This is a genomic window from Acidobacterium sp. S8, from assembly GCF_009765985.1.
GTDB lineage: Bacteria > Acidobacteriota > Terriglobia > Terriglobales > Acidobacteriaceae > Alloacidobacterium.
This window is the reverse complement of record NZ_LMUM01000037.1, coordinates 688,302-729,506: the sequence shown is the minus strand read 5'-3', so window position 1 is coordinate 729,506 and position 41,205 is coordinate 688,302. Positions and strand designations below refer to the sequence as shown.

Sequence of the window (41,205 nt, the reverse complement as noted above, 5' to 3'; positions counted from 1 at the left end):
CACTGAACAAGAGCCGGCCGCCCGGTTTCAGAATACGGAACAGTTCATGCAGCACCCCGAGCCGTCCGGGAACATGGCACATGACATCGTTCGCGAAGGCCGCGTCAAAGCTGACATCGGGATAGGGCAATCCCCGAGAAGCGTCGCAGTGCTCGAAGCGTACCCGGTCCGAGAGGTTTCGAGCATGCGCGAGTGCGTTGCCGTTGCGGAGGCCGTCGGCGTTGATGTCAACTCCCACCACGCGGCAGTCTGAGGTCTCAGCAATTTGCACTGCGTATCTTCCTGATCCACAGCCAATTTCCAGCACGCAGGAGGCTGGGGTGAGATCCAACATCTGAGGTATCTCCCTGGATTCTTCGTTTGTCACCCAGCTTGTCTGACCGAGATCTTCTCCATAGGTTGCAAGCCGGATCTGCCGATAGACATCTGTCTCGTAGTTGGAGTACGAATTATTGTATAAATCAACTTGTGGCGACATATTTTAGCGGATCCGAAAGTGAGACCCCGCACAGCAACGGGCCACGCTAACGCCTGCTGTGAATAGCAACGGGCCACCGGTCTCTCAATCGAAACATGACCGTCTCCTTCAATTATGCAATACGCCGGTTGGTAAAGATTTTAAAGACTGCGAGCGCCTTTGTTATGAGGGAAGGCTTGTCCGACATGTCGACTATTCGGACATGTAGCTCGCGCTCTATGGTCGATGAGTGCCTCGGCGATTTATCATCGATCGACGCTCTTTCATTGCTCTCTCTGGATTTACTAGAGACTGGAGCCCGTTCTCGAAGGGCCGATGTCCAGAATTGGCAAGGTCCTTCGGAACGGAGGTGCTCTTCTCTTATCCCTGTTTATGATGTTGATTGAGAGGACGAAGAAACTGTACTAAGCATGATGAACCCATATTCTATAAACCCTCCGGGAATCAGAGGTTGTCTTCGAAGAGCTCTGTCTTGCGATCCTGAAACGCCACTCGAATCGGCCCGACCTGAAACGGTTGGGAAAGAAGGGCGAGGAGCAGCTCGGAGTCGACATCTTCGACACCATGGGCGAGAGCCCTATGTACGGCGCGCAGTGCAAGCTCAAAGAACCCTCGAAGTCGCTCCAGCCGGCGGAGATCCGCGAAGAGGTCGAGAAGGCCGAAGACTTTCCCGCTAAGCTCGACTACTACACCATCATGACCACGTGAAAGGTCTCCGGTACCGCGCTGCTCAATATCCAGCAGATCAACCAGAAACCGGCATAATCAGCCTACATGATCATTTGGTTCTCTTTACCCAATGACCGATTCTGCGCAGATCCTCGCAGCCATCAGCTCTACTCGTTCAAACCATTCCGCTCGGTGAAACTCTGAAGAATATGATGCCGATGTTGTCCGCGCCTCCCGCCTCCAGCGCTCGACAAAGGAGGGCCTCTGCGGACTGCTCGGCTGTCAACAGGGGTGAGCTTGCAGTTTCGCGCAGAGCGTCTTCTTCCACATAGGCCCATAAACCGTCCGAGCATAGCAGCAGAGCGTCTCCGGCAGCCAACTTCGTCTCAGACAACTCCAACTCCACGGTTTTCTGGCCGAGGCTACGCGTGAGTACGCTCGCGTCGGGGTGGCTTCGGGATTGAGCATCTGAAATGATTCCGCGGTCCACCATTTTCTGGACGATCGAGTGGTCCCGCGTCAAGCGTGACATCGTATCCTCTCGAATGAGGTAGGCGCGGCTGTCGCCTGCGTGACCAATATGAGCGGTTGTGCCGCGCACAAGCGCCAGAACTACTGTCGAGCCCATCGATTGCCTCGTCGTCACTTGCTTGTCGCAAATTGCTTGATTAACGGTCTGCGTCGCACGTTGGAGGGCGGTGTTCGGGTCTGTACCACTATCCACAGATGCCAGGAAGCTTCCGTAGCCTTCGACAGCCGTCTGGGCAGCCAAAGCTCCGCCACTCAGTCCGCCCACTCCGTCTGCAACAACAAGAAGCGCTCCTAAAGGCATGGTGTAAATGGCCGCACGGTCCTGATTTTCTTCCCGCATCTTGCCTTTGTGACAGCGTACTGCCACATCAAAAGAAGGAGAGCTCTGTGCTTCATCGCCGTTGAATTTTTCCCTGACCCGGCCAAACAACTCTTTCATGCCCATCGATCTCTCCCGAAACGTTCGACGCACTAATACCAGAGAATGTCACTACTAAAGAATGTCGCGCATCTTTAGGAATGCAAGGGTCGAGAGCAACAGGACGACCAGCATCCCACCTAATGCGACCGCGGACCTGGCATAAGAATGACGGAGGCTGCGGCCATGATTGAGCGGAGCAGGTTCTTTCTGTCCGTCGTTAGTTTGGACCGCCTCAGGCATTTGCATCGTCGCGGCGTCAACCCCGTGTCCCCCCGAGGGGCACGCGTCCCATTTTTGCAGGCCGGGCAGATAGCCGCAAACATGTCCCCTGGCCTCGTCAACCACGTTGCGCTCAAAGGCCCACTTCGAGGGAACCGCGTAGCTGATCCACTGGGTGACGCCCGGCATTTTGTAGACTGCCCGAATACCGCCGCCCAAAGCTATAATTGGAAGCAGGACTACAGGTAGCAAGGCGATGGCGGTTTCGGTCGTTGGACTTCGCGCCGAAATCGCCAGACCGAGCGAGGCGCCCACCAGCGAAGAGAGGACCAGCAAGCCGGCTGCCTGGACGAAGCTGCCTTTCAATCCGCAGGCAAAATATACGATGCCCAACAGCACCAGGCATTGAAAGGTGCATAGCGCCGCCAAGACCGTAAATTTCGCGAAGACGTAGGAAGGTAGCTTGAGGTTTACCATGCGTTCTCGCTGGTAAACAGTCCACTCGCCGACGATGTCGCGAGCTGCATTATTGCAGCCAAACCATATAGCGGCGACGACCATCAGGAACTCAATCCCGGCGATGCTTGCGCCGAGTTCGCTGAACGCCTTGACCGCCGTCTGCAAGGAACCGGCAGTAGCCGACGTTGGAGCCGCGTCAACGAGACTGTGAATGTCCGGAGGCTCCTTCAACCCGCTGAACACCAGCACGATGAGTGCGGCAAACAATGGCGCCTGCAGCAGCGTAATCATCAACTGGGCCCGGTCTCTCATCTTAAGGATGAGGTTGCGGCGCAAGAGAGTGAACCATTGAGTGAAATTGAACCGTCGCGAGGCGGTGGACTGTTCCCGATTTCCGGCGGCCTTCCCGGCCCGGCCTTCGACAAACAACTTGTAATATTTGGATTGCTGGAAGCGCTCGCACCATTCCGACGTCTTCGCGCCGGCCAGCCCCGTCAACAACATCTCCGGACTGAGATCCTTCGTCGATTTGGCGGATTCCGTCTTTTCTTCTTTGTGGGAGTTATTGAAAAACTCGATCGACTCCGGGTACGCGGGACCGAAGTAGGCCAGCGCCCCGCACCCTCCGCGATCGCGCGAAATCATGATCAGATTGTCGAACTTCCGGTAAACGACAACGCTAGGCTGGTGGATCGTCGTGATGATCGTCTTGCCTTCGCCGGCGAAACGCTTCAGCAGGTCGACCACGCCTTCAGCATCGTAAGACGAAAGACCCGAGGTCGGTTCATCGAGGAAGAGCACGGGAGTATCGGTAATGAGCTCCATTGCAATGTTGACGCGCTTCCGCTGTCCGCCGCTTAGTACCTTTTGTTCGGGAGAACCGATCAACGTGTTCTTTTTGTCGAGGATGCCGAGTTGTTCGAGAATCGAATCGATCCTCTGTTCGATCTCGGCGTCCGTGAGATCGGTGCGCAACTTGGTCGAAAAGTAGAGCGCTTCCCGCACCGTGAGCTGCGAGTGGACGATATCATCCTGAGGAACATACCCCATCTGCAGCCGGAAGAGATCGTAGGACTTATAGAGATCTGAACTGTTGAACAAGACTTGTCCGCTGGCTGGCGGGGAATAACCGTTCAATGCCTTCAGGAGCGTGGTTTTCCCTGCGCCCGCCGGACCCATGAGCGCAACCATTTCCGACGGATAAACGGTGAAGGAGATCGGATCGAGAAGACGGGTCCCGTTAGGCGCGTTTACGGTGATTGCCGCGGCTTCGATGGAGACATTACCGTGATATTCGCGGCGTTCGAGTTGGCCCCCTTCAAGCACCCGGAAATGGAATTTGCCCAATTCAATTTCCTGCCCCGCCTTCGCCTCGACCTTGCCCGATACGGGCACACCGTCGACAAAAGTCCCATTGAGCGAGGAAAGGTCTTCGACAAAGATCCTGGTGCCCGACTTTGTAATTCGCGCATGGTGCCAGGAAACCAAAGGATCATCGAGCGGCTGATCGCATTGAGGGTCCCGGCCCAGCACAAAGGCCTCTTCTTTCAAGGCGACTTGCTCATAAGCGGCAGATCCGATGGCGGTGCCCTGTTCTGCCAGCAGACGGCTCACTGGAACTTTCAGCGAACCAAAATATACATTGTCATACGGCTGAACAACGGTTCGGCTGATCTTGTTTTGAATATGGTTCAGCGCGGTTCCGTTGCGCGAATTCAGATCTTCCAGAATGTATTCGCCGTTGACATACAGGATGCGCGCATGTTCCCAGGAGATGATGGGAAAATCCAGCACAACATTGGAATCCGGAGAACGCCCAATCCGGATGATCTTCGCACTCTGCGTCTCGGTCGGAAAAGGCATTGGACTGAAATCCTACCCGCGTCGGTCATAACAAGGTAATCCCATCCCGGACCGAAGACAAACCAATACTCCGCGAAATTTCATATTTTGCGGGGTAACCAATACATTGAATCGGGTAGATAAGACCCTTGAGAGAGCGCTTGATCTTTCAATAACGGGGCGATACCATCCCATTGACTCGAAAGATCGGCCAGATAGTACCACACCGGGCAGAAGCAATCTCTTCTAAACGGACTATGGTGCGAATATCCCCGGATAGACTTACGAGGACACGAATATGGGCGCAGAGGCCAACCAGCAGATTGGTGACTACGAAATCCTGGGTGTGCTCGGCAGCGGCGGCATGGGCAAGGTCTACCGGGTGCGGAATGTGATCTCCGATCGTGTGGAAGCCATGAAGGTGCTGCTTCCCGATCTTGCAGGGCGGCAGGAACTTGCCGCCCGGTTCCTGCGAGAGATCAAACTGCTCGCCAGCCTCAATCATCCCAACATTGCCACGCTCTGCACCGCGCTGACGTGTGATAACCAGCTCGTGATGATAATGGAGTACGTCGAGGGCGTTACCCTCGATGAATTGATCGGCCAGGGCCGGGTTTCAGTGGAAGATGGCACGAGCTTCATCTGCCAGGTACTAGCTGCCTTGAGTTATGCGCACCGGAAAGGCGTGATTCATCGCGATATCAAGCCTTCCAACATGATGCTAACCGCCGACCATGTGGTGAAGCTGATGGATTTCGGCATCGCCCGTTCAGCATCCGAGCGCAGTATGACCCAGACGGGCACCACACTCGGTTCGGTGAACTATATGTCCCCAGAGCAGATTACCGGGCAAGCCGTGGACGTCCGATCGGATGTTTACTCCACCGGCATTTCACTCTATGAGATTGTGACAGGACAGCGGCCGTTCAACGCCACCAGTGATTACGAGTTGATGGCGATGCATGTCAAGGAGTCGCCGAAGCCCCCAATGGAGCTGCGGCCATGGCTGCCGTCCAGCTTGAATGAGATCATTCTGACCGCCATCGCGAAAGACCCGAACGACCGTTTTCAGTCTGCCGATGATTTTCGCAACGCGCTGCTCAAAGCGCAAGGCGCGGCCGCAACCGGGCCGGAGCCATTTGCAACTGAGGCTCTGCCCTCCGCCCGAATGGCTACAGTGGTCGAGAGTTCCCCCTCGGGGCTGATTATCTCGCCCGCATCCGTGGCGCGTGAGATGACGCAGGTTGCCACCAGGGGATCGTCGGGCGCGCAGGCCGCGCAACCCGCGGCCCTGGCGAATCGTCCCCCAGCCGCCTCCGGGCGCAGGGCTGTGTCTATTGCCTCGGGCGCCATCCTAGGGTTGGCCGCGATCGGCGCCCCGACTATCTACCTGGCGAACCATCATGCATCGTCTAGAGCCTCCTCAAGTGCACCGACCGCGGACAATGGTGGCGCGGCGAATGTTGCGCCGGCCACTACCGCACATGCCGTTCCTGCCAAGCCAGCCGCGACTGTGATACCCAATACACCACACCCGTCGGTCGCGGTTAAGGCCCAGGTGGCTATCGCCGCTCCTGCCATGGCACCCGCGCCAAGACCTGAATACACGCCCCCGCCAGCAACGCCGACCTCGGCGACGACGATAAGTCCCGAGCTCCAGAAGCAACTCGACAATCTGGAATTGAGGATCGATACAGATACAACTCACGCCACCGCCATCAACAACAGCCTGAACACCATGCAGAGCCAGATGCAAAAGGATGGCATGTCGCTGCGAGGGGATGTGTCATCGCAGCAATCGGGCATGAATCTGAATCTGTCGAAGGCACAGAAGGCGCTCGAAGCCCACGACGCCGATCGTGCCGATCGCTTTGCCGGCTTGGCAGAAACTGATATTGCTCAGCTTCAGAAGTTTCTGGGCCGCTAAGTGCTCTTTGCAGGGTATTTTTCTTACCAGTCTGACGGTTGTGGCGCGGCCATTCTCAGTAGAGAAGAGTCACGCGACACCTCGCTGGTATGACCGGCATTCTAAAAATCGCAATCTATAGCATTCCTACGTCAGATGCATACCTGGCAACCCGCCGTCGCGATTTCCTGCAAACTCGATACTGGAAGTAAAAATACCTCTAAGAGGTTGGCGGCCGCTTGACGTGATCTCCAACCTGCGGTTTGCCGGTACCGGTAAACTTCGCAACGGAAGAATCCGGATCGACGCTGGTAACACTCAGTGTTCCGATCGGAGTTTCGATGGTACGCAGAACTTTGCCGGTGACGGGGTCCTTGATGACCTTCCCCTCTCGCACGACATTAAGCGAATCGCCTATCTTGATGCCGTCCTTCGAGCCCACGTTCAGGATGATGTCAGCTGTTGAGGCATCCGCAATTACTCCATCTAACGGCGGAGGCGGTGGCGGGGGTGGCGGAGCTGCAGCGGCCGCAGGCGGGGGAATCAGGCTGGCCTTGGAATCAAGACCCGTCGCAACCTGGGCGACCGATTGCTTCGTCGCCTGGCCTATTGAGGATTGCTGGAAGTTGGTGCTGCCCATGTCAAACTGGCCGCCTCCTCCACTCCAACCGTTACCACCCCCACCACCGCCCGTTACTCCGGACTTCTCTACTTCGCCCCTGCCGGTGACCGAAGCGAGAATCTCACCGGTATTCACGTCCACCATACGGGCCGTAATTTCGACGATGACCTTTTTCTTGGAGATGCCGAGCCCTCCGACCCCGCAGCCGTGCCAGACGGCACAGCCGGCGCTACTACCGCCATAGTGCTTGTCATCGTTGCCGAAAGCGGTGATATCACCAATGATCATGGCGTCTACGCCCAACAGACCGCCAATCTTCGCTGCGGTGGCCGGATTGGCGCGATCACTATTGGAGAAATTCTGTTCCTTAATGATCTTGTCCAGCGCCGAGCGCTCGATGACTCGATAGTCGCCGCCATCAACGAGCTGGGCGATCAACAGGTCGGAGATCCCCTTCCCGATGTCCTGGTCGGTGCCAAAGTAGGCCTGGACCTGCGTCCTAACCGTGGCATAGCCAAAGTCCATGACAGTAACTTTCCGTTTTTGCGCAGTCGATGGCAGGACGGCAAACAACAATCCAAGGATAAAAACTGCGAACTTATTTAACATTAAGCTTCCAGCTCCTATTGACTGAGTTTTGATTCAAGGGCCCATATATCGTTTTGCGCCTTTTCCATCTCCGTGCGTGAAGCAACTATATTCCTGATTTTCAGGTCGTCCTCGGCGGCTTGAAGATGGGAATGCATTTGAGTGTATTCTCGATCCATTTCCGGTCGCGCCCCTCTACCAGTTGCCGAATGGCGAGCGAGCTTGGCACGAACGGCGCTTGCCCTCGATTCCAGTTGAAGCTCCTGTTCGCGGGCCTGTGTATAGTCGCGGTCGGCAGCGTCGGCCGACGTTGGTGCGGCGGTTGAGGCGCGAACGCTCGATCCGTCGTCCGCCGGCGCACCCGTTTTCAGCAACAGAGGAAGCTCGACTGCGGCTCCAGCAATTACGATCACAGCGAACGCTCCGACCCCAACCCAGCCTATGCGGTTCCAGAAGGACGGCAGGTTGGGTAGCTGCGGTGCGGACTGGGGAGCGGCTCTCGCTGCCGGAGACGAAACTGGTGCAACCAAAATAGCGGCGGCTCGCCCTGGTGATGAGGATCGAGGGGCGATCGGACGAGCGAGGCCTGAAGGATTTGGCGCGGCAGCTCGGGGAAACCCCATCGGTTTTGGCTCAGGCCGATGGGCGGTCAAAGCCCGCAGCGCCTTGGCGAAGGCTTCGGCGGATTGGAAGCGCCCAGCCGGATCTTTGGCAAGCGACTGCAAAATCAGATTGTTTAAAGGCCTCGAAATGAGGGGATTGATTTCGATCGGCGACTGCGGCGCCATGTTGAGCTGCATGTGAACAATGCTGTAGACGCCGTTGGATTCAAAGGGACGCCGCCCAGTCAACAGCTCGTACAGCAGGACGCCGACCGAGTATAGATCCGACCTTGGGTCCACGGTGCCGCCACGCATCTGCTCCGGAGACATGTAATGCAGTGATCCGACAGTGGTCCCGGGGCGCGTAAGCCGAGCCTGGATCTCGGACTTTGCAATGCCGAAATCCATTAGCTTCACCACCCCCAACGGCGTTACCATCAGGTTGGCCGGCTTGATGTCGCGATGGACAACACCCCTCGCGTGGGCGTAGCTCAAAGCAGAAAGAAGCTGCAGCACATGACCCAGCGCTTCGTGCTGCGGGATGCGACCCCGTTTTACTTTATATTCAACAGTCTGACCCTCGACCAGCTCCATCATCATCACCAGCTGGTTATCGAGGTGGAAAGCCGTGCGGGGCCGCGCGATATTAGGATAGCTAAAGGCGGCGAGAATCCGGATCTCAGCCATGAAGCGCGCCGCTGTTTCGGGTTCGGCGGTGAGATCAGGTAAAAGGACCTTCATCGCCTCAATACGATCGGAAAGCGTATTCCGGACCCGGTAGACTTCCCCCATTCCACCAGTGCCGAGCACGCCTAAAATCTCGTAATCGCCGACGTTTTGGCCTACTTCCAATCCCATGCTGGCGGCCGCCTCTGGATTCCGGTTCTTAAACTAGATTCCGGCTCTTAAATTTGGGGAGAGGATTCCGGGCTTAAGAAGCGCGCTTCAGTCGATGCGGGACTTACCGCCCGGTAGTTCGACAAAGTATAGCCCTTATTTCCATGCGAGGACAACAATATCTTGGTGGATTTTCCGGCAATCCGGTGCGTACTTATCTTTCGCCCTATGCTATCCTTCGGCAATCACGCCGACCTCTGAATACAAGGCACACGAGCGTGAGCGATTGAGCCTTGCCCGGCTTGCGATACTCTGATTAGCACCCCGCTTATCTCTGCATACCCCCAACCGTTCCCATCGGTTGGGGGGAGAAATGGACACGCAAATCTGAAGGTGTTATCGAAATCCTTGATGACCATGGTGGCGCTGGCTGGAACGGCGATGGCGAGTCAACTGCCCGGCCCACAGACCCGGCCAGTCGAGGTTTCTATCGATACGGTGACCCTCGCGGATGTAAGTTCCGACCGCTTCCGCTTCGATGTACAAAGCCATGTCACTTCGACCCGAAGCCTAAAGATCAAACAAGTTCGCTTCGCACACATGCGCCTCGGGCGCCTCCCCGTTTACCTCAGTCCGCTGCGGCAATCTCTGACGCTGGACAAAGGCGACTCTTTGACCCTGCCGCCGATCCCGCTGACGATATACTTTCGCGATCTCGATTCGCTGGAACCGCTGGAGGAGGTGGTGCGCGATCAGAAGGCGGTAGTCGAAGGAAATGCCCGGGTCGACCTGGGCCTGGGTCTGGAACGAATCCTGGGCGGCGTCGCTCACGTCGACGTGCCCGTCAAGGTGACGATCCCGATGGAGATTCCCGGTGGCGTCGTAGGGCAGGCGGCCGCGCTCGCCACGCTGGGCGCGGCGCAGATTGCCCTCGACCTGGGCGGCTCCCCCTTGAACTTGCTGCGACAGTCGCAGAGGGCCTGGGAGTCGGAGATGCGGACGCGCTACATTCCCACCCTTGTGGTTGCGGAATCCAGGTACGCGCTGCGGTTGCCGAATAATCAGCGCGTGGACGTCGCGGTGCGCGGTCTGGGATTTCGAATCTCCGCAGACAGGTTTGTGCTCATCGGCGAGATGGTCGAGCCGTGGAAGTATGACGCCGATGTCGCCGCAGCCATACAAACTGGAGAAGCGTCCTTGGTGGAAGACGCCCGTGACTTGCTGGTCTGGCCCAGCCGCGAGGCGACGAATGCCAATACTGCGCGCTCGCTCTCGCGAGGGACCATTCAGTTCGACCATACGCCGGCAAAGACGGAGTCAACACGCGTCGTGGTTGGCAACAGGGACGTGAAGCTCCAGATTTTCCGCCGCGACTCCGACGCCAACTACGCAGTCCTGCGCTTCACCCGTCCGGAAGACAAAGGGCCGGCGATTTACTCGCCGGGACCGTCGGAACCATCCCAAAGTTGGGATCGTGTTACTTTGTTCCGGGTAGATGACGCCGGCAATCTGGAGTCCGTGCTGACACCGGCCCACCGCCAGGACAACCGAATCCTTCTCGACGACCATGTCGACGACCATGCGTTCGGATCGCTACTACTCTCTCAGCAAGGAGCCGTGGGCATGGTGCAGGAAGAGACTAGCGGGATGGTGCTGCGCACCGCCTGGTGACGCGAGATCCGTAACCTATGGATCTGCCGCAGAGCGGAGGCCGTCGGCGTAACCTTGATGATGTTGTTGCACTCGCAGCAACACACGGAGGACAACGTCTTTCCAGACCTACTTGGGAGCTTCCACTAAGCTCGATTTGGAATGCTCTTCAGGGCATCGCTGGAGCGCGAAAAAAGCCCCCATCAAGGCGGGTTCACTATCGGTTTGATTAATTGCCGATGAGGTTTATGCTTCGACTCCGCTCCGGTTCGAGCAGATCCAAGAATTCTGTATTGATTCGGAAGAAGCACTTCTACAGCTAATTGCAAACAACCATCGAGCTGCGATTGCAATTGATTGCAATAGCAATCATCGAGCAATGCGAATTCCGAGATTTCTTCACCTAGCGTACCTTGCTGTAATTGATGAGTCGCAAGACAGAAGTCTGAGCCCGCAACCTGGGAACGGCGTGCAGGACATCTCTAAACTTGCGGAAACATAAGCCGCCATGATGAGTCTAATCTGATCGTCGATGAGTGCATTGGCGATTTCGCGCCAATTGTCAATTGAATGCGAAGCGGGATAATCGAAGCCCGTACATCGATGCTCACTTGGATTAATGGGAGTCTCCCCGTTGAGTATCTTTGGCCAGGCACACCGCTTCTGACTCGCTTTGGGCCGTATTATCGCAGTGTGGCTACATACCGCCTCACTCGGCACAGGAAACCACATAGTGCCACTTTCCACTCTCGATCGGCCAAAGCTGGCTCGTATGCCTCTCCCTTACGCGCGATCGGGAGTAGGCAACGCAGCCACCGGCTGGACCCTGTATCGAGTGAAGACAGATCGACGCGATGCGGAAAAGCTGGCTCGTTGCTATCGATCCGAAGATCTAACGGCAGTGTGGGTTCCGGATGAAGGTTCCGAGGCATTGCGCGATCTGGTGCGAGCTCGCGAAGCAGTCAAGCAGGATCAGATGCGGGCACGACATCGGTTGAGCAAGTTTCTGTTGCGCTCAGGCCAGCGTCCGCCGTCCGGAGTGAGACCATGGACGCGCCCTCACCTCATCTGGGTCGCGCAGCTACGCTTCACACAGATCGCTCAGGAGTCCACGCGCGAACGGGTAGCGCGTCTGGAGCAGGCCATTACGGAGGCAGTCAAGCTGGCCTCGCCCGCACTACAGCAGGTCATCAACGATCTGCAAGCACTGCGCGGTATCGCAGATATCTCGGCTGTGACCATTGCTGCCGAGCTGGGCCAGGTATCCCGCTTCGACAGTGCCCGACAACTGATGGGCTATTGCGGAGTTGTGCCCAGCGAGGATTCCAGTGGTAGGCGAACGAGGCGTGGCAGCATCACCAAGACCGGCGACGCACACCTGCGACGAATCGTCGTCGAAGCCGCATGGAGCTATCGTCGTCCACCCTGTATCTGGTACGGATTGCGCAGACGACAGGAGAGCATCTCCCAAGAGGCGAAAGAGATTGCGTGGAAGGCACAACACCGGCTGCACAACCGGTATATGAAACTGGGTGCAGCCGGCAAGGACCAGAGGAAGATCGTCACGGCAGTTGCCCGTGAACTACTGGGCTTCATCTGGGCCATTGGATCAAAGGCTGAAATGGTCGCCAAGCAGCGCATCGCGGCATGACGACAGGAAAGACAAAAGCAAAAAACAATTCGATCAATGAATATCACCGTCAATTTCGAGCACAGAGCCGGCAGCAGCCAAAGCACGCACGAAGGAGAACCCTCGTTTGTCCTATGCGACAGGCTCAGCCGGATTCGCGATAACAGTCAGAGGCAGCTCCCGACGGATCATGATTATGCGGTTCCGACCCGCGAATATCAGACTGATCAATCGTCGCTCAACCTGCCCCGGCTGCTACTCGCTCTGTCCTCGAGAAAGAGAAAGAGCAACTACAAAGACACCCACAGACTTCGCAGAGTTGACACGGTCACTCCATATCAGGGCAATGCACTCATTGAGCTATTCAGATCGGTCTACGTCTTCACCAAGCGGCCGACAAACTGGCTTCTTGGAAAAGAGATCGCAACTAACTGATGCGCTGCGGATTTCTTCATGAGCTCATCCATCACTGATGGCATCATAGTGCTGGTGTCTGCCCTATTCAGTGGCGATCCATTTTGCGGAGCGGTTCATTCTATCGAATGGTCCAGAATCTTAGCGTCGGGGTCACACGACCAATACACGACCAATACACGACCATCGTACGGTCGAAACCATCCCAAATGGTCCTAAACCATCCTAAAAGGAGGAGGGCACAAGGCTAATCGTCTCAATGATATCCACTGATTCTAGACCACTTAATTCGCTTGCTAGGCGGCCCTGAAAAAGGCCGGCGTCGGCGGTTCGATCCCGTCTCTGGCCACCATTTAGAATCAACAACTTAAGAGATCTACATCACGAGCCTCCCATGGGGAGGCTTTCACGCCTTTTTAAATAAACATCCTTTTTCAATAACGGTTTCGATCGATGATCGCGTATTGGTCGTGCGTTACTTTCCTTATTACTAGCGATCCCCCGCAAGACCCATGTTAAAGACATACGGCACCATTAACCCACGACGCCAGCCTTCGCTGAACTGGTTAGCGTGTTGCGAATAGGTTGGAGTGAGTCGTTTCTTATTTCCTCGGTGTGACTTCAATTGCGGAAAAGAAGTTGCAGATATGGCAAAGCCTCTGGAATGCTACAGTTGCCTAACTTTTTTATTGAAGCAATTGTTCCCGACATTAGTTCACTAGATCTGATAAATATATTCTCCTGTTCATCACTCAGGTTGGCAGGATGGGATGCACCTGTTCATCAAACTTCATTGAACCTGGCGCTTGGCTCCCTTTCTTTCGACCGTCCGTTATCTGCAGTACAGCCTTACCAAACAGGTGCGGCCGCCCAAAGGATGGGAGCTCTTTCGCAAGCGACTTATCGATTTCTTTGGATAGGCGCTCATAACGGGCTCTATTACTTCGGCGGCGTTAAGGAGCCCGCTGAAGCACTTGAGAGCGTCCGTAGTAACAATGGCTGCCTTCGCTTCGAGCCTGCTGATGCGATGATGGGGCGGTCTTTTTACCCTTTCCAAGCGCGTACCGGAGACCACTTCAAGGAATATCAGCTGTAACATGAAGATCGTGGAACCTTCGCGACGGCGAGCGACGATCACCTCAGTAGCTACCCTGGTTGTCGCTATTGTTGCGATCGGCTTCGCAAGACACGCTCTACATAGCCGACAAATAGCTGCCTCCCACGTAGGCCAAGTCAACTTCAGTCGCGATATACGCCCCATCCTCAATCAGAATTGCGTAGGTTGCCATGGCGGAGTACGCCAGAAGGCTGGCGTCTCCTTCATCTTCCGGGACGAGGCTTTAGGGACTGGAAAGAGTGGACATCGCACCATCGTTCCGGGGAATCCCAATGGCTCCGAGCTCATGGTGCGGGTCCTCTCCCATGATTCCGAAGCACACATGCCCTATCACGGCCCCAGGTTGAGCGATCAGCAGATCGGGGTCCTGCGCCAGTGGATCAAGGAAGGCGCTCAGTTCGACGATTACTGGGCGTTTGTACCACCAAAACCACAACCTCTACCCGAAGTACAACGGAAGGGTTGGATTCGTCAGCCGCTGGACACTTTCGTTCTGGCCAGACTTGAAAAGGAGCATCTGTCACCTTCCCCGGAGGCAAGCAAGTCTGAGCTATTGCGTCGTGCTTCGCTCGACATTACCGGACTGCCGCCTACGCTGCAGGAAGAAGCTGCGTTTGCTGCGGACAACTCTTCCAATGGTTACGAGAAACAGGTCGATCGACTGCTCGCATCACCACGATATGGCGAACGCTGGGCCAGTATGTGGCTCGACCTCGCTCGCTACGCCGATTCGATGGGGTTTGAGAAAGATCTGTCACGTAACGTATGGCCGTATCGTGATTGGGTAGTCAACGCATTTAACAGCAACATGCCGTATGACCAGTTTTTGATTCGTCAGCTCGCCGGCGACCTGCTGCCAACCGCAACGATGAACGACCGCATTGCAACGACATTTCATCGCCTGACACCGAACAATGATGAAGGCGGAACGGACGATGAAGAATACCGCATGATTGCGGTGATGGATCGGATTGCGACGACCTGGCAGGTTACAAGCGGCGTCACGATGAATTGCGTACAGTGCCACTCGCATCCGTATGACCCTATCCGTCACACGGACTACTACAAATCGCTAGCCTTTTTTAACACGCAGCGGGATTCCGATCTGACAGAGGATACTCCCGTATTGTCCGTTCCCTTGGATCACACGCAGTATGGTGCAGCGGACAAACTGGAGGACGATGTGCGCTCTCTTGTGCATTCCATTGAATCTTCGGATCGCGCTATGGAGGCAGCATCCGCATGGAAACAACTCCCCATTGATAGCGCTAGTGCGGACGACCTTGTCATCCTGAAAGACAAGGTTCCGACGCTGGAGAAAGCTTTGGAGAGCGCGAAAAAAAACACGCGACTTCCTGCTGAGCAGAAAGCCGAGAGTATCGTCTCCGCGAAAAAAACTCTCGATGAGTCGCGCGCGCAGATGGCAGTTGCAGAAAAACGTAACGGACCGGCGAAGACGTTCACCCTGAAAAACGGTGAAGCCTTCGCAAAGCCGGAGACACCCGCACAGTCGATCTATCAGTTAGCCGGCAAATCTCCCTCGTCGCAGATTACCGCGCTGCGCATCCAGGTTCCTCCCATTGACGCGAAAAAGGCATCCCATACTCCCGAAGATGGCTTCATCGTCAATCGCCTTCAGGTGTTTGTCGTGACGGCGGAGGGACAGAAAAAACCTGTTCCCATGGCCTACTTCGCGCAGGATTCAGAAGATAATCTGATGGCTGCCGAACGAGAAGATGAGAAGCCACTTGCGGAAACAGAGAAGCCAGGAGCACGGGCAGCAGCAAAGGAAAATCCTTCCAACACCACCTCAGCAAAGGTTGTGCTGAAGCCCACTTCGGCATTGCGCTCAGATGAAGATTCGGCTGCGAAGACTCCCCAACACGACAAGAGAGTCGACAAAGCAACGCCGGTACCAGCGCCACCGATGAAGACCCCCTTCGCCGCTGCCCCGCGCACAATCCAGGAAGAGATTCCAAGTCCATTCGCAGCGCTTCCAAAGCTCTTTCAAGCCCGATGGATAATTGGGGTGCCTGCGGAACCTGTCACGATTGGGAAGGATGCTCACGTTGAAATAAACATCAAACAGGTTGGCGATATCGACAGTAAACCCGCCAAGATCATGCGGTTGCGTATCGATGTGAGTGACGATACAAAATGGACGCAGTCGATCGGCCAACACAAAGCCAACACCGATCACCTGTTCGCACTGGACAATCAACTTCACGACATCTTAACCGTGCCCGTTCCGGTTATGGTCGAACAACAGCCGTATGAGCGGCGCGCCACACTTGAATTTGAACGCGGCAACTTCCTGACCAAGGTTGGCCCTGACCTCGAGCCGGACGTTCCCGCAATCTTCCCGAAGTTTCCAAAGGGAGCGCCACGGAACCGCCTGACGCTGGCGAAGTGGTTCTTTCAGCCAGACCAGCCGCTGACTGCACGCGTCGCGGTAAATCGATACTGGGAAGAGTTATTTGGAACAGGGATCGTAGAAACACTGGAGAACTTTGGAAGCGTTGGAGAACTACCAAGCCATCCAGAGTTACTGGACTACCTGGCGCTGCACTTCCAGAACGATCTCCACTGGAACACGAAGGCGCTTATTCGTGAGATCGTCACAAGTGCAACCTATCGGCAAAGCGCAGTAGAGACCCCGCAACTGCTCGCACGTGACCCTAAGAACCGGCTGCTTGCGCGCGGCCCGCGCCAACGTCTTACGGCGGAGATGGTTCGCGATCAGGCGCTCTTGGCAAGCGGTCTCCTCGATACAACCGTCGGTGGTCCTCCGGTCATGCCGCCTCAACCAGCCGGCATTTGGAACTCTGTCTACAGCGGGGAAAAGTGGACCGATGCCACAGGCTCTAACCGCTATCGCCGCGCAATCTATACCTTCGTGAAGCGTACCTCCGGATATCCGAGCGCCCTGATCTTCGATGCTTCGGACCGCGATGTCATGCTTCCCCGCCGCATCCCGACAAACACTCCCCTGCAGGCTCTCGTTACCTTGAATGACCCTGTGTATCAAGAGGCATCCACCGCCCTCGCATTGCGTGTCATGAACATGCCACGGCCGCTGGCAGATAACCGAACGGGAGAGGATATCCTTACAGAACGGCTCCGCAACGCGACCGAACTCGTACTCTCTCGCTCGCCAACTGATCGAGAACTGGCATTGCTGCGTCAGGCTTATGAGCGCGCACTTCGCAACGAGGGTTCAGCCAAACTTGTACGAGCAAACTATCCGTCTTCCACTCACAGTATTCACAGTGCCGAGATAACCGGCTTAACGACTGTAGGTAATATTCTCTTCAACCTCGATGCAGCCCTTGTGAGGTGACATAACGATGCGTGAACACGATTACGATGATCCGAAGACCTACTGCGATCCACACATCGCCGAAGAGCCGGAACGAGCCGCGTTGACCGGGATGCTCCCGGCGGAGAAGTTCGCTTCTCTGCAGGCGCAGACACGTCGCCACTTTCTCCGCAACTTCACAGCAGGTGTCGGCACCATGTTCCTTGGAGCATCGCTGCCCGAATTATGTCGCTCCCTCCACGCCGCAGATCGCGGCATCGATGGAAATCTCCGCATCGATTTCGTACGCGACCCATCCAACCCTCTCTCTGTACTTCCTCCTCAGCTTGCACCGACGGCGAAACGCATCATCTATCTGCACATGGCAGGGGCTCCAAGCCAGCTAGAACTGTTTGATTACAAGCCAGATCTCGCCCATCTGGATGGAAAGGATTGTCCTCTGTCGTTCCTTGCCGGCAAACGTTTCGCGTTCATCACCGGTGTTCCTAAACTGCTCGGGCCGCAGTATCCGTTTCATCGTGCGGGGCAAAGCGGTCAGTGGATCTCTGACCGCTTGCCTCATCTCGAAAAGCATGTGGACGACTTGTGCTTCATCAAATCGATGAAGACGGATCAGTTCAATCACGCTCCAGCCCAGCTGCTGGTACAAACAGGCAATGCACGCCTGGGCTATGCATCCATCGGGTCATGGGTGACGTACGGTTTGGGAACAGAGAACCAGAACCTGCCTGGTTTTATCGTTCTCATCTCCGGCGGCAACATGCCGGACGGCGGCAAGCAACTGTGGGGCTCCGGTTTTCTGCCCAGTGTCTATCAGGGCGTGCAGTGCCAGTCCCACGGTGATCCCGTGCTCTATTTGAAGAATCCCGAAGGAGTCTCTCGACAGGCTCGGCGCAGCATGCTCGACGTTGTGGATGAGATCAATCGGCAAGAACACAAGGAGTTCGGCGATCCTGAGACCGTAAGCCGTATCGCCCAATACGAGATGGCCTTCCGCATGCAAATAGAAGCAACCGACACGATGGATATCCATAAAGAGTCCGCCGCCACGCTTGCGGCCTATGGAGCCAAGCCGGGTGAGGCGAGCTTCGCAAATAACTGCCTGGTAGCGCGTCGACTTGCGGAGCGTGGCGTACGCTTCATTCAGCTTTACCACTGGGGTTGGGACTCGCACGGAGCAGCTGCAAAGGAAGCTCTTAATCTCGGCTTTCAGGATCGCTGCCGCGAAACGGATCAACCCATCGGTGCTCTGCTTGACGACTTGAAACAGCGCGGCATGCTGGAGGACACTCTGGTTGTATGGGGAGGAGAGTTTGGCCGCACGTCGATGAAAGAGAACCGCAATGGCGGCTCACCGTTTGTGGGACGCGATCATAACCCCGGAGCCTTCACCATCTGGATGGCGGGTGGCGGCGTAAAGTCTGGATACACTCACGGCGAAACCGACGCGATGGGTTATGAGATCGTGAAAGACCCGGTAGAGGTGCGCGATCTGCACGCCACCATGCTTTATGCCCTGGGATTCGATCACCGCAAACTCAACTATCCCTATCAGGGACTGGAACAGAAACTAACCACGGTGAATCCCGCACGCGTCGTCGGCGAGGTGCTTGCGTAAGAAGGATGGAATTCTCACTACGTCAACTGATCTCCGCCCGCAGACATAGACTGATCATACTTGTGCCCATACTGGCACTCGCCTTTCTTTTTCTGGCTTCTCCTCCTGACGGTCAGGAGCGTTCCCCGTGGCTGCTATTCGCGGGAAAATTTCATCTGCTGACAATTCATTTCCCTATTGCGCTTCTGTATCTGGTTCCACTACTGGAGCTGGTTGGAAGGCATAAACGCTTTCCCCATCTAAGAGCTTCGGTCGAGTTCATGCTGATGCTCGGCCTCCTGGCAAGCCTGTTTGCAGCTTCGCTCGGATGGGCGCTTGCCCGCAATGGGGGATACTCCGGACGCATCGTCACACAACACATGTGGGGAGGGCTGCTCACTGCGTTGGCATGTTGGTTGTGTTGGATACTTCGTGATCATGCAGCATCGCGACGCGGCAATATCGTCTACTGGGCGGCGCTCGCAACCACGGTGGCATTAGTTTCCTGGACAGGTTATCGCGGCGGTCAACTTACGCAAGGCGAGAATCACCTGACAGATGGAATGCCCGCTGCTCTGCAAACCTTACTCGGCATAAGTACCGACGACAGTAATGCCACGGGCGCAACAACCACCGTTGCAGTTGTCGCTCGCAACACATTCTATGGCGCACACGTTGAACCAATCTTTGCGAAGAACTGCTATTCCTGCCATGGCCGCAACAAGCAGCGAGGAAAGTTACGTCTGGATAGCTACAAAGCAATCCTGCGGGGTGGCAAGCACGGCGCCGTCATTAAAGCCGGCAATATAGCCGGCAGCGAGCTATTTCATCGCATCAATCTCCCGCAGACAGACGACAACGCCATGCCGCCTTCGGACAAACAGCGACTCACCCCAGACGAGATCAAAACAATCGAAGCATGGATCGAAGCTGGAGCGAGTGAGACTTCTCCACTGAATGCAGTTCAGGGCGCACCCACCAACGTTGCAGCCGCGCTCAAAGAAATTGAACTACCGGAGTACGATCCTTCCATTGCGGATAAGTCCCGCTCCACGCACGCTGCAGATGTAGCTGCCCTTCAGAAGCGCTATCCGGATCTCCTGCAATATGAGTCTCGAACCTCCGCAATGCTCAGCTTGAATGCCTCACTTGCCGGTGAAAAGTTTGGGGATCGCGACCTCGCATCTTTCAAACCAGTTCTTGAACAGATCAGGACTGCCGACTTCTCTGGCACCTCCATCAGCGATCACTCCAGTGATCTCATTGCCAGCATGAAAAATCTTCGCCTTCTTCGGCTTTCACACACTCGCGTCACAGACGATGGAGTCAAGCGATTGCATGACCTCGCGTACTTGCAATCCATCAATCTACTGGGAACGCAGGTTACATCTGCAATGCTTGGGACGATCGCCTCCATGCCGAAGATGGAACATCTTTATGTTGCAAACACAAGGATCACGCCGGCGTCAGCGAATACTCCGACACTGAAACAGAAACTCATCTTCTAATAGGGAGCAACTCATGTCGAAACCATCTGAATCCGTGACACGTCGCAGATTTCTTACCTCCTGCGGCGGGACGGTGGCCATTGCTTCGCTCGCTTCGGATGAAATGTTGCATGCAGAACAGTCACACGCGACAGATGAGAAGACGTTCGTGACCGGAAATGGGCAGTGGCGCTACAAGAAGGACGACGCATTCGGCCATCTTCCGGCCGGCGAGCAGTTCGGAGGCACACATGGCGCCATAGTAACGGACAAGGGCGGCAACGTCTATGTAAGCACTCAAAGCACCACCGGCATCATTGTCTACAACCGTCAGGGACTATTTCTAAAGACGGTAGCACATCAGTTTCCTGAGGTGCATTCGATGTGGCTTACCGAAGAAGGCGGCACAGAATACATCTACGCAACCGTACAGAAAGGTACGCCTGACGAAAACTGGCTCTTTGTAAAAATGAAGACTGATGGCACTCCTGTTCTGAAAATCAAGGCCCCGGCGGAAGCAGGATTCAACCAGCCAAATGCCTGGCGCATCACGTCGGCTCTTTCAGCACCCGATGGTGATATCTGGATCGCGAATGGCTATGGTGATTCGCGCCTGTTCCGCTTCGATGGAAAAGGCGACTTCAAAAAAGCCTACGCAGGTAAAGGCACCGAGGACGGAAAGTTCCAATGCAATCACGGAATTGCGATCGACACGCGCTACGACCAGCCGCTAATGTACGTCTGCGACCGCGAAAATCGCCGTATGGTGCACATGGACTTCGATGGCAACTTCGTTCGCACAACAACCTCGCACCTGCGCCGCCCCTGTCAGGTAGGTTTCCACGGGGATTACGTTGTCATCTCAGAACTCGAAGGCCGAGTTGTCATTCTCGACAAAGACAATGTTCCAGTCGCCTTCCTCGGTGACAATCCTGACCAGACTCAATGGGCAAAGTATGATCTGCCGCCTCAGAACATTTCTTTCGCATCATTCAGCGCATCCCACGGTTGCCATGTGAACTCAGCAGGCAGCATCTACATCTCCGACTGGAATAAGACGGGACGGGTCACCAAGCTGGACCGATTAAGCTTTTAGAAGAAATCTCGCTTATACCATCCAATCCCTGCGTGAAGAAGGCTGATAAGCCGATAATGCTCTCGCCTGCCAGAAAGCCCCCTGGCACGATACTCTCCCTTGTAGCGAATCGCCTCGGGAGCTTCGTCAGTCGTTTGAGATCCTTGCGATGTTTGTGCCTTTTGCACCAGAAGCGGTGCTCGAGTACGAATCTCAGATACAGCGCCTTCGAGGTGGCGACAGCGTCGGTGTTTTGCTGCTGATTGCTGCCTGAGAGAGTCTGGTGTTGCTATAATTCAACACCGCATCCGACAACTGCTGCTTGAGTGTGTTGATTTACGACTGTTGTAAGTTGATCTGCGATTGTTGCGATTCAATTTTCTGTCGCAACTCCTCCATCTCAGATTCGAGGGACGGTATTTCCCACATTTGTTTGGCATCGTCGCTTGTCTTTGCTCCATCGGCGGAACGAGTGGTGGTCGGTGCCATTTTTACTGCCGCAGGCTTCGTGGGGATTGAACAGGCCCCCAGGGATCAAGATGTCCATTGGGAAGAAGTGGCCAGATTACGAAACCGAAGAGGCCGAGAACAAGCGCGCTCCGAATTTCCTGCGGGTTCACTCCTCCGGCGAATGCGCGGAACGGGCCTTTAGAGATAAAAGCCAGGTCACGGCAATTCCGGATGCCGTCGCAGTGAAGACATGTCCGCTTCCGCTAAGCGCACCGAGAACGAATGTGACAATGAGAGCCAGCGATGTAGTGCCCTCGACAGAGCGCGAGGCCAAAATGTCGCGAACGCTGAGCACCACCGCTAACGCGATGATGCCTCCCAGACCGACAAGCACCATCGGTGCTGAGATGAGCGCCGGAGTGCGCCGAGTAAAGCAGCGAAACTAAAGGTGCGTACCCCGAAGTCTTTGTTCGACCACTGTCTTTCGAAACCGATTATTAAGCCAATCGCGAGCGCTATTGATAGCTTGATCACGGTAATAACGGGAGGGAACGCGGCAGCCCAGTATGAAGTGCGTCCGTCAATGAGTGCATCGCTCCTCTCCTTTGGTCAGTCGGTAACTACTCGGCGGGCCTGTTTCGATAAGCCAGGTAGAAACCGGCCGGGACCAGGAAGATCGTCAACAAGACCGAGAGAGTGAGACCGCCGATGAGGGCCTGGGCCAATGGCGCATAGGACTCGCTTCCTTCGCCGAGCTTTAACGCCATCGGAAGCAAGCCGATTACCGTCGCCAGGGATGTCATCAGGATCGGTCGCAAACGTACGCGGCAGGAAGTGATGATTGCTTCCTTAACCGACATGCCTTCCTTCAGCAGATGATGAGCAAACTCCACAATGAGAATGCTGTTCGACAATGAGATTCCGGCCAGCATGACGACTCCCATTAGCGACATCACATTGAGCGTTGTACCCCAGAGGAGCAGAGCCGCGATGACGCCAGTAATTCCGGGGGGTAAAGCAAGCAGAATGATGAACGGATCGATGAACGATCTGAACTGAGCAACCAGGATCAGATACAGCAGGAGTACGGATAACGTGAGGCCGATGGCAAAGCTGTGGAAAGAGGCGTTCATCGATGAGACGCTTCCGGTGAGAGTCACATCGATTCCGTATGGAGGCTGTGCAGAGTCGACGATAGCCTGAATCTTTTTATCGATCCGTCCGAGATCTTCTGTTTGCGGACGAACATAAATATCCATGACGCGTCGAATCTGAGTGTGGTCCATCTCGGTTGGTGCATTGAATCGTTCGATATGGGCCACCATATCGAGTCGGGTCGGCTGCGTCACATTTTTGCCATGCAAGGGGATTGCGCGGAGGTCGTCGAGTGACTTCACCTGACCTTCCCTGTACATCACAGTTAGAAAGTAATTGTTGCCGCTGTTCGGATCGATCCAGATGCTTGGAGCAATCATCTGGTTGGAGGTAAGCGCTGTAATGAGGTTTGATACCACCTCCTTTTCGGTCAGTCCAAGTTCGCTGGCACGCGTGCGGTCGATAGCGATGCGCAGGGATGGATAGTCAATATCCTGCGGAATGTAGACGTCCGCTACACCGCTAACTGCGCGAATACGGGTAGCAATCTGCTGTGCAACACTGTAATCGGCCTTGACGTCATTTCCGGTGACGCGAACATCGATCGGTGCGGGTGCTCCCATATTGAGAACGCCATCCACGAGACTGCCCGATGAATAAAATGTTTGCAGCTCCGGCATCTCGCGAGCTACAGTCCGCTTGACTTCATCAATGTACCTAAAGCTGCTGACTTTGTGGTCTGGTGTGAGTGCCACCTGAGTGAAGCCGGTATGCATGGCAGAATTCGATGAGAACAGCGCGGAGAAGCCGGGATCAACTCCGATGTTCGTGACTGTCATGCCCATATCGTGTTTCGAGACGATCTGGCGCACGATGCCTTCCAGTCTTGCAGCTTCGTCTTCGGTTGCGTCGAGTTTTGTGCCGGAGGGCGCCTTGAAGTTGATGACAAACTGACCAGCATCGGTGCGCGGAAAAAATGACAGTCCTAACAGGGGAAAAAGCAGCAGACTCGCACAGAAAAAGATGGCAAAGATCGCAAGCGTTGCTCGTGGAGCATCAAGGACTTTCGCTACCAGGACATCGTAGCGATGGAGCATAGATTCGAAGCCCGCGGTGAATCTTGCATTGAATCGAGCCCATAAGCTTGATGTATGCGCGGTCGACGATGGGGCGATGGAGTGCTCTTCTTCTGCTGATTCTTGAATGACATCTCCGTGTGCGTTTTTGATAAATCTTGCACAGAAGAGGGGCACAACCGTGAGTGCCACAAAATAGGACGCGAACAGTGAAATTACAACGGCGAGTGCCAAAGCCGAGAAGAGAAACCTGCTAACGCCGTAGAGCATTGTTACAGGGAAGAAAACGACTACTGTGGTCAGCGTTCCTGCGAGAACAGGAAGCGCCACTTCTTTGCCACCCTTTTCCGCAGCCACAACCGCGGACTCCCCGCCTTCGAGATGACGGAAGATATTTTCGAGCACGACAACCGAGTTATCGATGAGGCGCGAAAGTGCCAGAGCCAGACCGCCCAGCACCATGCTGTTCACCGAACTCCCCGTAAGTTTCAACACAAAGAAAGTGGCAAACAGAGACAGCGGAATCGAAAAGAAAACGGCTACAGTTGCGCGCACGCTGCCGAGAAAGATGAGAATCATCAGGCAGGTAAGAAACAGGCCCACTCCACCCTCGTGGAGTAATGTCTCGATAGCGGTTTTTACAAACCGCGATTGGTCAAAAACCACTTTGCTCTTAAGAGTTGCCGGTACATCGAAGAGCTTTTTCAATGTCGCCTGAACGCCGTTTACGATGGCAATCGTATTTGAGTCACTGCCCGCTTTAAAGATAGGCAGGTACACGGCACGCTGGCCGTTCACGCGCACGATGTTGTATTGCAGGCCAAACGAATCCTGCGGAGTGGCTACATCTCCGACCCGAACCGGCGACTGACCCACCATTTTGAGCGGGACCTGTGCGATATCCGAAGCTCCCTTCAACATGGAGTTTGTGTAGATGTCGTAGTCATAACGCCCGATCTGTACATCGCCGGCGGGAAGAATGACATTGGCATCATTCACCGAACGCACGACATCCATTGGGCTGAGTTGATTAGCCTCCAGCTTGTAGGGATCGGCGTAGAGCATGATCTGACGCCAGCGGCCGCCGAAGGGCTGAGGGACCGAAGCGCCGGGAACGCTTGCAAGCTGATTGCGCACAAAATTTTGCCCAATATCTTTCAGTTTGCTCTCGTTCAACCCGGAGCCGCTCAAGGGTACCAAAGCAACAGGAATACTGGAGGCGTCCTGCTTCAAGACGATCGGGGGATACGTGCCGGGAGGCATATCGCGCAGATCGCTCATCGCGAGCGAAGAAATCGTCGAAGCATCTGCGTCTGGATCAGTGCCAGAACGAAAATATACTTTGATGAGACTGACGCCTGGCAGCGACCGAGATTCCATGTGGTCAATTCCAGCAGCCAGAGTGAACTGTCGCTCAAGGTGATAAGTGATATTGGTTTCGATCTGCTGAGGCGGCATGCCAGAGTAGAAGGTAGCCACTGCAACCACTGGCAGGTTAATCGGCGGAAACATGTCCACCGGCATGTCAGAGACACTGACTACACCCAGAATCATGATGACCAGGCACAATACAACAATTAGATATGGATTGCGGATGGAGAATCCCGACATGCTGCTCGTTTGTCCTCTCTTAACGCGTTCTAGCTGTGGCTGGCGCTCGATTCGTACATCGCCGGCACCGCCTCAACCTTCTCGCCATCGGACAATCCAGTGTGTCGCCCGACAATGACTTTGTCTCCACTTTTGAGGCCGTCAAGAATCTCGACCCGTGTTGACGTTTGTAAACCTGTTTTCACATTCGTGAGTTGAACCATGCCGTCGCGGACGATATAAACCTGTTGCACGCTCGTGCCGAGTCCATCTACTGCATCAATCGGAACACTCAGAACGTTCGGTCTCGCTGCTAAGTGCAAATGCACTTCTGCATACATACCCGGCACAAGCGAGCCATCGGGATTGGGTACGTCAACTTCTGTATCCATCGTGCGTGTGGCCATCTGTACGGAGTCGGCGTAGCGTGTAACCGTGCCGCGGAGCGTGCGGCCGATGCTGACGACATTTACATCCACAGATTGCCCATCCCTAATGCTGGCGACCTCGCTCACAGGAACAGGAAGAATCAGTCGCAGAAGATCATTCTGGGCAAGTCGAACCACGGGCATGGCCTGCGTCTGCGACGAGATACCCGCCTGGATCATCGAGCCTGTGTTGGCATAACGTTTAGTGATCACGCCGGTAAACGGAGCACGAATTGTCGCGTATTGCATCATGGCAATCGCGCGGGAGTATTCCGATTCCGCCTCGATCTTACTTTCCTGAGCGGATCGCAAGGCAGAGGTTGCACTTGCAAGCTGAGCCGCTGCCTCGAGATCATGCGATTGGGCGACGTCGATCTCCTGCTTTGGCACAAGGCCACGGTCACGCGTAGCGACATCCTGGATGCGCTTGAATGAGAGCGAAGCGATGTTCGCACCTGCATGTGCGCGTTCGATCGCTGCCTGCGCCGTAACAATGTTTGCCTCGGCTCCAGAGACTCCAGCCTTTGCTTTGGCTACGTCATCCTGAATCTCTGGAACCTCCAGCGTTGCCAGGATGGCATCGCGCTGCACGTGGTCGCCAATATCGACACCTATTTTCTTTACATAACCGGCGATCTTGGCCATCACATCCACTTCCTGATAGGGACGGAATTCTGCCGTCAGCACAAGGTCGTTTTCGAGACTTGCAAGCCCGACAGTTGCCACGGGAACGGTGGGGACAACGTCTGCCTGTTGGGTATTCGATCTGCACGAAGTGAGAAGACCGGTTACTGCCGCAGCTATCAGGACCTGCGTGGTAGCTTGTCTCATGCTTGCCATCTGTAGATGCCTTTCAGTTCAAGAGTCCTGTTGCGAAGTCGAGTTGTGCGCTGCGCGTCAGATAGGTATAGGTCGCGTCCGCGGCCGTGATTTCGGCTGAGGTCTCATTCAACTGCGCCTCATTCAGCTCGACGATGCTTCCCAGCCCGGCTTCGTAACGATCCTGAGCCAGGCGGAGAGCCTCCTTGCTTTCAGCCAGGAGACGGCTGGTCACATCGATGCTTTTGTAGGCTTCATCGGCGCTATACCACGAATCACGCACCTGCTCACCCACTTCGAGCTTCAACTGCTGTACGTCGTGTGCCCGAGCGCCCGCTTCCTGCTCCGCTTCGTTTCGACGTGCAGCAAAGCGACCCCCGTTGAAAACAGGAATGCTGAGATTGAAACCCGCAGCAGCGTAGTCATCATGCAAGGTGTGGTCGTGATACGGAATCTGACCCGCTGATGCAAGTACATTCAGTGTGGGGTAGCTAAGACGCTTCTCTGACAGCGCGAATTCACTCGCCGCATGCTGCTGTGCTTGTGCCGCATTCAGATCGGCACGCTGAGATTGCGCTTCTTTGAGAAGATCGTCAGGGGTCAAAGACAAAGATTCATTTTGAGGGAGAGCCACGTCACTCAGCGCAGCTGTTACAGGTTGCTGCAACCCCATCGCAGTGGCAAGCTGGGCCCTCTGCCTGGCTACGGCACTTTGCGCTCGTACTACAGCAAGCTCTGCTTCGCTCTCCAGGACTTTCGCAAAATTCACGTCGAGCGTTGATTTGAGCTCGCTCTGCGCGAGAGCCGATATCTGCCGGGAAATGAGCTGCCGATTGGCTTGGGCAGCCAGTGCCGCGCGCAGTACTGCCTCCGCTCCAAGCACCTGATAGTATGCCTCGCGCACATTCAGCCGGACCTGTGCGTGAGTCAGCGTTGCCAGATCATTTTGTGCCTCGGCAGTGGATCGAGCGCTTCCCACTAACGCGCTTGTGCGGCCAAAGTCCGTAATGAGCTGCGTCAGGTTTCCACCATAAGCAAAGCGATCCGAGACGGATGAAGTTGTGATATTCCCTGCAGCCGTGGAGGTGCCCGTATCCGCTACCTGAACTCCGGTCGCGTTGAATTGAATCGTCGGGAAAAAGCTTGATTTTGTTTCGCGAATTCTCTCTTGGGATGCCTGACTCCGTAGCTGTGCTGCGAGCATGCGCGGCTGATTCGTTAGTGCAGTCGCTTCCGCTTGTGCCAGAGTGAGCGTTTGCAACGAGGCCGGTGCGGGCGCCACCTGTGCCATAAAGCGCTCCGGGAAAAGCCAGCATGTAAAAAGCATGCAGACACAAAAAGAAAGGGCCTTCATCAGGAAATTACCTTCGCGTAGGACGAGACATTCTTCAGAATCGTTGTGGGATGAGCCTCAACTAGTCCGTCAGTGATCATCGACAGCAATTCGTCACGGATTTCATCGATCTTCTGCTGCCGCTCGATGAAATAAATGACAACCGGAAGATGGAGACCCGCTACGTCACCAGCGCCGGTTGTGTGAGGCTGTCGATGCGCTCCAAATCCAGCGTGCGCCTGGAGCATGGTCGCGCCTTGGATACCACTCCTGCGCAGGAACGCGAAGATATCGTCAACGAGAAAACCCTCTTTTGCTCCGGTATCTCGATTCAGATGGATCGTAACCTTGACGGCCGGTCCATTTTCCAACATGAAATATGTCTCCAGTGGTGGATTCGGCAGGCCGACTACCGCAAGGCAGCATTCTGCTGGGACGGTAGTATCTCCAGAAGCGCTGTGCTGTCCTTCCATACCTTTGGAGATACATGGGTCGACACCAGCGTCAGGATTGATGGCTGAGTCTGCGAACCCATTTCCGCTGCGGACACGCGGTTGAATCCATATAAGCCACATGCGGAAGCCGAATAGATTCCCATCGATACTTCGACGTCGCTGCTATCGCATGCGCCGCTCGCAATGAGGTGTGCGTATACTCCGCCATGTTTGTTGTAACCGACAACGTCGCCATCGCTGTTCACAACTTCCGATGCGCGCGGCGTAACCTGATCGCCGCCAATCTGTGTCGTGGTTCCCTGCGAATCGATATCCGTGGCCAACTTCATATGTGCCTGCTCACTTGTTATGGGATCGGCCATCGCCCGGACCATGGCGTTCAGCGGAAGGACACTTTCCCCGACCTGAACTGAATCAAACTTGAGCGTGAGTGTCGAGGCTCTCTGGTGAGCGTACGGCGTTTTGTCGTATGCGAAACCATTCGCTGCGACGACATGGCCAGTGATTTTTGCCCCAGATGGAATAAGCGCGCCGTTTGACAAGTGCACAACCTGGCTTGTCTTCGCGGTGACCATATCCCCTGCGTGCGTTTGATCCGCGGCAATAGTCTTTGTGAAGACGATTGGCAGAGTTGTCGGTGCATCGAGTTCAGCAGGAGTGGCTGTATTTTTTCCGCTCTGGGCAATCGCGACACTCGAAGACAAGAGCAAACCGATAAGAATGGTTCGATTCAATGTAAGGCTCCTCCAAACACCAGGGGAAGGCTGGTTAACCTCAGTGGAGCATTTCCTTTCCTTACATTGGCTTACATTTTCCTTACATCTGCGTTTGACTACTTGTCGATTCGGCTCCGGGTGCGAAATTATGAGTCATGGGGTCGCCTCTTTCAAAAATCCTGATCATTGAGGACGATAGAAAGATGTCGGCGGCGCTGGTTTCCGGTCTGGAAGCTGCAGGGTACGAAGTCTCCGCAGCGAACTCAGCAGAAGAGGGCTTCTTTCTTGTACACACGCTTCGGCCAGATCTACTGCTTCTCGATCTGACTCTTCCACAGAGGAACGGGCTCGATGTTCTGCGACAGATCCGCAAAGAAGGCATTGACTTGCGGGTGCTGATTCTTACTTCTCATAACACTGTCGAGGACAGAGTCGAGGGACTTAGAACTGGAGCTGACGATTACCTTGGAAAACCATTCTCTTTTACAGAATTGACAGCCCGCATCGACGCCCTGTTACGAAGATTTCTTATGTCCTTGCCAAGCCAGTTCGTTACGATAGGGGACCTGTCAATCGATACAAAAAGCAGGACTGCGTCCCGAAATAGCGGCCAGCTGGATTTAACGGCGCGGGAGTTCGACCTGCTGCTCTATCTGGCGGAAAACCGCGGCCGCACGGTCTCGCGCGAGATGCTGGCGAAAGACGTCTGGCATGAAAATTCTCGCTTCACACCTATCAATAATGTCATTGATGTACAAATGGCCCGACTCAGAAAGAAGGTAGACGACCCCTTTGAAGTAAAGCTTTTGCAAACGGTACGCGGTCTCGGTTTCATCCTGAGGGAGCCGCAGTCTTGAAGTTTCCTTTGCCAACGAACCTCCGTGGCCGTCTCACATTCTGGTATGTGAGCGTACTGGCGGTATTGCTGTTCATTTACGCAGCGATGGTATTCGCATTTCAGTACGCAGTTCTTAGTCGTCAGCTGTTTCATGACGAGGTGCAAGACGTAATTACCGCAGAAGGTCTACTTTTCTTTGACACGCAAGGAACATTACGATTACGAGACGACTATTTCTCTCGGCCACAGTCGCACCTACTCTTGGATCGCATGATGGAAGTTCGCGACTTGTCGGGCAACGTTTTGTACCGGAGTGCCACCCTTAAAGGTATGCCTCTCGGAGGTCCGAACCGGCACGGAGAAGGTGACACCGACTTCGATGCTCGGATTGTTAGACTCCAGGACGGATCGCATGCCTTTGTGGTTAGCCATATTCACTCCATGCAGGGGCGAACAATGCTGATTCGACTCGGTTATAGTCTCGTCCCTCTACGTGACCGGATGTTTCAGTTCTTTGTGCTCTTGTTGATAGCTATTCTTCTGGCGCTGATGCTTGCTGCAGTCGCTGGCCAGATGATCGCGAAAAGAGCATTGCGGCCGCTCCATCAAATGGCAACACGCGCTGAGGGCATCACCGCGAGCAATCTCAATCTGCGGCTCGCGATCGAGAACCCAGCTGACGAGCTCGGTTATATGGCGCGCGTGTTCAATCATCTCCTCGATCGGTTGGAGCAAGCATTCAATCAATTACAAAGATTTACTGCAGACGCCGCGCATGAGCTACGCACGCCGATCGCCGCTCTTCAGACCATCGGCGAGGTAGCCCTCGAAAAGGGGCAAGGCTCGACAGAATACCAAGAAGCTTTAGGAAGCATCCTCGAAGAAACCGGACGCTTGAACGAAACGATCGAGAGTCTTCTTCTGCTTGCAAGAGCTGAGGCCGCCGGTGCTGACGGCAACAAAACTATCTTCGCCGTCTCAGAGCTTGTGAATGAAGTCTTAGGGTTACTGGAAGTTATCATCGAGGAGCGAAAAATTTCTGTCACCCAAGAAGGTGAATCCGTCGGGCGAGCATACGTAAGAGCGAACCGCAGCCTTTTGCGCATAGCAATTGTCAACATCCTTCACAATTCACTCAAGTTCTCTCCAAATGAATCGGTCTTGAGTATCTCCTATTCACGGATAGAAGCTGTTGCGTCGCAACTACAGGTTACATTTCAGGATCAAGGACCTGGCATCACACCAGGAGAACATCAGCAAGTGTTCGAACGCTTCTTTACCAGTCCAGGTCACGATACGGCCACAAAGAGCGGATCTGGTCTCGGACTCTCAGTTGCGAAACTTGTGATTGATCGAATCGGTGGAGAAATTCGATTTGATCAAAAAGTACAAGTAGGAGCCAAATGCATCGTGAATCTACCGATTTCAGAGTAAGCATTCGGCACTCAGGGTTTTCGGCTTCGCACAGATTGGATAATCGAAATCTTCACTGCCAGTCCGGCTTGGATGCACTCTATTAGGTATTGCCGTGTTGAAATTTCGCGCAGACGATATGCCATGCTGAAGCCGCCCAAATTTGGCCTCCATCATCCGCAACCCGAGAAGAAAATTCCGGGTGAACAGACAATGTGGAAGGCCCTCGGTTGGCTCTGCGTGATTGCAATATTTTCCTCAGTCGTGTGCATACATCTTCAGAACGAGCTCGCTTGCGGCGCTTTAGGTGGCGCCGATAACGCTCGATTGCGTTCTTGTCCAGTTGTTCTGCGGTGAGAGAGTTCTGATCAAGCCAACGATTGAAATGCCCGACCAACCGAAGCTGAATCCGGGTATGGACCCGAGAATAGCCGTCGGTTGCCAACCGGGCTGCAAACAGATCGATGTGCCCCGCCAAAGGGCCTCGCCGTAGACGAGCTATGGTGCCGAACGCTCAAAGAATGTCTTTACCATGTTTTCTCCTCCTCAATCAGGATCCATGGAGGAGAAATCTGAAGGGCATTCCACTGAACCGGGACGCGGACTCTCTTTGGCGTCGATAGCATTGCGGATTCGAAAACGCTACGCCGTTTTCCGTGACCGATCCTGCCTACCAGGCTGAACTCCGGTTGACTGTGGGGTAATGGGACACTTGAGCTCCCGCCCCATGCTGATCGATTTCGGTCCCAGCTCGCGACAAGTGTTCACGGCAACTGTTAACCAGAACGGATTGGCCACAAACCGCTCGTGATACAAAGGCGAGGGGAAAACTATGCCTTCGTTCGACCAAATCGGTGCTACTCGCCGCGAATACGTGCTCACGAGTGGGCGCGGCAGCCTGTGGCTTACATTTGCCGTCTTGTGGGGAGTGAGGTTCGGCCTCGGATTGTCGGAAGCAACGACTTTTCCTGTGGGTAACAGGGTGATTCGCAACTGGATGCCTTCGTCGGAGCGGGCGCGAGCCGGCTCGATTATGTTCATGGGCACCTGCACTGCATCGGCCATCACCGGGCCGCTGGTTCCGTGGCTCATCAGTCGCATGGGGTGGCAACTGTCCTTCGTTGTTGGGGCGCTTCCTGCGCTGATCGCAGCGATTGTCTGGTACTGCTGGTTTCGTGATTTACCTGACGAGCATCCGAGTGTGAATGCCGGTGAGCTGGCGCTCATCCATATTGAGGAAGTCAACAAAGTCGCCGAACCGTCACCGGCGGCACCGTTACCGAAGCTGCTGCGTGACCGCAATGTGCTCCTGCTAACGCTGAGCTACACGAGCGAAGGCTATGTGCTCTTCATCTTTGTTTTCTGGCTCTACATCTACCTCGTGGAGCAGAGGCACTTCAGCATGATTCGCGGCGGGTGGATGGCCGCGTTGCCTTGGCTGACAGCTCTGGTACTTACTCCTTTCGGCGGGGCGCTCTGCGACTTCGTGGCGTCGCGTCGCGGACGGCTGCAGGGCGCGCGCGTGGTACTGGTATCTGGCTATGGTGTGACAGGTGCGACGCTCTTCCTGGCCGCCTATTCTGGCTCGGCGTATGTGTCCGTCGCAGCGCTTGCCCTCAGCATCGCCTTCCTTATGGCGTCAGAGGCTGGCTTCTGGTCCGCGGCCACGCATCTAGCCGGTGGACAGGTAGGCGTCCTATCCGGCGTGATGAACACTGCTGGAATCGCCGGAGGCATTCTCTCCACCTTTCTGGTCCCAGTTCTGGTCGAGCATTTTGGCTGGCTCGCAGCACTTGGTTCAGGCGCATTCATGTCCTTCGGGTGCGTGCTTGCGTGGCTGGCGATCCGTGAGGCGAAGCCCGCACTCCCTGTGCATGTCACAATGGCTGATAGCGAACGAAGATGAAGACTGCAGATGTGATCGTCATTGGTCTCGGAGCTATGGGAAGTGCGGCAGCGATGCAGCTTGCAGAGCGTGGTGTGCGCGTGATGGGCGTAGATCAGTTCACGCCTCCCCATAGTCTTGGATCTTCGCACGGACTCTCGCGCATGTACCGGCAGGCCTACTGGGAGGACCCGCGCTATGTTCCGCTGCTCCTGAGAGCTTTTGACCAATGGCAGGAACTTGGTCGCAGGACAGGTGAAACTCTGCTCCATGTGACCGGTGGCCTGGTGATCGGCAGCAAGAGCGGCGAGCTGGTAAACAGAAGCCTCGAAAGTGTTCGCCGGTTCGGGCTTCCACACATCCTTATGGATTCGGTGGACTTGAAGCGTCGATATCCTGTGCTCACTGTTCAGGAAGACACCGTGGCACTGCTGGAGGAGAACGCTGGCTATGTGGTGCCGGAGGCAGCGATCGAACACCAGCTTAGATTGGCGCGAGCGGCAGGCGCCGATATACATTTGGAAGAACGCGTTCTCGGTTGGCAGATCGACGGCGATTTCGTGACCGTTCGAACGCAGGTCGAAACGTACTCCGCTGGCCACCTCGTCATAACGGCAGGACCTTGGGCCGCGGAGGTCATCACTGAGCTCAAGCTGTCTCTTCGGGTGACACGGCAGGTGCTCTACTGGTTTGAGCCTCGCGCAAATGCGGCCGCGTTTAACGATGGGAAATTGCCAGTCTACCTTTTTGAAGCGCAACCCGGAGAGTCCATGGTTTATGGGTTTCCGCTTATCGGACCGGTGTCAGAAGGCGTGAAGGTCGCACTGCACGGCAGCACCGAAATCTGTACTGCGGAGACCATACGGCGCGAAGTGGACGCGAACGATGAGCAGCTGATCCGCAAACGCCTCGAGAGCACATTGCCTGATCTGGCAGGCAGGCTGCTCCATGCCAGCACATGTCTGTATACAATGACACCGGACGAGCATTTCATTCTAGATCGGCACCCAGCCTCCGAGCGTGTGACCATCGCGGCAGGATTCTCCGGCCACGGCTTCAAGTTTGTGCCCGTGATCGGAGAGGTGCTGGCCGACTTTGCTATGAATGGAAAAACGAGTTGGGACCTGAGGCTGTTCGCGCTCTCGCGATTTCATAATGCCTGAGTGGCCAGATTGTTGAACTGCTGTTGAGCAAAGCAGCGGCGGTTAAAAATTACTGCACAATCCATAATCTACTGCACGATCTACTGCACAAAATCGCCCTACCGTGCCCAATTTCACCCCAAAATGTGCAATCCTAGCCGGCTGAAGCTATTGAAACCAAATTGATCCCGCTGATCCGATACATTCATGGCCCGCACTTTTTGTTACTCGCTGGATCACCCATCTCTGTGCGCCCGGCTTCATTCTGCTCGCAGGAACAGGCGTTTACCTACAACGCCTGCGAAAAAGCGCGTCAGAGGCTTACGCGAACCCTTATATTGCGCGGATTATGGCTTATCTTTCTTGAAATAACGGTCGTGAGCTTTGGGTGGTCTTTCGCATTGGGCATGCCAATCATGCAGGTGATCTGGGTCATCGGCGCGTCCATGATCGTGCTCGCAGGACTGCAATGGTTACCGCTTCCCGTTGTCGGAATCTTCGGCATCCTCGTTGTCTTCGAGCATAATCTCCTTGACCGCATCCACGCCGACGCGCTTGGTAATTGGGCCGATGCAGGGCACCTTCTTCATGAACGTGGGTTACTCACTTTTCACGCGCATAACATTGCTCTATATGGTTATCCCCTCCTTCCACGGATAGGAGTCATCGCGCTGGGCTATTGCTTTGGAACTGTTGTAGCGCAGCCTCCAAAACAGCGTCAACGAATCTCTACGCTGCTCGTTGTTTCCAGTCTTACCCTGTTCGCAGTTTTGCGCGCCACTCATGGTTATGGCAATCCAAGTCCGGGCCTGCAACATCTGGGAACATTTACTCACACAGCGATGTCATTTTTCTCCGTTCAGAAGTGTCCGCCGTCATTGCACTATCTTCTGGCAACACTGGGATTTGTATCTCTGCTGTTTGCGCTTTTCGATCGCTTGGTAGAACATGGCAGCATACCTCGGTTCCGTGCATTTTTGAATGTATATGGACGAGTCCCATTTTTCATTTACGTGACTCACATCTTTATCATTCATGCGCTCGCACTTGGCATAGCCAGGGCTACAAATCCCCGAGCTGGCGCTTCTGGATTACTCCGGATGTTATCTTCATGAAGCACTTTGATGGCTGGGGTTACCCGCTACCAATCGTCTATCTTGTCTGCGTTTCGGTGATACTTCTTCTTTTTCCAGCATGTGCTTGGTTCAGCAGGCTTAAAGATAGGCGACGCGACTGGTGGCTCGCTTACTTATGAAATCCAGTTTTGAGCATAATCCGCGATAAAATTTATCCCCGGATTAAAGTGATGAGGAATCCAAAACGCCAAGGATCGACGGCGAATTTTTTGATTGTCGGATCACTAGCATAGGAGCCCTCGTAGGCGCCTTCGAAAGCGACCGCGATCGTTTTGCCGTCGGGCGAGATGAGGAGATAATGGTAATCGCCGTGCCGCTGCTGAACTGTTGAATGCCGACTCAGGCAGCGTTGTCACCTAGATACGGAAGGTACCGATGGCGTAAGTGATTGGCTCGATGAAGAGAGCAAAACTTCAAACTGGACCACAATGCTAGGCGCTCCATATTGACAGATCCCAACGATGCGTGATAACAACTCCTACATGAATCTGACGCGCTACGCATCTGCTCGTAGAGCCTTTCATATCCGCGCTACTGTTCATTCGTGTTGTCCCCTCTTCGCATAGTGCGTCCCCAAATTTCGTAAATATCCATTGACCCAACGCTGAGACTCATCCGTGTTCGCCGTTTCTTTCTGCGACGAAAAGGCGGCTGGATCTCCGGGAGAACGCGATGCACGCCATTCCGAGCGAACATAAAAGCCTCAGAGTTACACGCCGTACATTCCTTCGTTCTGGGGCGCTGAGCGCCACGATCATTCCCACGCTAACCGCGTGGGATCTTCCTGTGGCGGCCGCCGAGGTGCAAGCTGCTCACTCGTTTGCCCCAAACGCAGACCTGCTGCGCTCCGCAAAGAGTACAGCAGATTGGATACAAAGCGCACAGAGGCAAGACGAACACGGCGTATGGTGGCTTCCCGATCCCGATCATCCGGAAAAACTGACGACAGTCTCGGCCACAAACGCAATTTATAGCGGAAGCGCAGGAATAGTTCTGTTCTTCATCGAATTGGCCCACGCTGCAGGAGACACGAAATATCTCGATATTGCCTCCCAGGGTGCAGACTATCTTGTCGCAACGTGGCGCAATTTCATCGACAAACCTACGGCAGGCTTGCTTTCGCTGCCAGGTCTGACCTTGTCTCTCTACAATGGACTCAGCGGGCTCGCCTTTGTACTGAACGTGGCGGGTAAAGCTACCGGCAATGCCAAATACGTTGAAGCAGCGAAGTCAGCGACCGACGCGATCGTACAGGCCGCAAGGCCTGCAGGCTCGGGTGTGGCATGGTCTGGTGCCCCAGGCGTTGGGGCGGACGGCAGCATTGTCCTCTATCTGCTCTATGCCGCGCATGAGTTTCAGAATGAACAGTACCGCATCGTCGCAAAACAGGCTGGCGATCACATTCTTGAGTTGGCCATTAAAGAACAGCGGGGCGGTCTCAGCTGGCGAGGCTTTCCGGCGCTTCCCGGACTGCCGAAAGACGTGTACTTTCCTAACTTCGAGGGGGGAACTGCCGGAGTAGCCTACGTCCTGACTCGCCTGTATGGAGAGACGAAAGACGAAAGATATCTCGATGCAGCCCGGCAGGGCGCTCTACATCTTCAGACAATCGCGGCGGTTCATGGAAATGCGGCCCTGATTCCATACCGGTTTCCCGATCTCCCCGACTTGTATTATCTGGGTTTTTGCCATGGACCGGCGGGAACTGCGCGCACATTCTTCGAGTTGCACCGTGTGACGGGTGAGTCTGAATATCAAATCTGGACCGACCGTCTGGCACAGGGAGTCATTCAAAGTGGGATGCCAGAGAATTTAACTCCGGGATACTGGAATGTCGTTTGCCAGTGCTGCGGTTCCGCGGCGGTCATCGACCTCTTTCTCGGATTGTGGGCGGCTTCGGGGCAGTCGGATTACCTGGCATTCGCGCAACGCGTAGCCGGGCAACTCGCGAGTCACGCCACGAACCTCGACGGCAAAGGCGATCGCTGGTATCAAGCCTGGACGCGCGTTAAGCCATGGGAGGTCAATGCCGAGACCGGATATTCGATTGGGGCAGCCGGCGTTGGAGCGGCCCTACTGCACGTGCACCTCGCCGAACAAGGCAAATATAGCGCTATTCTTCTTCCGGACAATCCGTTTCCGGCTACGCGTACATGAAATCCCCAACCAGTGTGCTTGTTTCCGAGAGGGCCACACCATGAATCGACGCAACTTTCTTTCTGTCGCTGCCGCGACTGCAGGCCTCGCCCTTGCGAAACCTGTGTTTGGCAGCAAAGCAGGCTCATCCACCCTAAGCCATAAGGAACGGGTTGACAGAGCACTGCGAGGACAGGATCTCGATCGCCCGCCATTCACCTTTTACCACCACTACAAGAGACCGACGGCGCAGTCGGAGGCGCAGGACCATCTTGAGTTCCATCGCGCTTACAAGACCGACATCGTTAAGGTCATGAATGATTTCGATTATCCCAAATCGACGACAGGCAAATGGTATGAATTGAAGCCGTTGGACTCGCCATATCCTGACCAGTTGGAAACACTCAAGCTCGTCCGCGATGGACTGAATGGGGATGCTTACTTCATCGACACGATTTACGGCCCCTATATGACCGCCATGATTCTGTTTCAGTCACAGCCGCAGTTTGCAAGCCTGGGAAAATCAGAAGAGGTTCAGGACCGACAGATCAAAAGCCTGCACGCATTCCAGCAGCAGAATCCCGACGCTTGGCACGGCGCGTTAGAGGCTATCACTGAGTCGACCATCAACCATATCCGGCGTGCCAAGGACATCGGCGCGTCTGGCGCGCTCGTCAGCATCTTCAATGCAGAAAAGAAATTCGGCTCCGTCGAGGATTATGAGCGGTATACCCGGCCCTACGATAAACGCATCTTCGATGCCCTTGCCGATACAAAGCTGACCATTCTGCATCTGCACTATCTCGAAAGACCGTACCTTGATCAGTTCAAGGATTTCAGCGCGCCCGTCATCCAGTATTCGGTTAAGACAAGCGGAATTCCCATCTCTGAGGTTCGCGAGCAGTATTCGCAGCCAATCGCAGGCGGAGTCGACGAGATTGAGTACGAGAAACTGACGATAACAGAGATGCGGAGGCAGTGGACGGAAGCCAGAGAACAAGCCGGACCCAAATACATCGCCGCACCGGGCTGCTCCGTTCCTGACGGTTCGACGCCAGAAGAACTCGCGCGCTTTCCCCGCGCCCTCGGCATAAAACCGATTCCTGAGTGAACTCACGCTCATTGTCTCCTATCTCTGGATTGAGAGCGGGATCAATGTACGTGTCGGGAGTGGCGATCCGAAACTGCCCTTTCTCATGCAGTGCGGCCATGTATTTTGCCTTGCCGAATTTGAGAAAGTATCCCCTGTCTCGCGGTCCAACGGTGTCCCAAAGCTCGGCTGCCTGTACCGCGTGCCGATACCGGGGAAGGGTAGGATTGCGAAACTGGATATTGCGAAGCGTCGATTCTTCCATAATATGGGCGACCATCTCGTGCCACACTTCGGGACCGGCCACCACTTCATATCTTCCATTGCGATCGAGGGTAAATGCGTTGCGTGCGACGTCTGCAAGGCGCTTTTCAATGTCTTCACGAGTCGCAAATTCGAGATACCGGTTCTCGCGGTATTGCTGTCTCCAATTTGCATCAGGTCCGTTCATGATCGGTAGCTGCCGTACGGTAGATCGCTGTCCCGCTTGTTCAGTATCGGTACGACGTACCTAAATACATTCTCCCGGAACGCATCGACGTTTCGGCATCCTTTCCAGTGCTCATGGTTGAACTCCAAAGCGCAGCTCGCGTGCTGTGGTCGGGGCGACAGACTGTGTTGGGTATCAGCGTTTATATAGTGGCGAGGGCTTATCTAAATCGTACAATTAATCGGCCAACACTCAAAGGCAAAGAGAGGCTAGATGCCAGTCGGAATATGCTCTATGTGTCGGGAAGAGAAAAAACTCTGTATGAGCCATCTCTTGTCCAAGAAGATATATCCGCTTTGTCGGACGGATGAGTTCGAACAGGTTGCCGTCAATACGAAGGTGATGCGGCCTACGGTCAAACAGACGAAGGCGTATCTGCTCTGCGAAGCCTGCGAAGGTAATCTCAGTAAAAATGGCGAACGGATTACTGTGCCGCTGCTCTCCCGGTTCGGTGGACAGTTTCCACTCTATCAGCGCTTGTTAAAGAAGAAGCCGATACAGGTGACGGAATCAATGTCGGTATATGCCGCGGCGGACAATCCTGAGATCGATGTGCCTAAGCTAGTCCACTTCGGCATTGGCATTTTCTGGAAGGCTTCAGTTCACTCATTCGGGAGTGGCAGCGATTGTCACCGGATAGATCTCGGTGAAGATAGCGAAGCGTTACGGCTCTTCCTGCGCGGCGAAGCTCTACTGCCAAACCATGTTGCACTAGCGGTGGCGGTGGAATCAGGGCCGATACACTACCCCGCGATGATTGACCCATTCCCCGGCGACAATCAGGACTTCATGAACTACTTTTTCTATGTCCCCGGTATGCAAATGCAGATATACATCGGCGATGGCGTGCGGGAGTCGTCTAGTGCGAAATACTGCATCAATGTCAATCCTATATACCCGATATTGCTCGTTCCGCTTGCGAAGGACATGCGGGGATTCATGGCTAAACATTCGGCTGCTGCTTATAAGACGGAGAAGCTCCTCAACACAACGGCAGAAATAGAAGCGCGTGGAATGAGCGTAAAGCTGGGCGACTAGAGTTGGTTCGTCACAGGACCATTGAGTAGAAGAGACTATAAATCATGTTTGATATTTCCAACGCCCACGATTTCTACGCGATGCTAGTACAGGATTTCGATGAGTTCTTCGAGGATCAGCAATCGTCGCGACGTGCTATTCATTGTGCTATTACCGCTTACCACCTCCATGAGTGGGTATGGGGCGACTGGCTCGGCTCGGACTATCTAACGTGGAAAGCACTGAACATCCGCGACAAGGAATCCTTCGTAGCGTGGGTAGATAGAGCGTGTCCTTGGTTTACCTTCATCCAGGCTTTGGCCAACGGCTCAAAACATTTCATCCGAAACCAAGGATTCGATACCCAGAAGATACAAGGATATGGCGCTGGGCCGTATGGCGTTGGACCTTACGGGAGTGGGTATCTGCTTCTCGATTTCGGCGAGGAAGCCGCGGAACTAAGATACGTTCCCGCCTTGGATCTGCTTGAAGTTGTTGTTAGATTTTGGCGTGATTTCCTGACCCGATATAGACCGGGCGCGGATCTCCCAGTCAGCAAAAATCACATTGATTGAGTTGGCAGATCGAGCGCCGATTAGGGGTTGCTGCACCAAACGTCAAAAATCGTACGCT

The 41,205-nt window shown here is 54.8% G+C and carries 30 protein-coding genes; 18 read left to right on the top strand and 12 right to left on the bottom strand.

Annotated features, from left to right (window positions below; genetic code table 11):
• On the bottom strand, positions 1-334 hold a 334-nt coding region (locus tag GSQ86_RS23205; protein ID WP_216841251.1), incomplete at its 3' end, for a class I SAM-dependent methyltransferase.
• Between the two features lie 660 nt (positions 335-994).
• Between GSQ86_RS23205 and GSQ86_RS21790 the strand changes: the two genes are divergently transcribed.
• Positions 995-1,186 carry a hypothetical protein gene (locus GSQ86_RS21790; RefSeq protein ID WP_158752256.1) on the top strand — a complete coding sequence of 64 codons (192 nt, stop codon included), beginning with the start codon at positions 995-997 and terminating at the stop codon, positions 1,184-1,186.
• A 136-nt stretch (positions 1,187-1,322) separates the two neighbouring features.
• On the opposite strand, the gene GSQ86_RS21785 is transcribed toward GSQ86_RS21790, so the two are convergent.
• Positions 1,323-2,117, bottom strand: a complete 795-nt coding sequence (locus tag GSQ86_RS21785; RefSeq protein ID WP_158752255.1) for a PP2C family serine/threonine-protein phosphatase — start codon at positions 2,115-2,117, stop codon at positions 1,323-1,325.
• 54 nt (positions 2,118-2,171) lie between these two features.
• Positions 2,172-4,640 (bottom strand): ATP-binding cassette domain-containing protein, encoded by a 2,469-nt coding sequence (locus GSQ86_RS21780; RefSeq protein ID WP_158752254.1) that lies wholly within the window; start codon positions 4,638-4,640, stop codon positions 2,172-2,174.
• A 277-nt stretch (positions 4,641-4,917) separates the two neighbouring features.
• On the opposite strand from GSQ86_RS21780, the gene GSQ86_RS21775 reads away from it, so the two are divergent.
• Positions 4,918-6,546 carry a serine/threonine-protein kinase gene (locus GSQ86_RS21775; RefSeq protein WP_158752253.1) on the top strand — a complete coding sequence of 543 codons (1,629 nt, stop codon included), beginning with the start codon at positions 4,918-4,920 and terminating at the stop codon, positions 6,544-6,546.
• A gap of 199 nt (positions 6,547-6,745) precedes the next feature.
• Here GSQ86_RS21775 and GSQ86_RS21770 read toward each other — a convergent pair whose 3' ends face one another.
• The gene (locus GSQ86_RS21770) at positions 6,746-7,756 is read right to left on the bottom strand and encodes a CsgG/HfaB family protein (RefSeq protein ID WP_158752252.1); all 1,011 of its coding nucleotides are present in this window, start codon (positions 7,754-7,756) and stop codon (positions 6,746-6,748) included.
• Positions 7,757-7,770: 14 nt separating this feature from the next.
• Positions 7,771-9,195 carry a serine/threonine-protein kinase gene (locus GSQ86_RS21765; protein ID WP_158752251.1) on the bottom strand — a complete coding sequence of 475 codons (1,425 nt, stop codon included), beginning with the start codon at positions 9,193-9,195 and terminating at the stop codon, positions 7,771-7,773.
• A gap of 372 nt (positions 9,196-9,567) precedes the next feature.
• Here GSQ86_RS21765 and GSQ86_RS21760 point away from each other — a divergent pair, with 372 nt between their 5' ends.
• The 7 genes from GSQ86_RS21760 to GSQ86_RS21730 all read left to right on the top strand — a co-directional run bounded on the left by GSQ86_RS21760 (position 9,568) and on the right by GSQ86_RS21730 (position 21,484).
• Positions 9,568-10,845, top strand: a complete 1,278-nt coding sequence (locus tag GSQ86_RS21760; RefSeq protein ID WP_158752250.1) for a hypothetical protein — start codon at positions 9,568-9,570, stop codon at positions 10,843-10,845.
• A 712-nt stretch (positions 10,846-11,557) separates the two neighbouring features.
• Positions 11,558-12,475 carry an IS110 family transposase gene (locus tag GSQ86_RS21755; RefSeq protein WP_254062544.1) on the top strand — a complete coding sequence of 306 codons (918 nt, stop codon included), beginning with the start codon at positions 11,558-11,560 and terminating at the stop codon, positions 12,473-12,475.
• 1,066 nt (positions 12,476-13,541) lie between these two features.
• Positions 13,542-13,964: a hypothetical protein gene (locus GSQ86_RS21750; RefSeq protein WP_158752249.1), complete on the top strand. Its 423-nt coding sequence runs from the start codon at positions 13,542-13,544 to the stop codon at positions 13,962-13,964.
• Position 13,965: 1 nt separating this feature from the next.
• On the top strand, positions 13,966-17,325 hold the full coding sequence (locus tag GSQ86_RS21745; RefSeq protein WP_158752248.1) for a PSD1 and planctomycete cytochrome C domain-containing protein: 3,360 nt from the start codon (positions 13,966-13,968) through the stop codon (positions 17,323-17,325).
• 7 nt (positions 17,326-17,332) lie between these two features.
• Positions 17,333-18,922: a DUF1501 domain-containing protein gene (locus GSQ86_RS21740; RefSeq protein WP_216841250.1), complete on the top strand. Its 1,590-nt coding sequence runs from the start codon at positions 17,333-17,335 to the stop codon at positions 18,920-18,922.
• A 62-nt stretch (positions 18,923-18,984) separates the two neighbouring features.
• Positions 18,985-20,409, top strand: a complete 1,425-nt coding sequence (locus GSQ86_RS21735) for a c-type cytochrome domain-containing protein (protein WP_158752247.1) — start codon at positions 18,985-18,987, stop codon at positions 20,407-20,409.
• Positions 20,410-20,422: 13 nt separating this feature from the next.
• On the top strand, positions 20,423-21,484 hold the full coding sequence (locus GSQ86_RS21730; RefSeq protein ID WP_158752246.1) for a hypothetical protein: 1,062 nt from the start codon (positions 20,423-20,425) through the stop codon (positions 21,482-21,484).
• A 595-nt stretch (positions 21,485-22,079) separates the two neighbouring features.
• Here GSQ86_RS21730 and GSQ86_RS21725 read toward each other — a convergent pair.
• From GSQ86_RS21725 to GSQ86_RS21695, 7 genes are all read right to left on the bottom strand, one after another.
• The gene (locus tag GSQ86_RS21725; RefSeq protein WP_158752245.1) at positions 22,080-22,310 is read right to left on the bottom strand and encodes a hypothetical protein; all 231 of its coding nucleotides are present in this window, start codon (positions 22,308-22,310) and stop codon (positions 22,080-22,082) included.
• Complete coding sequence (locus tag GSQ86_RS24045; protein WP_158752244.1) at positions 22,274-22,447, bottom strand: MgtC/SapB family protein; 174 nt, start codon at positions 22,445-22,447, stop codon at positions 22,274-22,276. Before GSQ86_RS24045 ends, GSQ86_RS21725 begins: the two co-directional genes overlap by 37 nt.
• Positions 22,448-22,533: 86 nt before the next feature.
• Positions 22,534-25,695, bottom strand: a complete 3,162-nt coding sequence (locus tag GSQ86_RS21715; RefSeq protein ID WP_158752243.1) for an efflux RND transporter permease subunit — start codon at positions 25,693-25,695, stop codon at positions 22,534-22,536.
• 29 nt (positions 25,696-25,724) lie between these two features.
• Positions 25,725-26,933, bottom strand: coding sequence for an efflux RND transporter periplasmic adaptor subunit (locus tag GSQ86_RS21710; protein ID WP_158752242.1), 1,209 nt, complete (start codon positions 26,931-26,933; stop codon positions 25,725-25,727).
• Between the two features lie 22 nt (positions 26,934-26,955).
• On the bottom strand, positions 26,956-28,212 hold the full coding sequence (locus tag GSQ86_RS21705; RefSeq protein WP_254062543.1) for a TolC family protein: 1,257 nt from the start codon (positions 28,210-28,212) through the stop codon (positions 26,956-26,958).
• A gap of 62 nt (positions 28,213-28,274) precedes the next feature.
• A complete protein-coding gene (locus GSQ86_RS21700; RefSeq protein ID WP_158752241.1) occupies positions 28,275-28,628 on the bottom strand; it encodes a DUF190 domain-containing protein in 354 nt (117 codons plus the stop codon).
• Between the two features lie 35 nt (positions 28,629-28,663).
• On the bottom strand, positions 28,664-29,443 hold the full coding sequence (locus tag GSQ86_RS21695; protein ID WP_158752240.1) for a hypothetical protein: 780 nt from the start codon (positions 29,441-29,443) through the stop codon (positions 28,664-28,666).
• A 137-nt stretch (positions 29,444-29,580) separates the two neighbouring features.
• Here GSQ86_RS21695 and GSQ86_RS21690 point away from each other — a divergent pair, with 137 nt between their 5' ends.
• The 9 genes from GSQ86_RS21690 (at position 29,581) to GSQ86_RS21650 (ending at position 41,147) form a co-directional block, all read left to right on the top strand.
• Entirely contained in the window at positions 29,581-30,282 is a 702-nt protein-coding gene (locus GSQ86_RS21690; protein ID WP_158752239.1) for a response regulator transcription factor, read from the top strand.
• Positions 30,279-31,697 carry an ATP-binding protein gene (locus tag GSQ86_RS21685; RefSeq protein WP_254062541.1) on the top strand — a complete coding sequence of 473 codons (1,419 nt, stop codon included), beginning with the start codon at positions 30,279-30,281 and terminating at the stop codon, positions 31,695-31,697. The genes GSQ86_RS21690 and GSQ86_RS21685 overlap by 4 nt, the downstream gene beginning before the upstream one ends.
• Before the next feature lie 811 nt (positions 31,698-32,508).
• Positions 32,509-33,582, top strand: coding sequence for an MFS transporter (locus tag GSQ86_RS21680; RefSeq protein ID WP_158752238.1), 1,074 nt, complete (start codon positions 32,509-32,511; stop codon positions 33,580-33,582).
• The gene (solA, locus tag GSQ86_RS21675; RefSeq protein WP_158752237.1) at positions 33,579-34,724 is read left to right on the top strand and encodes an N-methyl-L-tryptophan oxidase; all 1,146 of its coding nucleotides are present in this window, start codon (positions 33,579-33,581) and stop codon (positions 34,722-34,724) included. Before GSQ86_RS21680 ends, solA begins: the two co-directional genes overlap by 4 nt.
• 227 nt (positions 34,725-34,951) lie before the next feature.
• Entirely contained in the window at positions 34,952-35,818 is an 867-nt protein-coding gene (locus tag GSQ86_RS21670; protein WP_158752236.1) for a DUF1624 domain-containing protein, read from the top strand.
• Positions 35,819-36,511: 693 nt separating this feature from the next.
• Positions 36,512-37,996, top strand: a complete 1,485-nt coding sequence (locus tag GSQ86_RS21665) for a lanthionine synthetase LanC family protein (protein WP_158752235.1) — start codon at positions 36,512-36,514, stop codon at positions 37,994-37,996.
• A 40-nt stretch (positions 37,997-38,036) separates the two neighbouring features.
• A complete protein-coding gene (locus tag GSQ86_RS21660; RefSeq protein ID WP_158752234.1) occupies positions 38,037-39,086 on the top strand; it encodes a uroporphyrinogen decarboxylase family protein in 1,050 nt (349 codons plus the stop codon).
• A gap of 730 nt (positions 39,087-39,816) precedes the next feature.
• Positions 39,817-40,593, top strand: coding sequence for a hypothetical protein (locus GSQ86_RS21655; RefSeq protein WP_158752233.1), 777 nt, complete (start codon positions 39,817-39,819; stop codon positions 40,591-40,593).
• 44 nt (positions 40,594-40,637) lie between these two features.
• Positions 40,638-41,147, top strand: coding sequence for a hypothetical protein (locus GSQ86_RS21650; RefSeq protein ID WP_158752232.1), 510 nt, complete (start codon positions 40,638-40,640; stop codon positions 41,145-41,147).
• Positions 41,148-41,205 lie beyond the last annotated feature (58 nt).

Excerpts from the sequence above, each read along its gene's own strand:
- GSQ86_RS21785 (WP_158752255.1), bottom strand. The coding sequence starts at position 2,117 with ATGAAAGAGTTGTTTGGCCGGGTCAGGGAAAAATTCAACGGCGATGAA.
- GSQ86_RS21780 (WP_158752254.1), bottom strand. The coding sequence starts at position 4,640 with ATGCCTTTTCCGACCGAGACGCAGAGTGCGAAGATCATCCGGATTGGG.
- GSQ86_RS21775 (WP_158752253.1), top strand. The coding sequence starts at position 4,918 with ATGGGCGCAGAGGCCAACCAGCAGATTGGTGACTACGAAATCCTGGGT.
- GSQ86_RS21770 (WP_158752252.1), bottom strand. The coding sequence starts at position 7,756 with ATGTTAAATAAGTTCGCAGTTTTTATCCTTGGATTGTTGTTTGCCGTC.
- GSQ86_RS21765 (WP_158752251.1), bottom strand. The coding sequence starts at position 9,195 with ATGGGATTGGAAGTAGGCCAAAACGTCGGCGATTACGAGATTTTAGGC.
- GSQ86_RS21745 (WP_158752248.1), top strand. The coding sequence starts at position 13,966 with ATGAAGATCGTGGAACCTTCGCGACGGCGAGCGACGATCACCTCAGTA.
- GSQ86_RS21740 (WP_216841250.1), top strand. The coding sequence starts at position 17,333 with ATGCGTGAACACGATTACGATGATCCGAAGACCTACTGCGATCCACAC.
- GSQ86_RS21730 (WP_158752246.1), top strand. The coding sequence starts at position 20,423 with ATGTCGAAACCATCTGAATCCGTGACACGTCGCAGATTTCTTACCTCC.
- GSQ86_RS21725 (WP_158752245.1), bottom strand. The coding sequence starts at position 22,310 with ATGGTGCTTGTCGGTCTGGGAGGCATCATCGCGTTAGCGGTGGTGCTC.
- GSQ86_RS21715 (WP_158752243.1), bottom strand. The coding sequence starts at position 25,695 with ATGTCGGGATTCTCCATCCGCAATCCATATCTAATTGTTGTATTGTGC.
- GSQ86_RS21710 (WP_158752242.1), bottom strand. The coding sequence starts at position 26,933 with ATGAGACAAGCTACCACGCAGGTCCTGATAGCTGCGGCAGTAACCGGT.
- GSQ86_RS21705 (WP_254062543.1), bottom strand. The coding sequence starts at position 28,212 with ATGGCACAGGTGGCGCCCGCACCGGCCTCGTTGCAAACGCTCACTCTG.
- GSQ86_RS21700 (WP_158752241.1), bottom strand. The coding sequence starts at position 28,628 with ATGTTGGAAAATGGACCGGCCGTCAAGGTTACGATCCATCTGAATCGA.
- GSQ86_RS21690 (WP_158752239.1), top strand. The coding sequence starts at position 29,581 with ATGGGGTCGCCTCTTTCAAAAATCCTGATCATTGAGGACGATAGAAAG.
- GSQ86_RS21680 (WP_158752238.1), top strand. The coding sequence starts at position 32,509 with ATGCCTTCGTTCGACCAAATCGGTGCTACTCGCCGCGAATACGTGCTC.
- solA (WP_158752237.1), top strand. The coding sequence starts at position 33,579 with ATGAAGACTGCAGATGTGATCGTCATTGGTCTCGGAGCTATGGGAAGT.
- GSQ86_RS21665 (WP_158752235.1), top strand. The coding sequence starts at position 36,512 with ATGCACGCCATTCCGAGCGAACATAAAAGCCTCAGAGTTACACGCCGT.
- GSQ86_RS21660 (WP_158752234.1), top strand. The coding sequence starts at position 38,037 with ATGAATCGACGCAACTTTCTTTCTGTCGCTGCCGCGACTGCAGGCCTC.
- GSQ86_RS21655 (WP_158752233.1), top strand. The coding sequence starts at position 39,817 with ATGAGCCATCTCTTGTCCAAGAAGATATATCCGCTTTGTCGGACGGAT.
- GSQ86_RS21650 (WP_158752232.1), top strand. The coding sequence starts at position 40,638 with ATGTTTGATATTTCCAACGCCCACGATTTCTACGCGATGCTAGTACAG.